Origin of the sequence: Bradyrhizobium sp. URHD0069, from assembly GCF_000701345.1 — a bacterium.
Taxonomy (GTDB): Bacteria; Pseudomonadota; Alphaproteobacteria; order Rhizobiales; family Xanthobacteraceae; genus Bradyrhizobium.
The window spans coordinates 1-57,002 of the sequence record NZ_JNIJ01000014.1 but is presented as its reverse complement, the minus strand read 5'-3'; the positions used below and the strand labels follow the sequence as shown (position 1 = coordinate 57,002).

Here is a 57,002-nt window from a genome sequence, read left to right as displayed (position 1 = left end):
CCATGCTGCGGAGGCAGTCGGGTGGGCCGAAATGCGCTAAATCCCTTATATCTGGCGCGGTTTTGGGGCGCTTTGCCTTGACTTGGGCCTCCCACAGGCTATAAGTCCGGCCACCCGGCGCGGGATTTTCTCGCGCCGCATGTTTTTGCGTGGCTCTCACGGGGATCGCTCCCCGATCGCGCAAAGATCGAATCCATAACGACTGAAGAAAAAGCCGGCCCGGACCTGTTCCGAGGCCGGGATCGAACACGAAGGAATTCAACGATGTTCGCAGTCATCAAAACCGGCGGCCGGCAATACCGCGTCGTTCCGGATGATGTGCTCGAGATAGGCAAGATCGCCGGCGATGTCGGCTCGATCGTGCAGCTTGGCGAAGTTTTGCTGGTTGGCGGCGATCAGCCGGTGCTGGGTGCGCCCACGGTGGCGGGCGCTTCGGTTGCGGCCGAAGTGCTGCAGCACAAGCGCGGTCCCAAGATCATCGCGTTCAAGAAACGCCGCCGCAAGAATTCGCGCCGCAAGCGCGGCTATCGCGACGAGATCACGGTGCTGCGCGTCACCGAGATTTTGACCGATAACAAGCAGCCGACGATCGGACCGCGGCCGAAGAAGGAAAAGCCGGTTGCAGCGGCACCGGCCGAGGGCAACGACGAGGCGCCGAAGACCGCGACGAAAAAGGCGCCCGCCAAAAAGGCGGTTGCCAAAAAGGCCGCCGCAAAACCGCGCGCCAAGCCGGACGCGAAAAAAGCTCCGGCCAAAAAGGCGGCCACGAAGGGCAAGAGCGACAAGAAGTGAAGCTTGTCGGGCAAAAATTGAAACGTGATAAAAAGTGAAATGATTCCGCCAAGGAATTGATCTAGAAATACGAATAAGTTTGGAGACGGGCCATGGCTCACAAAAAAGCAGGCGGTTCATCGCGTAACGGACGTGATTCAGCGGGCAAGCGCCTCGGAATCAAAACCTACGGCGGCGAGCATGTGATTCCCGGCAACATCATTGCGCGCCAACGCGGCACCACGTGGCATCCCGGCCTTAATGTCGGCATGGGCACTGATCATACTCTATTCGCCAAGGTCGAAGGACGTGTCGAGTTTCGCGCAAAAGCCAACGGCCGCACTTTCGTATCGGTTGTTCCAATGACGGAAGCCGCGGCCGAGTAAACGGTGGACAAAATGAGTCCGCCGGGTCCTGTTGAACCGGCGGAGCTCTTTAGGACTCCAAAGGAGAGGCGGGAAACCGGCCTCTCCTTTTTAGTTTTGCGTTTTGTTTTCGCATACAGGAGCCCGATATGTTGCAGGACGTCCCTACCCCGACATTGCGGCAGGCGAGTAGCTGCGTCCTCGAGACGGAACGGCTGATGCTACGCACGCCGACGCTCGCGGACGTAAAAGCGATTGCGCGCCTCGCCGACGACCGCCGCATTGCGGAAAATACCCGCCGCCTGCCGCACCCCTATCTGCTCGATCATGGCGTGGAGTTCGTGCGCACGGTGGCGAACGATCGTCGCGAGACCGTGTTTCTGATCGAATACAATTACACGCCGATCGGCGTCGTCGGCGTTGACTGGCGCGAACCGGACGCGCCCGAACTCGGCTATTGGCTCGGCGTCGAGCATTGGGGTCGGGGTTTCGCCACCGAAGCGGCGCGGGCGGTGATCGACTTCACCTTCGAGGAGTTCGATGTCGGGCACCTGATCTCCGGCGCGCGGGTTGCCAATCCGGCTTCGCGCAACGTTCTGGAGAAGTGCGGCTTCCAGTGGAGCGGCGTCGAGCTGCATCGCTTCGAGGCGCTGGGCTCGTCGACCCCGGTCGATTGCTTCCGCCTCTCGCGCAGCGTCTGGTCGTCGCTGAAGAACTGGGGCAGTTCGACGCGGCGCGTGCGGTGAGCGCCATACGCCAACAACAAACGGTCGTCCCCGCGAAAAACAACACGTCGTCGTCCCCGCGAAAGCGGGGACCCAGCGATGTTTGTTGTTACGCCGGATGGTTACTCCAACTCTCGCAAGATTGACGCTGCGGGTTATGGGCCCCGGCTCGCGCAGAGCCTGTCATCGGGCGCGCATGCGCGCGACCCGTTGGCTTGGCCGGGACGACGGCGGGGTTTGCTCGCGCTCACACCGGCGGGCTGACCGCCGTCTCACCGCGGCCCAGATCGCGCTCGCGCAGGAAAATGTAGAGTCCCGCGCCGATGATGATTGCCGCTCCCGCGATCGTCGCGATCGACGGCATATCGCCGAACACGATATATCCGAACATCACGGCCCAGACGATCATCGAATACTGATACGGCACCACGACGCTTGCCGGTGCGAGCTTGAGCGAACGATTGACGCATAGCAGCGCACCCACCGCGATAAAGCCCGCCGCGGCAAACAGACCCAAACTGCCCAGGCTCGGCGTGACCCAGCCGAACGGCGACAACAGCGCACCGAGTGCGAACGTACCCATGAATTGCGACGACGCCAGCACGATATCCGGCGTCGCGCGCAACGAGCGGGTGATCAGCATCAAGAGAGCGAACGACACGCTGCCGCCGAGCGCGATCATCGCAGGCCAGCTTACGGTTTGTGCCGACGGCTGCAGCGCTATCAGCACGCCGCAAAAGCCGATCAGGACAGCACTCCAGCGTCGCCAGCCGACGCGCTCATGCAGCACGATCGCCGACAGCGCGGTGACGAAAATCGGACAGGCCAGATAGTAAGTGATGACGTCGGCGAGCGGCAAATAGACCGTAGCCAGAAAGAACGCCGCGACTTCGAGCGTGGCGAGCGTCACCCGGAGCAATTGCAGCCAAGGCCGTTCAAGGTGCAGGAACTCTGTGCGATGCCGCCAGATCATCGGCAACAGCACGATCAGCGCCGCGCAGGCGCGCAGCCACAGCAATTGTCCGACGGAATAGGTTGCGACCATGAACTTTCCCAGCGCATCGCCGAACGAGAACATGAATATCGACAGCAGCATCAGTCCGATGCCGGCAAGGCGCGCGGAGCGCTCATCCGTGGCGGTCGAGATTCTAGCGAGCAGGGTCATTTGTCACCGTGGCAGGGCCTCATTGCCTTCCGTCATGGCCGGACGGGTTCCGGCCATCTGCGGCTTTCGTGCCGTGCTGTTTTAGAGACGTGGGTGCCCGGGACAAGCCCGGGCATGACGAATTGCGTGGTGTCGATTGCCGTGTCAACACCTCTGCGATACCGATACGCCCTCACCCCGTTCGCAAGATTTTCGCAGGAAATCAGCCATGCCCGGGTTCGATCCCGCGCAGCACCTTATGCTCGCAGGGTCACCCACGCCGGAGGTGCGGCCGGATGCCAGTTCCGTCACTTCGAGCGCCGCCCTGCCAGCCGTAAACAGGCCGACGGACGATTGGAAGCGCACCCTTCATCATCAGGGATAGTTAACAGCTGGGGCGACCCGCTCGTCGCTGCCGGGCCTCAAGAAAGCCCGAAAATATTGGCTTTTTGCGATATTTCCGTCGGCAAGAGGTTGCCGCATCGTTGCCCCTGCCCTACCTATAGAGCATGAAATTCCTTGACGAAGCCAAGGTCTATATCCGCTCCGGCGACGGCGGCAACGGCTGCGTGGCGTTCCGCCGTGAGAAGTATATCGAGTTCGGGGGACCGAGCGGCGGCAATGGCGGCCGCGGCGGCGACGTCATCATCGAGGCGGTCGATGGCTTGAACACGCTGATCGACTACCGCTATCAGCAGCACTTCAAGGCGCAGAAGGGCACCAATGGCATGGGCAAGGACCGCCACGGCGCCAACGGCAAGCCGATCGTGCTCAAGGTGCCGGTCGGAACGCAAGTATTCGACGAGGACCGCGAAACGCTGATCCACGACTTCACCACGCTCGGCGAAAAATTCGTGCTGGCGGAAGGCGGCAATGGCGGTTTCGGCAACGCGCATTTCAAGTCGTCCACCAACCGTGCTCCGCGGAACGCCAATCCCGGCCAAGAGGGCGAGGAACGCTGGATCTGGCTGCGGCTCAAATTGATCGCCGATGCCGGCCTGGTCGGCCTGCCCAACGCCGGCAAATCGACATTCCTCTCGGTGGTCAGCGCCGCAAAGCCGAAGATCGCCGAATATCCCTTCACCACCCTGCATCCGCAGCTCGGCGTGGTGAATGCCGATGGGCGCGAGTTTGTGCTGGCGGATATTCCGGGCTTGATCGAAGGCGCTCATGAAGGCGTCGGTCTCGGCGATCGATTTTTGGGCCATGTCGAGCGCTGCCGCGTGCTGCTGCATCTGGTGGACGCAACCTGCGAGCATGCGGGCAAGGCCTACAAGACGGTGCGGACCGAGCTTGAAGCCTACCAGGGCCACCTCGCCGAGAAGATCGAGATCCTCGCGCTGAACAAAATCGATGCCGTGACGCCGGACGAGATGAACAAGCAGAAGGATCGGCTGAAGCGCGCCGCGAAGAAGACACCGCTGCTGATTTCGGCTGCCACGGGCGCGGGCGTGAAAGATGCGCTGCGTGCGCTGGCCGAAGTGATCGGCGAAGCGCCGGTGTCAGGCAAGGCGAAGGGCGCCGCGCAGGCGGAGCCGTGGGCACCCTCGACGGCGCAGAGCTGACTTGCGCTTGCTTCGGTCCGGCTGCAAAACTCCGCCATCCGATAAAATCTGAGGGAGGAAAATCATGATCGGGTACGTCACGGTAGGCACCAGCGATCTCAAGAAAGCGGCCGAATTCTATGACAGGATTTGCGGCGAACTGGGCATGGGGCGCTTCATGGCAAGTGATCGGCTCATCGCCTGGGGCGGCCCGGGCGGCGGCGCCGGGTTCGGCGTCGCGCTTCCGTATGATGGCAAGCCGATGACGGTCGGCAACGGCGTGATGGCGGCATTCGGGGCAAAAGACAAAGCTCAGGTCGACCGCGTCTACAAGCTCGCTTTGTCGCTCGGCGGCAGTTGCGAAGGCCCTCCCGGGCAGCGCAGCGAAAAGTTCTACGCCGCCTATTTCCGCGATCCCGAGGGCAATAAGCTCAACGCGTTCGTGATGGGCTGACGCAATCTCGGCTCTCGCCTAGCCGCGCCACTTCCAAATCATGGAGGTGGCGCGTATCGTTTTTGACGAAACGCGCACCAGACTGCATCCATGGCCCGCCCCAGCTTGAAAAAATTCCGCCGCATCGTGGTCAAGGTCGGCTCATCGCTGCTGATCGATTCCGACGCCGGCGAAGTGCGGGCGTCGTGGCTCGCAGCGCTTGCCGCCGACCTTGCAAAGTTGCATGGCGAGGGCCGCCAAGTGCTGATCGTCTCATCCGGCTCGATCGCGCTGGGACGCAGCCGCCTGAAACTGCCGCGCGGAACGCTAAAACTCGAGGAAAGCCAGGCCGCGGCGGCGGTCGGGCAAATCGCGCTGGCGCGAATCTGGTCGGAGGTGCTGGGGCATCACGGCATCGGCGCCGGGCAAATTCTGGTGACGCTGCAGGACACCGAAGAACGCCGCCGCTATCTCAACGCGCGCTCGACCATCGCCAAGCTCCTGGAATGGCGCGCGGTGCCCGTGATCAACGAGAACGATACGGTCGCCACCAATGAAATCCGCTACGGCGACAATGATCGCCTTGCCGCGCGCGTCGCCACCATGGCGAGCGCCGACCTTCTGATCCTGCTGTCGGATATCGACGGGCTCTACGATGCGCCGCCCGGCAACCATCCGAATGCGAAACTGATCCCGATCGTGGAGTCCGTCACATCGGAAATCGAGGCGATGGCGGGCGCGGCCGGATCCGAATTGTCGCGCGGCGGCATGCGCACCAAGATCGAGGCGGCGAAGATCGCGACCACCGCCGGCACGCATATGCTGATCGCATCGGGCAAGATCGAGCATCCGCTGCAGGCCATCGCCGATGGCGGGCGTTGCACCTGGTTTCTGACGCCGGCCAATCCGGTGACCGCGCGCAAGCGATGGATCGCAGGATCACTGGAGCCGAAGGGCACGCTGACCATCGACGCCGGCGCGGTGAGCGCGCTGCGCGCCGGCAAAAGCTTGCTGCCGGCAGGCGTAATCCGGGTCGATGGGCAATTCGCCCGCGGCGATGCGGTCGTGGTGCGCGGTCCCGACACCCACGAAATCGGCCGCGGGCTTGTCGCCTATGATGCCGAGGACGCCGAGAAGATCAAAGGCCGCTCATCGCCGGACGTGATGGCGATCCTCGGCATCAGCGGGCGCGCGGAAATGATCCACCGCGACGATCTCGTGGTGGGGCCGCGCGGCGCATTTTCTTCCGAGAGCTAGGCCAATGGCCGACGGCTTGGCGTGGCCCGCAAGCGCCGAACCTGCCGCAAAAATATCCGACACTCGCCGCCGTCAATCCTCTTCCGCACTTCGCAAAACGTGGATTTCCGTGCTAGGACATGACGTTACCTGAGGCTGAACCGAGATGAGCGCGCCCCTGAAGGCGATCGACGGAAACGCCGATTTGCCGACCCTGATGACCGACCTTGCTGTCCGCGCCCGCGCCGCCGCGCGGGTGCTGGCGCTTGCCTCTCCGGAACAGAAAAATCACGCGCTGGAAGCAATGGAGCGCGCCATCCGCGCCAATGCGTCCACGATCCTCGCGGCCAACGCCGAGGATGTCGCGGAGGTGCGTGCCGGCGGCGCAAGTTCGGCTTTCATCGATCGGTTGATGCTGACCGACGCGCGCATCGATGCGATGGCCGACGGCATCGCAACCGTGCGCGCCATCGCCGATCCGATCGGGGTCGTGACCGAGAGCTGGCAGCGCCCGAACGGCATGACTATCGAACGCGTGCGGGTGCCGCTCGGCGTCGTCGCCGTGATTTTCGAAAGCCGTCCCAACGTCGCTGCCGACGCCGGCGTGCTGTGCCTGAAATCCGGCAACGCGGTGATCCTGCGCGGCGGCTCCGACAGTTTCCGCTCCTGCCGCGCGATCCACGATTGTCTGGTGCAGGGATTGCGCGAAGCCGATCTACCCGAGGCTGCGATCACGCTGGTGCCGACCCGCGACCGATCGGCGGTCGGCCTTTTGCTGAGCGGATTGAACGGCGGCGTCGACGTCATCGTGCCACGCGGCGGCAAGAGCCTGGTCGCGCGCGTCGAAGCCGAGGCGCGCGTGCCGGTGTTCGCGCATCTGGAAGGCGTCAACCATGTTTATGTCGACCGTGCCGCCAATCTCGAAATGGCGAAGTCGATCGTGCTGAACGCCAAGATGCGGCGTCCCGGCGTGTGCGGCGCGGCCGAAACCTTGCTGGTCGATCGCGCCGGCGCGCCGACTGCGCTCAAGCCGCTGATCGCGATGCTGATCGAGGCCGGTTGCGAAGTGCGCGGCGACGATGCCGTGCAACGAACTGATTCCAGGGTGAAGCCTGCGTCCGACGAAGACTGGGACACCGAATACGAGGATGCGATCATGTCAGCGAAAGTCGTCGACGGTGTCGCTGAAGCGATCGCGCATATTCACGACCACGGTTCACACCACACCGATGCGATCGTGACGGAAGACCAAGCCGCCGCGCGCAAATTTCTCAACGAGGTCGATTCGGCAATCGTGCTGCATAATGCATCGACGCAATTCGCCGACGGCGGCGAATTCGGCTTCGGCGCGGAAATCGGCATCGCCACCGGGAAATTTCACGCCCGCGGCCCGGTCGGCGCCGAGCAGCTGACGAGCTTCAAATATCGCGTCCACGGCACCGGGCAGACGCGGCCGTGAGCCCCAGAGGGTTTTCCAGCGAAAGCCTGCCCCGGACGCGATCCGGAGTGGAAATCAGTTCGCGTGAAGGAAACGCGTCATACGAAAGAGATCCGAATCCAACGGTTCTAAGCTGCGCCCGCGGTGGCTCAATTGAATAGAGCTTTGGTCGCGCCGCAATCCGTTTCTCAGGCCATCCCGCTCTATACCAACGGCATGCGCATTGGCCTGCTCGGCGGCTCGTTCAATCCGCCGCATGTCGCGCATCGCGCCATCAGCCTGTTCGCAATCAAGCGGCTGAGGCTCGATCGCGTGTGGTGGCTGGTGACGCCGGGCAATCCGCTCAAGCAACAAGGAGCCTTGCGCGATCTCGCTCAACGTACTGAGGCCGCGCGCGAAATGGCCGACGATCCGCGCATCGACATCAGCTGTCTCGAATCCGTCATCGGAACGCGATACACTGTCGACACGATCACTTATCTGCGCCGCCGCGCCGGCGGCCTGCGTTTTGTCTGGATCATGGGCGCTGACAATCTCGCGCAATTTCATCGCTGGGAAAATTGGCGGCGCATTGCATCCGAGGTGCCGATCGCTGTGATCGACCGCCCGCCGCAAAGTTTTCGCGCGCTGGCTGCGCCCGCGGCCCAGGCGCTGGCGCGCTATCGCATTCCCGAGAACCAGGCTGGCAGGCTGGCGGACCGGCGCGCGCCGGCCTGGGTTTTTCTGACGGGCATGAAGTTGAACCTGTCGTCGACCGGCCTTCGGAACCCGGACGGCAGCTGGAGGACAGAGAAGTAACAGGTGGGGTTCACTGGAATATTGAAACCATTAACCCCACATGCATAGTATAGCGAGCGGGCGCCGGGATTCGGCGTTTGCGATACAGTGAAAGGAATGGTCCCTGGCACCATCTGTATTGTCCAAGTCTGTTTTACCCAAAACGCGTAAAACATCGACACAAGCCGCGGCCTTGAAGGCGCAACCCGACGCCGACAAGACGCTGAATATGATCCTCTCCCGCCTCGACGATATGAAGGCGGAAGAAACGGTCACCATCGACCTTCGCGGTAAATCTGCATTTTCCGACTACATGATCGTCACCTCGGGCCGGGCCAACCGGCACGTCGGCGCGATCGCGGAAAACGTCGCGAAAGGCCTGAAGGAAACCGGGATCAAAAGCATCCACATCGAGGGCTTGCCCAATTGTGACTGGGTGCTGATCGATTCCGGCGATGTGATCGTGCACGTGTTCAGACCCGAGGTGCGCGAATTCTACAATCTGGAAAGGTTGTGGACGCAAAACCCGGCGGCGACGGCGATCTAACTGTCGAGCCGAGGTGAATCGGCTTGAGCGCATGGTGGCATGCATGCGCGCATCGGAATGCGCGCGAGTTATTGATTTGAAGCATTTTCTGCGGCAAACCGGTTTCCACTTTGCCGGAAAATGCTGTTATGCACCTCGTCGTCGTTTCAATCGGCCGGCTGAAGCAAGGCCCGGAGCGGGAATTGGCACAACGCTATCGCGAGCGATTCGACGACATCGGCCGCAAACTCGGTTTTCGCGGCCTTGAGGTGCACGAAATTCCGGAAAGCCGCGCGCGCGATGCCGCAACCCGGATGGCCGAAGAAGCCGCGGCGATTTCGGCCGCCATCCCTGAGAAATCGGTGCTGGTGGCGCTCGATGAGCGCGGTGACAATATCGACAGCGCCACCTTTGCCCGGCATCTTGGCCGCTGGCGGGATGCGTCGGTCGCCAACACTATTTTCATGATCGGCGGCGCGGACGGACTTTCGCCCGATTTGCGGCGCAAGGCTAAGCTCAGCATAGCGTTCGGCTCCGCGACTTGGCCGCACCAAATGGTTCGCGTCATGCTTCTGGAACAAGTCTATCGGGCCGCGACCATTTTGGCCGGTCACCCCTATCACCGCGCCTAAGCCGCGCAGGCGGAAGCTTTAGAGAGCACTGATCCGGTTTCGATGCAGTCACCGCGACACATTCGTTCGTATACAGACACCATCCGCCGCGGCCGGGCAGCTTCCGTCCGCAGGCCGATTTCGATTGCTTTGCTGTCCGTGGGCATTGCCGGCATGAGCCTGACGCCGGCGGCGGCGCAGGTCGCAGGCACCGCGCCGCAGACAACAGCCGCTTCCCCTGACACCATCAAGCAGCGCGCGCAGGAACTCGAGGCCACCCGGGCCCAGCAAAAAAGCGCGGCTGAATTGCAGGAGAAGTTCAAGGCCGAGATCGCCGCGATCGGTCAGGATCGCAGCAAGCTCAATCAGCAATTGATCGACATCGCAGCCCAGGTGCGCGGCGTCGAGACCCGGATCGGCGATGCCGAAGCGCGGCTGCTCCCGCTCGATTCACGCGAGCAGCGGATACGCGGCTCGCTCGATTCGCGCCGATCCGAAATTATGGAGGTGCTCGCTGCCCTGCAACGGGCGGGACGGCGCACGCCGCCGGCCTTGCTGGTGAGGCCGGAAGATGCCTTGCAATCGCTGCGCACCGCCATGCTGCTCGGCTCCGTGGTGCCCGAATTGCGGGCACGCGCGGAAAAGCTGGCCGAAGATCTCAGCGAACTGGTGGCACTTCGCAAAGCCATCGCCACGGAGCGCGACAAGCTTGCGGTCGACCGCGACAAATTAAGGGATGACCAAACCCGGCTCGCGGCCCTGGTCGAGGAGCGGCAGCGAAAGCAGAGTTCGATCGAGAAAGACATGGAGGCGGAAGGCGCCCGCGCCATCACGCTGTCCCGGCAGGTCGACAGCCTGCAGGGCCTGATCGCCAAAATGGAGCAGGATCTGGCGAGCGCCGCGAAAGCGGCCGCAGCCGCCAGCCTGCAAGGCGCCCCGGCTACCCTCAACGGCAAGCCTAATCTGGGGGCCTTGAAGGACCCCGCCCGGATGACCCCGGCCATCGCTTTCGCGTCCGCCAAGGGTTTATTCGCGATGCCGGTTAATGGCGTCAAGATTCGCGAATTTGGCGGTTCCGACGGCGCTGGCGGCGTAGAAAAAGGCATTTCTTTGGCGACTCGCGCCGGCGCCCAGGTCACAACACCGTGTGACGGGTGGGTTGTTTACGCCGGACCCTTCCGCAGCTACGGACAACTCTTGATCCTCAATGCCGGTGGCGGGTATCATGTCTTGATCGCCGGGATGGAGCGCATTTCGGTTAACATCGGCCAGTTTGTACTTACGGGGGAGCCGGTCGCGATCATGGGGACGAAGTCCCAGGTCGCATCTATTCTCGCGACTAACGCGAGCCAACCCGTGCTCTATGTCGAGTTCCGTAAGGACGGCACTCCAATCGATCCAGGCCCATGGTGGGCCGCAAATGAAGGCGAAAAGGTTCGCGGATGATGCGCAAGACTTCTGTAATTCTCCTCAGCGCCGCCACCGGCGCGGCATTGACGCTCTTCGTAACCCAGCCCCGCTCGGTGCTGATGGGATCGAGTGCGCGCGCCGCGACTTCAGACACCTATCGGCAGCTCAATCTGTTCGGCGATGTGTTCGAACGGGTCCGCAGCGACTACGTCGAGAAGCCCGACGACAGCAAGCTCGTCGAGTCCGCGATCAGCGGAATGCTGACCGGCCTCGATCCGCATTCGAGCTACATGGACGCCAAGAGCTTCCGCGACATGCAGGTGCAGACCCGCGGTGAATTCGGCGGTCTCGGCATCGAAGTCACGATGGAAGATGGGCTGATCAAGGTCGTCTCGCCGATCGATGATACGCCGGCGTCCAAGGCCGGTATCATGGCCAACGACATCATCACCAATCTCGACGACGAAGCCGTGCAGGGCCTCACCCTCAATCAGGCCGTCGAGAAAATGCGCGGGCCGGTCAATACCAAGATCAGGCTGAAGATCATTCGCAAGGGTCAGGACAATCCGCTCGACGTCACGCTGGTGCGCGACAACATCCGCGTCCGCTCGGTGCGCGCACGCATGGAAGGCGACGATATCGGTTATATCCGCGTCACCACCTTCAATGAGCAGACCACCGAAGGCCTGAAGCGGGAAATCGGCAACCTCACCAACCAGATCGGCGCCGACAAGCTGAAAGGCTTCATCATCGACCTGCGCAACAATCCCGGCGGATTGCTGGAGGAAGCGGTAACGGTTTCCGATACCTTCCTCGAGCGCGGCGAGATCGTCTCTACCCGCGGCCGCAACGCCGAGGAAACCCAGCGCCGCGCCGCGCATTCTGGCGACCTGACCAAGGGCAAGCAGATCATTGTGCTGATCAATGGCGGCTCGGCATCGGCGTCCGAAATCGTCGCCGGCGCGCTGCAGGACCACAAGCGCGCGACCTTGGTCGGCACCCGCTCGTTCGGTAAAGGCTCGGTGCAAACCATCATTCCGCTCGGCTCCGGCAATGGCGCGCTACGTCTCACCACCGCGCGCTACTTCACGCCATCGGGCAAGTCGATCCAGGCCAAGGGCATCGTTCCGGACATCGAAGTGCTCCAGGACGTGCCCGACGAGTTGAAGTCGCGGACCGACACCAAGGGCGAAGCCTCGCTGCGCGGGCATCTGAAGTCGGAGGGCGACGAGAAGACCGGCTCGCAATCCTATGTGCCGCCGGATGCCAAGGACGACAAGGCGTTGAAGATGGCCGCCGATCTGCTCCACGGCGTCAAGGTCAATGCCGCCGCGCCGGCGACCGGCGACAAGGCTGCGATCGACAAGCCCGGCAACAAGGCGGCGAACTGATCCGGCCGAGCTGACCGGCTCTTGCGCAATGGGCGGCCTTCGGGTCGCCTTTTTGTTGGCGGGGCCAAATGGCTCACAATTGAGGCCCAAGCGAGCTTTTCACGAGGCTGCCGCAACGCCGGAACTGCCGCGCCCTTGCCCCCGCCGTGGTATCGTCGCCCGATTGATTCGGGGGGTCCATGGCTGAGATGGCCGACGATCTGAGCACTCCGCTCGGACAGGAAACCGCGCGCCGCAAGCGCCGATACCGGCTGCCATTCACGGGTATCCAGGTGCTTGCCGTGCTGCTCGGGTTGTTTCTGGTGGTCTTCGTAGGCTTCGCCATCTTCAACGATAATCCACTGGGCGGCGAACCGATCGCACACGTCGCGATCCGTCAGGCAGCGCCTGCGGCCGAAAAACCCGCCACGTCCCCCTCGGGCGCTTCCGAGCACAACGCGAAACCTGCAACCAGGCAAGCAGCAGCAGGCGAGCAGAAGACCGTCACCATTATCGATGGCTCAAGCGGGGTGCGCCACGACGTCGTGATAGCCGGCGACGCTCCGAGCAACGCCGAGGTTGACGCCGCGCCTGCCATGATGGCCGGGATCGATCAGCGCCTGCTTGAGAAATCGCGCTACGGCATGATCCCGGTGGTGTCAGATGGGTTGAAACCGTTCACGGTCTACGCAGCCGAGGCCGACCGCGCCAAGGCTGCAAAAATGCCGGTGGTCGCTATCGTGGTCGGAGGCCTCGGCGTCGGCGCGGCCAAGACCACCGATGCCATCATGAAACTGCCGGCCGCGGTGACGCTGGCATTTACGCCCTACGGCTCGGATCCCGCCAAGCTCGCCGAGCGGGCGCGCGCGCAACGCCATGAGATTCTGCTGCAAATCCCGATGGAGCCGTTCGACTATCCCGACAACGATCCCGGCCCGCAAACCCTGCTCACGACGCTTGGCGCCGAGCACAATCTCGATCGGCTGTACTGGCACCTCAGCCGCTTCCAGGGCTATGCCGGGATCGCCAATTTCATGGGCGGGCGCTTTGTCGTCACCGATGCCGTGATGCAGCCGATCGTCCGCGAAGCGGCCAAGCGCGGGCTCGGCTATCTCGACGACGGATCGGCGCCGCGCAGCGTCGCCCCGACCTTGGCGGCAAGCCAGGCGATGCCTTTCGCCAAGGCCGACCTCAGCATCGATGCGGTGCCGACGGCGATGGAGATCGACCGGGCGCTCGCCAAGCTCGAAAGTTTGGCGAAGGAACGTGGAACCGCGGTCGGCATCGCCTCGGCGTTGCCGGTTTCGATCGAGCGGATTGGCGTCTGGACCAAGGCGCTGGAAAGCCGCGGCATCATGCTTGTGCCATTGACAACCGCAATGCTGAAATCAAAATCTGGCTGAAGATCAACCGACTGGTACGACTTCGGAAACCGCCAGGTTCCGCACACCAGATCAAGCGTATGACCGTAAGGGACCTTGACGGAATGGCGCGTTATGACGACTTGCCCTATCGAACATGCGTCGGCATGATGCTGATCAATCCGGCAGGGCTCGTCTTCATCGGTCGCCGCGCCGGCGGCATCGAACATGTCGATGAATCTCACGTGTGGCAGATGCCGCAAGGCGGCGTCGATCCCGGCGAGGACACTTGGGAGGCGGCGAAGCGCGAACTTTATGAGGAAACCAGCGTCCGCTCGGTAGAGAAACTCGGCGAGGTCGCGGACTGGCTGATCTACGACATTCCCCGCACCGTCGCCGGGCGTACCTGGAAGGGCCGCTATCGCGGCCAGCGGCAGAAATGGTACGCAGTTCGCTTTACCGGTAAGGACGACGAGATCAATGTCGCCAGCCCCGGCGGCGGCCACAAGGCCGAATTCATCAGTTGGCGCTGGGAGCCGATGAAGAATCTTCCCAATCTGATCGTGCCGTTCAAGCGGCCGGTCTATGAGCGCGTGGTGAAGGAATTTTCCAAGCTCGCGGGCAGTTAGGCCTTGGCAGATAGCAAGCCCTACCGGCCCAATGTGGGTATCGCGCTGTTCAACGCTTCCGGCCAAGTGCTGGTCGGACGCCGCTTCCGGGACGACGGACCGGAAATCATTCTTCCCGGCTTTGAATGGCAGATGCCGCAGGGAGGAATCGATGCCCATGAAAATCCGCGTGACGCGATGATGCGCGAATTGTGGGAAGAGACCGGCGTGGCGAACGCCAGCTATCTCGGCGAAACCGATTGGCTAACCTACGAGTTTCCGCCATTCGCGGAGCCGTCATCGCATCGCTTGGCGAAATTTCGCGGTCAGCGGCAAAAATGGTTCGCCCTGCGTTTCGCAGGTTCCGATGACGAAATCGATCCGCTGACGCCGCGCAACGGCCAGCCGGCGGAATTCGACCAATGGCGATGGGAACGACTCGATCGCGTCGCCGATCTGGTGGTGCCCTTCAGGCGCGATGTGTATCGGACGGTGGCAAAACGTTTCGCGGAGTTCGTCTGATGAGCAGCCGCCCTTAGATAAGGTCGTATTCGACGGCACCCGGCGATCAGCAAGCGGCACAAGCGCCGGTTGCAACGAGCTTCTCGCTGCATACGTCCCGATTTCAAAAAATCCAAAGCGAGAGTCAGAAAGCGAACGGACGCCTCCGACTTTAGTCAGCCATACCTTGGTTTGGCGGGTGCGAGGCGGTTATCCGCAGCAGCACCTGACCACAGTGGAGGTTGGGGATGGTTCTCGACCTCAGTTTCTGCGGTGCAGCGTGTGCCTCGGAAGAATTCGGAGACGCAAATCGCATTGCAGCTGATTGGAGTTTCATTTGAAAGGAACAAAGCCAGTGAAAGATGCCGATGTGAAAGTCGAAGCGAAGACTAATCCACCGAATGCGAACGTCCAGGCTACCGAAAAGCGAGGCTTTGATATGCCGCTTTTCGAACTACCCAAGATGGCGATGCCGGGAATCTTCGGTGGAATCGCCGAGCAGAGCGTGGTGCAGGCGAAGGAAAATTGCGAAAAAATGAAGGTTGCCTCGGGGGAAATAGCCGAGGTTCTCCGCGAAACCTATTCTACCAGCGCAATGAGCACCACCGACTACGGAATCAAAGTGATCGAAATCTCGGGCGTCAACGCTAACTCCGCTTTCGATTTTTTCACCGATCTCCTGGGCACGAAGTCGCTGTCGGAAATCATGAAACTGTCGGCCACGCAGAGCCGCAAGAACTTCGAGGTCGCGTCCGCGCAGAATAAGGAACTTTGGAGTCTCATTCAGAAAGTCGCGACCGAGACTGCCGAGCCGATCAAGAACGGCTTCACTAGAGTTCTGCAGAAAGCCACCTGAATCGAACTTACAAAAGAGCCGCCTGGATCGGTTGGAGCAAGCTCCACGAGAAGAGCTGCAATCCAACCGACCCCGCGCCCTGACACTTTGCGAAACAAAGCCGAACAGGTAACAGGGAGAATCAAGGTGGGCACCGTCATGATCAAATGCCCTCAAACGGGACAGGCAATCCCGACCGGCATCAAAGCGGATCGCGAAAGTTTTCGATGTAGTGCCGTGTTCTTCGCGAGCACCTACTGCTCAATCTGCCAAGCCAATCACGAATGGTTCGCCAAAGAAGCCTGGCTTTACGAGCCAGCCAGAGAGCGCGGATGATGTGTTGGCCACGACAACTGCCAATCGCTGGAGCATTTCATCCGAGTGAACGCACTGAATGCGGCCGCCGCAGTGATCGGCATCGCTCACTACCGACAAAGATACCGACAAGGGAGGACAACTCGATCAACTGAAGGGCTACAGTTGCGCCCTGCGATCCGCGCCAGACGGCTGAGGAATGGCGAAAACGCGTCGGCCTTCGCAATTCGGTTAGTGGCCTCTTGCCCGCGGGCCGGACTAGTCGCCCCCTTGGGTTCGCGTGTCCCGCCGCGCTTCATCTAGCGGGGCCAAAGGGGGATTTCGAGCGCGGGCAACTCACCCACCTGCGCGGAGTGAGTGCGATGCCTCATTCCTTCCGGCGAGACAATCTGATCGATTCTGCGGCGCATGACCTCGTAGCATTCGCATACCGCTTCTTCGAGCCGCGATCTGTCAACCTCGATCAGAGCCCGCCGATCAGATCGGATAGCACCCGACATCCGGAGCTTGCGTACAACATGCGTCACGGTCGTTCGTCGCACTCCAAGCAATTCCGAAAGCGTCTCTTGCGTTAGCGGTAGGACGTCACCATCAACTCGATCGCGGATGTGGAGCAACCACCGGGCTATGCGGCACTCGACGGAGTGCAGCGCATTGCAAGCGGCTACGTGCTGGAATTGCGCCAGCAGCGCCCTGGTGTGGGTCTGAACCACATGTCTGATGGCATTACTTTGGTTGAGGGCCGCACTAAATCGTGCTGCAGAGATTTGCCATGAGACGCCGGGCACACATACGACTGCCGTTATGGCAGAGCGGGAGGGGCTCAGCGCTGAGACGATGCCCACGGCTCCCTCATTCCCGATAACCGCGGTGGCAACCGTTTGTCCGTTCGGCATCTCCAACATGAACGAGATCGTCCCGCTGCGGGGGAAATAGAGTTGTTCAATTCGATCTCCCGATCGTATCAGCACGGCGTCGCGTTCTAGCGATGGTTCCCGCAGATAAGGAGCGAGCAAATCAAAATCTGCTGGCGGCAATGCAGCTAACAGTCGATTCCCGACTTTGGTACGGTGCTCCATCATGGGGAACTCCTTCCCTCGACGGACGCGCGGCTCTCTGCAAAATATTCTGGTGTCAGGCTACCGTGGAACGCTTGAATAGCAGACCGCGCCTGAGTACCAGACGCCCCGCACCGCATAAAGTTCCGGTAAGCGCCGTTGGGCTGTCGGTCTCGGCGCGGATCGATCCTTATAAGGATAGGCAAGCGAATAAAGGCGCCATACAGGGCGGACACAAGACGCAGCGTCACGTTATTTCGCAGCCAGCCCGTTCTCGTGGCAGTGCACGAGGCCGTGGGCTCAGAAAAAATGCCAATTCATGAGCAACAGCCGATGTCCGCCCAGTCGTCGGTCACCTCTCGATAGGGTGCGATGCGCCGCAGCCTTTCCTCTTTGTCCTCGGCAACCAGCCTGCCGTAGCCGGCAACATCGGTCGCAAAAATCCCAGCGATCTTGCGGATATGACGGGACAGTCGAGCGTGTCTCTTGATCCAGGATCAACCAGCGCTAGTGCATCGCCGTGGTATTGAGCTGGCTCTGGATGCTCTTGAAATGATCGAGCCGCTCAATCGCGCGGTCGAGTTCCGAGCCCTCTTTCTCGGCGAGCTTGGCTTCCATCTCGGCAATCTTGTCGGCGAACATGGCCCGATCCAAATCCTGGATCGAGGTGGCGACATCGGCGAGCACGGTGAGACCGTTCTCGGACATTTCGGCAAGACCACCGAGCACGATAATCTTCTCATGTGTGCCGCCCGACCTCACAGTCAGGATTCCCGGCCGGATCACGGCCACGACAGGCGCATGTCCGGCGAGCACGCCGAAATCGCCCTCAACGCCGGGAACGTCAACCTGATCGACCTCGCCGGAGAAAGCGAGCTTTTCGGGGGAGACGAGATCGAAGTGGAACGTGGCCATGTGGGGGTACCTGCGAGTAGCGATTAGCGAATAGCGAGCGGCAAAGACGGGGCGAATAGTTCTGATCTACTCGCTACTCCCTATTCGCCATTCGCCCGTTTACGCCGCTTCGGCTGCGAGCTTCCTGCCCTTCTCGACCGCCTCTTCAATGGTGCCGACCATGTAGAAAGCCGATTCCGGCAGATGATCGTACTTACCTTCACAGATGGCGCGGAAACCCTTGATGGTGTCGGCGAGGTCGACGAACTTGCCGGGCGACCCGGTGAAGACTTCAGCCACATGGAACGGCTGCGACAGGAAGCGCTCGATCTTGCGCGCGCGGGCGACCGCGATCTTGTCCTCTTCGGACAGTTCGTCCATGCCGAGAATGGCGATGATGTCCTGCAGCGATTTGTATTTCTGCAGCACCTGCTGAACCGTGCGCGCGGTCTGATAGTGCTCCTCGCCAACGACGAGCGGCGACAGCATGCGCGAGGTGGAGTCGAGCGGATCCACCGCCGGATAAATGCCCTTTTCCGAAATCGCGCGGCTCAGCACCGTGGTGGCGTCCAAATGCGCGAATGAGGTCGCGGGCGCCGGGTCGGTCAAGTCGTCGGCCGGCACGTAGATCGCCTGCACCGAGGTGATCGAGCCCTTATGCGTGGTGGTGATGCGCTCCTGCAGCGCGCCCATGTCGGTGGCAAGCGTCGGCTGATAGCCCACGGCCGAGGGGATACGGCCGAGCAAGGCCGACACTTCGGAACCGGCCTGCGTAAAGCGGAAGATGTTGTCGACGAAGAACAGCACGTCCTGTCCCTGATCGCGGAAATGCTCGGCGACCGTCAGACCAGTGAGACCAACGCGAGCGCGGGCGCCTGGGGGTTCGTTCATCTGGCCGAACACGAGAGCGCATTTCGATTTGACGTTCGGATCGAGATTGTGCGGGTCGGCGTTGACCTTCGATTCGATGAATTCGTGATAGAGGTCGTTGCCCTCGCGGGTCCGTTCGCCGACGCCGGCAAACACCGAATATCCGCCATGCGCCTTGGCGACGTTGTTGATCAGTTCCTGAATCAGCACGGTCTTGCCGACGCCGGCGCCGCCGAACAGGCCGATCTTGCCGCCCTTGGCGTAAGGCGCGAGGAGATCGACGACCTTGATGCCGGTGACGAGAATTTCCGCCTCAGTGGATTGGTCGGTGTAGGTCGGCGCCTCCTGATGGATCGGCCGCAAGCCTTCCGATTCCAGCGGGCCGGCTTCATCGATCGGCTCGCCGATCACGTTCATGATGCGGCCGAGCGTGCCGACGCCGACCGGCACCATGATCGGACTGCCGGTATCGGTAACCTCGCCGCCGCGGACCAGACCCTCGGTGGTATCCATGGCGATGGTGCGCACCGTTGATTCGCCGAGATGCTGGGCGACCTCGAGCACCAGGCGGCTGCCATTGTTGGTAGTTTCAATGGCATTCAGAATGGCCGGCAGATGTCCTTCGAACTGCACGTCGACGACGGCGCCGATGACTTGCGTGATGCGTCCGGTCTGGTTGGCGGGTGTAGCCATGGAAACGTTCTCCTTCGAATTCTATCTCAAACGACCGTCAGCTTGACGGGGATATTGCCCTTGGTTGCCTTCGAATACGGACAGACCGTGTGGGCTTCTTCAACCAGTTGCTGGAGCTTGTCTTTATCGGCGCCAGGAATTGAAACCTTGAGTTCGACGGCGAGGCCGAAGCCGCCGTCCTTTTGATCCAGCGTGACCTCGCAGGTCACCCGCGCGGCCTGACCGTCGAGGCCGTATTTCTTCGCAATCAGCAGGATCGCCTGCCCGTAGCAGGAAGAATAACCCAGCGCGAACAGCTGCTCGGGATTGTGCCCGTCGCCGGCGCCGCCGATTTCCTTGGGCGCGGCCATGGCCAGCGCCAGCGCGCCATTGTCCAGCATCGCACGGCCGTTACGGCCGCCCTTGGTCGTCGCGGATGTCACATAAGCCATGAAACGCCTCCTGTTGACATGCGGCTATCAGATCGCCTCGGCGCCGGAGATGATTTCAATTAGCTCCTTGGTGATCATGGCCTGACGGGTTCGGTTGTAGATCAGGGTCTGCTTGCGGATCATGTCGCCGGCGTTGCGGGTGGCGTTGTCCATCGCGCTCATCTGCGCGCCGTAGAACGAGGCATTGTTCTCCAGGAGCGCGCGGAAGATCTGCACCGCGAGATTGCGCGGCAACAGACCGGCGAGAATCTCGTCTTCCTCCGGCTCATATTCGTAAGCTGTCGCCGGACCGGCATTCGCAGGCTCGGCTTCCACCACCAGCGGAATGATCTGCTGCGCGGTCGGCACCTGCGCGATGACTGATTTGAAGCGCGAATAGAACAGGGTACAGACGTCGAATTCGCCGGCCTCGAACCGCGCGATGACCTTCTTCGCGATATCTTCGGCGTTGACGAAGCCGAGCTGACGCACCGAGCGCAACTCGACGTTCTCCACGATCTGCTTTTCGAAGGTGCGGCGCAGCTGCTCGTAGCCTTTACGGCCGACGCAGAAGAATTTGACTTCTTTGCCCTGATTCATCAGCGCCAGCGCGCGCTCGCGGGCCAGACGCACGATCGAGGAGTTGAAGGCTCCGGACAGGCCGCGTTCGCCAGTGCAGACCAGCAGCAGATGCACCCGATCCTCGCCGGTTCCGGCCAGCAGCGCCGGCGCGCCGGGAGAGCCCGCGGCCGCGGTCGCAATGTTGGAAATCACCGCGTCCATTTTTTCCGCATAGGGCCGCGCCGCTTCGGCGGCGCTCTGCGCGCGGCGCAGCTTTGAGGCCGCGACCATCTGCATGGCCTTGGTGATCTTCTGCGTCGCCTTGGTGGAGGCGATGCGGACCCGCATGTCTTTAAGTGAAGCCATTTCTTTAGTTCACCCCGGCGATCCGATCTTTTGACCCGACCGCAAGCCCCTCTTTTTCGTCATGCCCGGCCTTGTGCCGCGCATTCCCGCCTTGCCTTGCATCCACGCTCAAAGAGCGTGGATGCTTAGGAACTCGTTTTCCGAGCTCCCGTTGTTCTAATTATTTTGCGCAAGTCGGAAAAGTCGACTTGCGATGACAGCCCCGCCGTGACGGCGTTAAGCAAACGTCTTGGCGTAGCCCTCGACCACCGTCTTCAGCTTGGCGGCGGTGTCGTCGCTGAGATCGCGGGTGTCGCGAATGGTGTTGAGGATGTCGACGTTCTTGCCGCGCAGCAGCGACAACAGGCCATCCTCGAACGCGCGCACCTTGGCAACCGGAAACGCATCGAGATAGCCGTTGGTGCCGGCCCAGATCACCACGACCTGCTCTTCCATCTTCAGCGGCGAGAACTGCGGCTGCTTCAGAAGTTCGGTGAGACGCGAACCGCGCGCGAGCAGACGCTGCGTCGAGGCATCAAGATCGGAGCCGAACTGCGCGAACGCCGCCATTTCGCGGTACTGCGCGAGCTCGCCCTTGATCTTGCCGGCGACCTTTTTCATCGCCTTGGTCTGCGCCGAAGATCCGACCCGCGACACCGAAAGGCCGACGTTCACCGCGGGACGAATGCCCTGGAAGAACAGATCGGTCTCGAGGAATATCTGGCCGTCGGTAATCGAGATCACGTTGGTCGGGATGTAGGCCGACACGTCGTTGGCCTGGGTTTCGATGACCGGCAGCGCCGTCAGCGATCCCGAGCCGTGCTCGTCATTGAGCTTGGCGGCGCGCTCGAGCAGACGCGAATGCAGATAGAACACGTCGCCGGGATAGGCTTCGCGGCCCGGTGGCCGGCGCAGCAGCAACGACATCTGGCGATAAGCGACCGCCTGCTTCGAGAGATCGTCATAGATGATGACCGCATGCATGCCGTTGTCGCGGAAATATTCGCCCATGGTGCAGCCGGTGAACGGCGCGATGTACTGCATCGGCGCCGGATCGGACGCGGTGGCCGCGACGACGATCGAATATTCCAGCGCGCCCTGCTCCTCCAGCACCTTGACGAACTGCGCAACGGTCGAGCGTTTCTGGCCGATCGCGACATAGACGCAGTACAGCTTGATCTTCTCGTCGCCGGTGGCGTTGAGCGGCTTCTGGTTCAAAATGGCGTCGAGCGCGATCGCGGTCTTGCCGGTCTGGCGGTCGCCGATGATCAGTTCGCGCTGGCCGCGGCCGATCGGGATCAGCGCATCGATGGCCTTGAGGCCGGTCGCCATCGGCTCGTTGACCGATTTGCGCGGAATGATGCCGGGCGCCTTGACGTCGACGCGCTTGCGTTCGGTCGACTGGATCGGGCCCTTGCCGTCGATCGGATTGCCGAGCGCATCGACCACGCGGCCGAGCAGGCCCTTGCCGACGGGAGTATCGACGATGGCGCGGGTGCGCTTGACGGTCTGGCCTTCCTTGATCTCGCGGTCGGCGCCGAAGATCACGATGCCGACGTTGTCGGTTTCGAGGTTCAGCGCCATGCCGCGCGTGCCGTTCTCGAATTCGACCATCTCACCGGCCTGGGCGTTGTCGAGGCCGTAGACGCGGGCAATGCCGTCGCCGACGGACAGCACCTGTCCGACTTCGGACACTTCAGCCTCCTGGCCGAAATTCTTGATCTGGTCCTTGAGGATCGCGGAAATTTCCGCGGCGCGGATGTCCATCAGCCTGCCTCTTTCATCGCGTGCTTGATCGAATTGAGTTTGGTGCGAAGCGAACTATCCACCATGCGACTGCCGAGCTTGACGACAAGGCCGCCGATGATGGAGGGATCGATTTTCACGTTGAGCGCGACATCCTTGCCCGTCACCGATTTCAGCGCGGTCTTCAGGGCGTCGAGATTTCTGTCGCTGAGCGTTTCGGCAACCGTGACGTCGGCGGTCGCCTCGCCCTTGAATTTGGCGACCAGCGCGCGGAACGCGCGGATCACGTCGCTCACGGCGAACAGCCGGCGATTGGCGGTGAGAACCTTCAGGAATTTCGCGGAAATGCCCGAAATACCGGCGCTGTCGAGCACCGCGGCCAGGGCCTTCAATTGCGCTTCCGACGAAAACACCGGACTGCGGACCAGCCGTTTCAGATCGGCGCTCTCGTTGAGCAGGGCGTCGAATTTATCCAGATCGGCTTTGACAGCGTCGACGGATTTCTCATCGCGCGCCAATTCGAACAAGGCCGTTGCATAACGGCCGGACACTCCCGAAACGGACGGATTTTCAGCAGCCACGAGCGCGCTCTTTTTGCTGTCAAATTCGCAAGGGAAAAACCGTCGCCACGATGCGGCGCCTAGCGATCCAAGCCCTTGGAATTCAAGCGGGACTTCGATTTTCGACCGGTACGAGTTGCACCGGGATCGTTAAAATCGCGGCTTTGCTAACATAGCAAGAGCGCAGGTGCAACATGACGGCGGCACCCGGCGATGCCTTGTCGCATGTCCTTTGCGCCGCGATTCCCAGGCGCCATTTTTGGGCCCTCGATCTGCTCGCCGCAAATTTGCCTGTCTCTCCCAGAGCCGACGCATCGCAAGTTCACGGACGGCGGTGTTTGTTCCGGGTCTGGATGCATGGCTTCATGAGCCAGACGCAGGAACGGCGACTCCCGGCCGAACATTCGATCGTCGCTATTACTTGCTGAAAACCCTCCTCGCGGAGGAGGATGACTTCGTTCGCCAGTATTGCCAAGTAATCATAACGTAAGAATCCCATTAATTCGTATTGCCACGGAACGTTCATCGATTAGCCTCGTTCGGTAGAAGACATCTCGGCGAGAGACAAAATGATTTACTGCCCCGTTTACGCCTTATTAGCCGACCAAACGGCGAACACGCAAAGTGGGGCGGGGGCTCCACTTGCCACACATGTGGCAATACTATCTCGAGGGACCAATAATGCTAAAGCTTAAAAGGCTGGCGCTGGGAAACGTAACCCAGTCGCGCACCGCGATTGCTATGTTCGCCGCAACACTTCTGGTCGGCGGAAGCATCACCGAAGCCTCGGCCAAGTCCAAGCATCATCATCACCGCCACCACCATCATCATTCCCATCACGCAAGCAAATCTCCCGCAGGCTCTGCCAAGGGGTCCTGGCGCAACGCCAACGCTTCGATCGCCCCCTCCTCGGTCTCGGGACATAGCTTCGCGGGGATCGCGTCGTTTTACGGCAACGAATCCGGCAGCAAGACCGCATCCGGCCAGCGCTTCAATCAGAACGCCATGACCGCGGCCCACCGCAGCCTGCCGTTCGGTACCAAGCTGAAGGTGACCCGTGGCGACCGTAGCGTCGTCGTCACCATCAACGACCGCGGCCCGTTCATCCGCGGCCGCGTGCTGGACCTGTCCACGGGCGCCGCCCGCGCGATCGGTCTGACCAGCGCCGGCGTCGGCCGCGTCGTCGCAGAGGTGCAGTAACCCCTTCAAGGGTGCAAACGCCTCTTCTGTCCACCAAACGTTCGGTAGCGTTGCGGCGAGTAAAACGGGGCCTGTCGTCACAAGTGACGGCAGGCTTTTTCGTGCAATCTCGCTCATCCTTGCGAGCAGGATTGCTTCGCGGAGCCTGTCATCCGCGCATTCGCGCGGCCCGCTCGCAATCACGGTAGCGGGCTACTTGCGATCACAAAAAACTCTGCGGATCGACGTCGACCTCGAGCTTGAGGTTGCCTTTGGTCTTCGGACCCGCCGCGAGCCATTCGCGCAAATATTCCGACAAATCCACATTGCGCAGTGATTTCACCAGCAGACGGAAACGATAGTGTCCCCTGATGACCGCGAGCGGGGCTTCGGCCGGTCCCAATACCTGGATCCGCGGGTCGATCGGCGCGATCGCGGCCAGCTTGCGCGCAAAACCCTCCGCCGTGGGGCGATCGCCCGCGGAAATGATCAGGCTTGCGAGCCGGCCGAACGGAGGATAGCCGGCGCGCTCGCGCGCCTCGATTTCGCTGGCGTAAAACGCCTCGCGGTCGCACGCTACCAGCGCCTTCATGACGGGGTGCTCCGGCTGATGGGTCTGCAGATAGCCGACACCGCGGCCCTGATCGCGCCCGGCGCGCCCGATCACCTGGTTGAGCAACTGAAACGTCCGCTCGGCGGCGCGCGGATCGCCATTGCCGAGCCCCAAATCGGCATCGACCACGCCAACCAAATTCAATCGCGGGAAATTGTGGCCCTTCGCCACCAATTGGGTGCCGATAATGATATCGACACGGCCTTCCGCGATCTCGTTCAATTCGGTGCGCATGGTCTCGATCGAGGTGATCAGGTCGCTCGACAGCACCATGGTGCGCGCATCCGGAAACAGCGCCGCTGCTTCTTCCTGCAGGCGTTCGACGCCGGGGCCGACCGCCACCAGCGATTCCTCCGCCGCGCAGTGCGGACAGACATGCGGGCGCGGCATCGAGAAGCCGCAGTGGTGGCAGACGAGACGCTGGCGAAAGCGATGATCGACCAGCCAGGCGTCGCAGATCGTGCAGGCAAAGCGATGGCCGCAGGCCCGGCACAGCGTCAGCGGCGCATAGCCGCGGCGGTTGAGAAACAAAAGCGCCTGCTCGCGCCGCTCGACCGCAATCTGAATTTGCTCCGCGAGCCGCGGCGAGATGAAGCGGCCGCGCCCCGGCGCTTCGCGCCGCAAATCAATCGGCTCGATATGCGGCATGTGCTGGCCGCCGAACCGCGACGGCAGCACCACGCGCTGATAGCGGCCCTTGCGCGCGTTGACCTCAGACTCGAGGGACGGCGTCGCCGAGGCCAGCACGATCGGAATTTTCGCGATATGCGCCCGCACCACCGCCATGTCACGGGCATGGTAATGGGCGCCTTCGTCCTGCTTGTAGGCCTGGTCGTGCTCTTCATCGACCACGATCAGGCCGAGATCGGCATAGGGCAGAAACAGCGCGGAGCGCGCGCCGACCACGACCGGCGCTTCGCCCGCCGCGATCGCGGCCCAATTGCGTTGCCTCGTGCGCGGCGTCAGTTCGGAATGCCATTCCAGCGGCCGCACACCGAAACGACGCGCAAAGCGGTCGAGGAACTGCCCGGTCAGCGCGATCTCCGGCATCAGGATCAGCGACTGCCTGCCGCGGCGGATGACTTCCGCAACGGCTTCGAAATAGACCTCGGTCTTGCCCGAACCGGTAACGCCGTCGAGCAGCGCGACATGAAAACTGCCGTTCGCCGCGAGCGCGCGCATCGCATCCACGGCGGTGCGCTGCTGGCGGGAGAAATCAGGCACAGCGAATGACGGATCGGGCGCGGGCGGCGCCAGCGCGCGCGGCATCGGCTCGGTCGCCAGCGTGCCTTCGTCGACGAGACCATCGACGACGCCGGCGCTGACGCCGGCTTCCTTCGCGGCTTCGGATTTGCCATGCAGCAAACCGTCCGACAGCAGCTCGATCAGCCGGCGTCGCGCCGGCGTCATGCGTTTGGGTACGACGCCGATCAAACGCACGCCCATCCGCACCCGCTCGGGCCCGAGATGTTCGCCCATCCGCAGCGTCATCCGCAGCACCATACCGCGCGCCGACAGCGTGTAGTTGGCGACCCAATCGACAAGAGAGCGCAGTTCCTCTTTCAACGGCGGCACATCGAGCTTTTCGCCGACATCCTTGAGACGATTGTGCAGCCGCGGATCTGGATTGGCGTTTTCCGCCCACACCACCGCGACCACCTCGCGCGGACCGAGCGGCACGGACACCACGTCGCCCGGCGCCAAATCCATGCCGCGCGGCACCCGGTAGGAATAGGTCTGATTGAGCGCGACCGGCACCAGCACATCGACGACGCGCGCCGATGATACGGATGAGGTGCTGGCACGCGTGGAATAATCCATCGGAGAATCGGACTCAAAAGGCGAGGTTTGAGCTAACTTAAGGTCACCGGCGTCGCCGAACCAGCAACACGACAGCGGGCCGGGCGAATATCCGAAGGAATCGCTGCGGTTCACCAAAGGTAAACGACCCGGGGGTGATAGTATTGAATATTCGCACCCAAGACAGCCCATGGCCAAACCAGCTTCCGCAATACAACCGATCGAACTCGACTGCGCCGACGACAGCGTCACGCTGGAGATGACGCGCTGGCTGGCGCATCTGCGCAGCGAGCGACGGCTGTCGCCGAAGACGCTCGAGGCCTATGCCCGCGACGTCCGCCAGTGTCTTGAGTTTCTCAGCGGGCACTGGGGCTCGCGGGTGACGCTTGCGTGCTTTGCGGCGCTCGAGGCCAGCGACGTCAGGGCCTTCATGGCGATGCGGCGCGGGAGCGATATCGGCAGCCGTTCCCTGATGCGGGCGCTGGCGGGCTTGCGCTCGTTCGGACGCTTCCTCGAACAGGAAGGCAAAGGCAAGGTCGGCGCACTCTCGGCGATCCGCGCGCCGAAGGTCGGCAAGGGTCTGCCGAAACCGATCCAGATGGCGGCCGCAAAACGTTTCACGGACGCCGACGAGCGCGCGGGCGAAGCCCGCGATCCCTGGATCTGGGCGCGCGACGCCGCCGTGATGGCGCTGTTATACGGTTCGGGCTTACGCATTTCCGAAGCTCTCGGGTTGAAGCGCCGCGACGTGCCCTTGCGCGGCGCAGGCGACGTGCTTGTCGTGACCGGCAAGGGCAACAAGACCCGCATGGTGCCGGTGCTGCAAAATGTGCTGACGCTGGTTCAGGAATATGTGGCGATGTGTCCGCATCCGCTCCCGCCCCAAGCACCGATCTTTGTCGGCGCCCGCGGCGGCCCGCTCAGCCCGCGCATCATTCAACTCACCATGGAACGGTTGCGCAGCGCGCTCGGCCTGCCCGACAGCGCGACGCCGCATGCGCTACGGCATTCCTTCGCCACCCATCTTCTGAGCCGCGGTGGCGATCTGCGCGCGATTCAGGAACTGCTCGGCCACGCTTCGCTGTCGACCACGCAGATCTATACCGGCATCGACAGCGAGCGGCTGTTGGAAGTCTACAAGACGGCGCATCCGCGGGCGTGAAACCGCCCGACCTCTCCCCGACACACGCCCGTCACATCTGCTTGCCACTTGCGTAGCCGGTATCGTTCGGTCAATCGTGGATGCAGTCCACCCGGGGGAGAGAATCATGGGCGCACATGAAAGCATGGAGCATGCGGAGCACGCCGAGCATGCCTCCGGCTCCAACAAGAGGATCGCACTGCTGATCGCGGTCATCGCGTTGTTCCTGGCGCTGTCGGAGACGTTGGGCAAGGGCGCGCAGACCGAATCGATCAGCAAGAATGTCGAGGCCTCGAACCTGTGGGCGTTCTTTCAGGCCAAGAGCATCCGCCGCACGGTTGTCGAGGCGACATCGGATCAGGCCAGGTTGAGCCTCGGCGTGATGGGCGACGATGCCGCCAAGGCGGCGCTAGAGAAGCAAATCGACAACTGGAAGAAGACCGCGGCGCGCTACCGCTCGGAGCCGGAAACCGGCGAAGGTTCGGAGCAACTGGCCGCGCGCGCCAAGCACGCCGAACACGAGCGCGATCTGGCGTTGGCTAAATATCATCATTACGAGGTGGCATCGGCGGCGTTTCAGATCGGCATCGTGCTGGCGTCAGCCACCATCATCACCGGCATGCTCGCGCTGGCCTGGGCGTCAGGCCTGCTGGCGGTGGCGGGAATCGGCTTCACGCTGATCGGCCTGTTCGCGCCACACGCGGTGCATCTGATGTGAAGGCGTGTTGCTGGAGCGTTTTCAAGCGAAGTTAAAGACGATCAGCGTCATCGCCGGCGACAGCGTATCGACTCGTTCGGCGAGCCGCTGCTTGAGGGCGCGCAGTGGAATGCGCGCCACCAATCACGTCACGATCAGCTCGAGGTTATCCCACAGCCACGCCTCGATCAGGACGATGATCGCAAGCAGAACCCAGACCGGCTGCAGAAGGCGGTGCACGAAAGCGGTCCCCGCCTCAACGTTCGCCGAGGGCGTGGATCACATGTGTATCGCGCGCTTGCCGACCGCAAGCGCGGCTTCCTTGATGGCTTCGGAACGGGTCGGGTGGGCGTGGCAGGTGCGCGCCAGATCCTCGGCAGAACCGCCAAACTCCATCAATACCACCGCTTCGTGAATCATTTCGCCGGCCTCTCGGCCGACAATGTGGACGCCAAGCACCCGATCGGTTTTCGCATCCGCAAGAACCTTCACGAACCCTTCCGTGGTCTGGTTGACCTTGGAACGGCCATTGGCGGTAAAGGGAAATTTGCCGACGGTGTAGGCTACGCCGGCCTGCTTCAGCTCTTCCTCGGTCTTGCCGACCGTCGACACTTCCGGCGTGGTATACACCACGCTTGGGATCACGTCGTAGTTCACATGCCCGGCCTGGCCGGCAAGAATTTCAGCGCAGGCGACGCCTTCGTCCTCCGCTTTGTGAGCGAGCATCGGTCCGGCGACGGCGTCGCCGATGGCGTAGATGCCCTTCACGCTGGTCGCAAAATGCGCGTCGATCTGCACGCGGCCGCGGTTGTCGAGCACGACGCCAGCTTCCTTCAGGCCGAGCCCCTCGGTGTAGGGAACGCGGCCGATAGAGACCAGCACCACGTCGGCTTCCAGCGTTTCCGCGCTTCCGCCCGCGGCCGGCTCGACCTTCGCCAATAACGTCTTGCCTGACGTGTCGACGGCGGTGACCTTGGCGCCGAGCTTGAAGGCAAAACCCTGCTTTTCCAGCATGCGCTGGAATTGCTTCGCCACTTCGCCGTCCATGCCCGGCAGGATGCGATCGAGAAACTCCACCACGGCAACCTGCGCACCGAGCCGGCGCCACACCGAGCCGAGCTCAAGCCCGATCACGCCGGCGCCGACAATCAATAATTTCTCCGGCACCTTGTCGAGCGAGAGCGCACCGGTCGAGGAGACGATACGCTTCTCGTCGATCTCAATGCCCTTCAACCGCGCGATATCGGAGCCGCTGGCGATGACGATGTTTTTGGTCTCGACGATCTGTGTCTTGCCGGCGCTGCCTGCAACTTCGACCTTGCCGGCGCCAAGAATCTTTCCTTTGCCGCTGATGACATCGATCTTGTTTTTCTTCATCAGGAACTCGACGCCCTTGACGTTACCGTCGATGCCCTGCTGCTTGAAATTCATCATCGAGGGCAGATCGAGTTTCGGGGCGGAGACGCCGACGCCCATTTTCGCAAACGAGTGGCCCGCCTCCTCGAACATTTCAGATGCGTGCAGCAGGGCCTTTGACGGCATGCACCCGATATTCAGGCAGGTGCCGCCGAGCGTTGCGTTCTTCTCGACCACGGCCACTTTCATGCCGAGCTGCGCCGCCCGCACCGCGCAGACGTATCCACCAGGACCGGTGCCGATGACAACGAGATCGTAAGTGGCCATGATTGAAGTCCTGTAGCTGGAAAATGTGACAGGTATTAGCGCCCGCCCGATACATCAAGGATGGCGCTGGTCACGTAGGAGGCCTCATCCGAGATCAGCCAGACAACGGCGTTGGCGATTTCGTCGGCGGTGCCGACTCGCTTCATCGGCACCATGTGACTGAGCCGTTGGGCGCGGTCGGGTTCACCGCCTGAAGCGTGAATTTCGGTGTCGATCAGCCCGGGCCGGATCGCGGCGACGCGGATGCCTTCGCCGGCGACTTCGTGCCCTAGCCCAATCGTGAAGGAATCGATGGCGCCCTTGGATGCCGCGTAATCGACATAGGTACTGGGCGAACCGAGTTTTGAGGCAACCGATGACAGATTGACGATGACGCCACCCTTGCCGCCATGGCGGGTCGACATCCGCTTCACCGCTTCGCGCGCGCAGAGAATGCTGCCGGTGACGTTGACGGCCATCATGCGCTGAATCCGCTCGGCCGACATTTCGTCGACGCGCGACGTCGGTCCGACAATGCCGGCATTATTAACCAGCGCGCCAAGCGTGCCGAATTCATCCGCAGCCTTGAACAATGCCAGGATATCGTGCTCGTTGCCGACGTCGCATTTCACCGCGATCGCCTTGCCGTTTTTCGCCTCGATGATGGAGACGACCTCGTTGGCCGCAGCCAGATTGCTGGCGTAACCGACGACCACGCGAAAGCCGCGCGATGCGGCGGCGATTGCGGTAGCGCGGCCGATGCCGCGGCTGCCGCCGGTGATAACAACAACCTTGTCCGTCACATCAACCCCAGAGCCTAAGATTCATTCGGCAGCCTCGTTACAGTGCATCAGGATTTTGGCGGCTGCATGATTGTCCAACGACCAACAGGCCGACAAGGCCATCCGCTTCGTCTTGATCCCATTCAGGCAGGCTGCCGTCGGGAATTTCCGACGGCATCCAAGGCGGGCGCGCAGAAACGTCATCCGACACGGCGCCTTACCATCACAGATCCAGCACCAGCCGCGCGGGATCCTCCAGGCTTTCCTTGACGCGCACCAGGAAGGTCACCGCTTCCTTGCCGTCGATGACGCGATGATCATAGGACAGCGCCAGATACATCATCGGACGTATCTCGACTTTGCCGCCGACGGCGACCGGTCGATCCTGAATCTTGTGCATTCCGAGAATGGCGGACTGCGGCGCGTTCAGGATCGGCGTCGACATCAGCGACCCATAGATGCCGCCATTGGTAATGGTGAAGGTGCCGCCCTGCATCTCGTCGATCTTGAGCTGGCCGTCGCGCGCGCGACGGCCGAAATCAGCGATGGCCTTTTCGATCTCGGCGATCGACTTCTGATCGCAGTCGCGCACCACCGGCACCACCAGGCCCTTGTCGGTGCCCACCGCGACGCCGACGTGATAATAGTTCTTGTAGATCAGATCGGTGCCGTCGATCTCGGCGTTGGCCGCCGGAATGTCCTTTAGCGCCTGCACGCAGGCCTTGGTGAAGAAGCCCATAAATCCCAGCTTGCTGCCGTGCTTCTTCTCGAACACGTCCTTGTACTGGGTGCGCATCGCCATGATGTGGCTCATGTCGACCTCGTTGAAGGTCGTGAGCATCGCGGCGGTGTTTTGCACGTCCTTCAGGCGGCGCGCGATGGTCTGGCGCAACCGCGTCATCTTCACGCGTTCCTCGCGCGCGGCATCATCGGCGGGCGAGGGAGCGCGAACCTGCACCGCAGCTGCAGGCTGATTGACCGGTGTCGGCGCCGACGCCGCCTTTTCTATCGCAGCGAGCATATCGCCCTTGGTGACGCGGCCATCCTTGCCCGAGCCCGGAACGGTGGCGGCATCGATGCCGCTCTCGGCCGAGATCTTGCGCACCGACGGCGCCAGCGGCGCGTCAGCCGGCGGCGCCTTCGCAGCAGCGGCGGGCGCGGCGGGGGCCGGTGACCGCGCAGCCGCCGGCGCTGCAGCCTTGGCGGGCGCGGTTGCCGGCTTCGCGGCGGCCGCCGCGCCATCATTGATCTGCCCGAGCAACGCGCCGACCGCGACGGTCTCGCCGTCCTTGGCGGTGATCTCGCCGAGGGTGCCGGCGGAAGGTGCGGGGACTTCGATCGTGACCTTGTCGGTCTCGAGCTCGACCAGCGGCTCATCCACCGCAACGGCGTCGCCGGCCTTCTTGAACCAGCGGCCGATCGTGGCCTCGGTCACGGACTCACCGAGCGTCGGAACGCGAATTTCAGTCATTGATGTTTCCTCAAATACCCTGTGCGGTCATCGTCCTTCGAAGCGGGCGATCCAGTAATCCGTGACGGTCCTGATTATTCGGCGGCGCGGGTTAGTGGATGTCCTGCCTTCGAGGGCATGACGAATTACGAATGCTAGTTCAGTGCCTCGTCAAGCAGCGCCTTGAGCTGCGCCAGGTGCTTCGACATCAAACCGGTGGCCGTCGCCGCCGCGGCGGGGCGCCCGGCGTAACGCGGACGCCTATTCGGCGCGTGGATCTGGTTCAGCACCCATTCGAGATACGGCTCGATGAAATGCCAGGCGCCCATGTTGCGCGGCTCTTCCTGGCACCAGACCACTTCGGCGCTCTTGAAGCGGCCGAGTTCCTGCACCAGTGCCTTCACCGGCACAGGATAAAGCTGCTCCACGCGCATGATGTAGACGTCATCGATGCCGCGTTTTTCGCGCTCCTCGTAAAGGTCGTAATAGACCTTGCCCGAGCACAGCACGACGCGGCGAATCTTGTCGTCCGCCACCAGCTTGATCTTTTCATCTGATAGCATCACCGCGTCATCATAGAGGATCCGGTGGAACGTAGAGCCGGCGCCCAATTCATCGAGCCTCGAGACGGCGCGCTTGTGCCGCAGCAGCGACTTCGGCGTCATCAGGATCAGCGGCTTGCGAATCTCGCGATGCAGTTGACGCCGCAGCACGTGGAAGAAATTGGCGGGCGTGGTGGCATAGACCACCTGCATGTTGTCTTCGGCGCACATCTGCAGGAAGCGCTCGAGCCGGGCCGAGGAATGCTCCGGTCCCTGCCCTTCATAGCCATGCGGCAGCATGCAGACGAGGCCGGACATGCGCAGCCATTTGCGTTCGCCCGAAGAGATGAACTGGTCGAACAGCACCTGGGCGCCATTGGCGAAGTCACCGAACTGCGCTTCCCAGACCGCCAGCGCGTTCGGCTCCGCCAGTGAATAGCCATATTCGAAACCGAGCACGGCTTCTTCTGACAGCAGCGAGTTGATCACTTCGTAATGACCCTGGTCGCCGCCGAGGTGATTGAACGGCGTATAGCGGCTCTCGTCTTCCTGATCGATCAGCACCGAGTGCCGTTGCGAGAAGGTGCCGCGCTCGCTGTCCTGTCCCGACAGCCGGACGTGATGGCCTTCCTGCAGCAGCGTGCAGAACGCCAGCGCCTCGCTGGTCGCCCAATCGATCCCGATCCCGCTGTCGATCGCTTTCGAGCGATTTTCCAAAAACCGCTGGATGGTGCGGTGAATCCGGAAGCCATCGGGCGCCTTGGTGATCTTGCGACCGATATCCCTGAGTATTGCGACATCGACGCCGGTAACGCCGCGGCGCGCCTCTTCTTCCTGATCGGCCGACTTGAAGCCGGCCCACTTGCCGTCGAGCCAGTCGGCTTTGTTGGGTTTGTAGCCCGAGCCGGCATCGAGCTCGGCGTCGAGCCGCGCACGCCAGTCGGCCTTGGCCTTCTCGACTTCACCTTCGGTCATCACGCCTTCGGCGATCAGTCGTTTGGAATAGAGCTCCAGCGTGCTCGGATGCGAGGCGATCCTCTTGTACATCACTGGCTGGGTGAACGCCGGCTCATCGCCTTCGTTGTGGCCGTGGCGGCGGTAGCAGAACATGTCGATGACGACGGGCTTATGGAATTTCTGCCGGAATTCGATCGCGACCTTGGCCGCGAACACCACGGCCTCCGGATCGTCGCCGTTCACGTGGAAGATCGGCGCGTCGATCATCTTGGCCACGTCGGAGGGATAGGGCGAGGAGCGCGAATAGCGCGGATAGGTGGTGAAGCCGATCTGGTTGTTGACGATAAAATGCAGCGAACCGCCGGTGCGGTAGCCTTTCAGGTCGGACAGGCTGAAGCATTCCGCCACCACGCCCTGGCCGGCGAACGCGGCATCGCCGTGCATCAATAGCGGCAGCACCGAGATGCGCTGGTCCGGCGGATCGCCGTGCTGGTCCTGCTTGGCGCGCACCTTGCCGAGCACGACGGGATCGACGATCTCCAGATGCGACGGATTGGCGGTCAGCGACAGATGGATGCGGTTGTTGTCGAACTCCCGGTCCGAGGATGCGCCGAGATGATATTTGACGTCGCCAGAGCCCTCGACCGCGTCCGGGTTGGCCGAGCCGCCCTTGAATTCATGAAACAGCGCGCGATGCCGCTTGCCCATCACCTGCGTCAGCACGTTCAGGCGTCCGCGATGCGGCATGCCCAGCACGATTTCCTTCACGCCAAGATTGCCGCCGCGCTTGATGATCTGTTCCAGCGCCGGGATCAGCGATTCGGCGCCATCCAGCCCGAATCGCTTGGTGCCGGTGAATTTGAGGTCGCAGAATTTCTCAAAACCTTCGGCCTCGACCAACTTCCTCAGGATGGCGCGCCGGCCCTCACGGGTGAAACTGATTTCCTTATCGGGCCCCTCGACGCGCTCCTGAATCCAGGCTTTCTGCGCGGCGTTGCTGATGTGCATGAACTCGACGCCAAGGGTCTGGCAGTAAGTACGCTCGCAGATCGCGACGATTTCGCGCAACGTCGCGTATTCCATGCCCAGGACATGATCGAGGAAGATCTTGCGGTCGAAATCGGCCTCCACGAAACCGTAGGAGCGCGGATCGAGTTCCTCGCGATCGCGCGGCGGCTCGATCCCAAGCGGGTCGAGCTTGGCGTGGAAATGGCCGCGCATCCGGTAGGCCCTGATCAGCATCAGCGCGCGGATGGAATCACGCGTCGCCTGGTGGACGTCGGCCGCGGTCAGTTCGGCGCCCTTGGGCTGTGGCTTGGCCGCGAGCTTGGCGCCGATCGACTTTTCGACCTGCGCCCAGTTGCCGTCGAGCGCGGAGGTCAGTTCGTCCTGCGGGGTCATCGGCCAGTTGTCGCGCGCCCAGGAGGGTCCCTCGGCATTCTTCCGAACGTCGGCCGGCTGGTCTTTCAGGCTCTTGAAAAACTCCCGCCATTCGGTGTCGACCGAGGCGGGGTCCTTCTCGTAACGGGCGTAGATGTCATCGATGTAGGGGGCGTTCGCGCCCTGTAGAAACGAGGAGAGTGCAAAGGCGGCGTTCGCGTCTTGGCGAGACATGATTGCATCCTGGTGATTTCGGTTCGCGCATGGAAAACGGCGCGACAGCCGATCCGGGCACCGGATCAGCCTGATGGCAGAACAGTTGTCTTACTACCCTATATGGGGAGAATGTTCGCGCCGAAAAAGAACAAAAAATGAATCAAGCCCTCAATTTTTCGACAAGGGTCTTTCCAAGCCGCGCCGGCGACGGTGAAACCGTGATTCCGGCCGCTTCCATCGCTGCCGTCTTCGAGCCGGCGTCGCCCTTGCCGCCTGAAATGATCGCGCCGGCGTGGCCCATGCGGCGGCCGGGAGGCGCCGTGACGCCGGCGATAAAGCCGACCATCGGCTTCTTGCGGCCGCGCTTGGCCTCATCCTTGAGGAATTGTGCGGCGTCTTCTTCAGCCGAACCGCCGATTTCGCCGATCATCACGATCGAAGTCGTCTTGGGGTCGGCCAGGAACATCTCCAGCACGTCGATGAATTCGGTGCCCTTGACCGGATCGCCGCCGATGCCGACCGCGGTGGTCTGGCCGAGGCCTTCCTGCGAGGTCTGGAACACGGCTTCATAGGTCAGCGTGCCCGAACGCGACACGATGCCGACATTGCCCGGCTTGAAGATGTTCGCGGGCATGATGCCGATCTTGCATTCCCCCGCGGTCATGACACCCGGGCAATTCGGCCCGATCAGCCGCGATTTCGACCCCGACAGCGAACGTTTGACCTTCACCATGTCGAGCACCGGAATGCCCTCGGTGATGCAGACGATCAGCGGAATCTCGGCGTCGATGGCTTCGCAGATCGCATCTGCGGCGCCAGGCGGCGGCACATAGATCACGGATGCATCGGCGCCGGTCTTTTCCCTGGCCTCCTGCACGGTGTCGAACACCGGCAAACCCAGGTGCGTGGCGCCGCCCTTGCCCGGCGAAGTGCCGCCGACCATCCTGGTGCCGTACGCGATCGCGGCTTCAGAATGAAACGTGCCGTTCTTGCCGGTAAAACCCTGGCAGATGACCTTGGTGTTCTTGTCGATCAGGATGGACATGGTTGGATTTGCTTTCGCGAAACGATCGGTGACGGGTCAGTGGATCCGCCGATAGACGCCGGTGAGCACATCAGCCCATCCTTCCGCGTCAGGCGAAAACTGGATTTTCATCGTGTAGCTGGTGTCGTCGAGAATTTCGTAGACATGGCGCGCATTGCCGCGCAGCGAGCCGCGCACCAGCGTCAATATCTTACCGTTCCAGCCCCCGGAGGCCGGCGACGGCGGGTAGTAGCCGAGCGAATCATGCCAGAACAGTTTGTAGAGCCGGTCCTCGTGATCATAGGTGAATACGCCATGGGCGGCGAAGGTTTCCATACCGTCGCGCATCTGATGGGTATCCTGAATCAGATAAAAGCCGTTGAGATCGATACGCGCGACGACGTGCGAGGTGGCGGGCCCGCCTGCGGTCCAGCGCGACGGCTGCACCATCTCTTCACCGTTCCACTCGCCCGCGAACACCGCGAGCTTGCGATGCTCCTCGAGCGGCGAAGGTGCGGCGAGACGGTCCCGGGCCATAGACTTAGCTCCCGTTCACGGCCTTGACGATCTTCTGCGCTGCATCGTCGAGATCGTCGGCCGGCACCACGTTGAGGCCGGACTCCCGGATGATCTTCTTGCCGGCGTCGACATTGGTGCCTTCCAGCCGCACCACCAGCGGCACTTTCAACCCGGCTTCCTTCACCGCGGCAACCACGCCCTCGGCGATGATATCGCATTTCATGATGCCGCCAAAGATGTTGACCAGGATTCCCTTCACATTGGGATCGGCGGTGATGATCTTGAACGCCGCGGTGACCTTGGCCTTGTCGGCGCCGCCGCCGACGTCGAGGAAGTTCGCCGGCGACATGCCGTAGAGCTTGATGATGTCCATCGTCGCCATCGCAAGGCCGGCGCCGTTGACCATGCAGCCGATGGTGCCGTCGAGCGTGATGTAGTTGAGATCGTATTTCGACGCCTCGATTTCCTTGGCGTCTTCCTCGGTCTCGTCGCGCAGCGCCACCACATCGGGATGGCGATAGAGCGCGTTGCCGTCAAATGAGACTTTGGCGTCGAGCACGCGCAGGTCGCCCTGCTTGGTGACGACCAGCGGATTGATCTCCAGCATCGCCATGTCCTTGGCGACGAAGGCCGTATAAAGCTGCGTCACCAGCCTTTCCGCCTGCTTGGCGAGATCGCCCGAAAGCCTCAAAGCCTTCGCAACGGTGCGGCCGTGGTGCGGCATGATGCCGGTGGCGGGATCGACCGAAAAGGTCACGATCTTTTCCGGCGTGTTGTGCGCGACGTCCTCGATATTGACGCCGCCTTCGGTGGAGACCACGAACGATACTTCGGAGGTTTCGCGGTTGACCAGGATCGAGAGATAAAACTCCTTGTCGATGTCGGAGCCTTCTTCGATGTAGAGGCGGTTGACCTGCTTGCCGTGCGGCCCGGTCTGCACCGTGACCAGCGTGGCGCCGAGCATTTGCTTGGCGAATTCATTGACCTCGACGACCGACTTGGCGATGCGCACGCCGCCCTTGTCGCCGGCGGAGGCTTCCTTGAACTTGCCCTTGCCGCGGCCGCCGGCATGGATCTGGCTCTTGACCACCCAGATCGGACCGCCGATCGTTTTCGCGGCCACCTCGGAATCCGCCGCCTGCAGCACCGGCACGCCGCGCGAGATCGGCACGCCGAATTCATGCAGCAGGGCCTTGGCCTGATATTCATGGATGTTCATTTGGACGCTTCCCGAACCCTCGTGCGGTGATTTTTAACGGTTCTGCGCTGGCATACCATATACCACAGGTACTGCAAATTCAAAACCGCTTCGGAACTTCCCTGCTTTTGCCGCAACGCTTGCGAACTTCGGAAAGTGGAGTGCCGACAATCAATTGGTTCGATTTATCGGATGACAGCTAGCGATCATCGGCCGAGCAGATCGGGCGCGATCTTCTTACAGGCGTCGACCAGACCTTGTACCGCGCCGACCGACTTGCCGAATGCCTCGCGGTCCTTGCCGGCCAGTTCGATCTCGACAATGCGCTCGACACCCTTCGATCCGATCACAACGGGCACGCCGACATACATGTCCTTGACGCCGTATTCGCCGTTGAGATAGGCCGCGCAGGGCAGCACGCGCTTCTTGTCCTTGAGGTAGCTCTCGGCCATCGCGATCGCGGAGGCGGCCGGCGCGTAAAACGCCGAACCGGTCTTCAACAGGTTGACGATCTCGGCGCCCCCGTTGCGGGTGCGATCGACGATCTCGTCGATGCGCGCCTGCGAGGTCCAGCCCATCTTGACGAGATCGGGCAGCGGGATGCCGGCCACCGTCGAGTATCGCACCAGCGGCACCATGGTGTCGCCATGGCCACCGAGCACGAAGGCGGTGACGTCTTCAACGGAGACGTTGAACTCGTCGGCGAGGAAATAGCGGAAGCGCGACGAATCCAGCACGCCGGCCATGCCCACCACCTTCTTGTGCGGCATGCCCGAGGCCTTCTGCAGCGCCCACACCATGGCATCGAGCGGATTGGTGATGCAGATGACGAAGGCATCGGGCGCATATTTCTTGATGCCGGCGCCGACCTGCTCCATCACCTTGAGATTGATGCTCAGCAGATCGTCGCGGCTCATGCCGGGCTTGCGCGGCACGCCCGCGGTGACGATGCAGACCCTGGCGTTGTCGAGCGCCTCATAGGAATTGGCGCCGATGAAATGCGCATCGAAACCATCAACCGGGGAGGATTGCGCGATATCGAGCGCTTTGCCCTGCGGCACGCCCTCGGCGATGTCGAACATCACGACATCGCCCAACTCCTTCAGGCCGATGAGGTGAGCCAACGTTCCGCCGATCTGGCCGGAGCCAATCAAAGCAATCTTGTCGCGCGCCATGGGAACTTATCCTTTGAGCGTAAGGAGGATGGAAAAGAAGGCCGGACGGCTGGTTATCCCTTTCGGTCGGCCCGTTCAAGTCGCGGTATAGCCAATAGTCTGCCTTGTAGTCTGCCTTGCCTCGATTTCGAGCAGGGCCATCAAAGTTTTGTCATTCGGGGATACGCCACCGGAATGAGGCATCACGTCTCCACGAATCCGGTGCTTGACCCACTCGCCGCAGAATCCTTGTAGCCGTGCGGCAGCGCCAGATAGGATTCCGAACTCATCTCGATCAGCCGCGATGAGGTCCGCTTGAACTCGTTCGCCTCATCGCCCTTGGTCGCAACATACAGCGACAGTGGATCGGCCTCCGCCGAGGCCATCAGTTTCACCGCGTTGTCATAAAGCGTGTCGATCAGGGCGATGAACCGGTTGGCGGCGTTGCGCGCGGCGTAGTCCATCACCGGAATGCGGTCGATCATGATGGTGTGATAGTCGTGCGCCAGCCGGAGATAGTCAGACGCGCCAAGCGGCTTTTCGCAGATATCCGCAAACGAAAATCGCGCCGCGCCGTTCGCCGAGCAAGGCACATGCAGGATGCGGCCCTTGATCGAAATATCGCGCGGCTTGCAGGGCACATGGCTGGTCATCCTCGCCCACGCTTTGTCGAGCGCGGCATCGGCGTTGTGATCCGCCGGCACCAGCCACATCTTCACGCCCGCGAGTTTTTCCAGCCGGAAATCGGTGCGCGCATCGAGCCGCAGCACATCCATACGCGCGGATATCTGCGCAATGAAGGGCAGGAACAGCGCCCGGTTCAGCCCGCCCTTGTAGAGGTCGTCGGGCGCGACGTTGGAGGTCGCCACCACGACAGTGCCGAGTTCGAACAATTTTGCAAACAGCCGTCCCAGGATCATCGCGTCCGCGATGTCGGTGACATGGAATTCGTCGAAGCACAAAAGCCAGGCCTCGTCGAAAATCGACGTGGCGGTGAGCACGATCACGTCGCTGTCGGCGATTTCGCCGCGCGCGATATTCTGGCGAAAGCCGTAGATCCGCTCGTGCACCTCGGCCATGAATTCGTGGAAATGCACGCGGCGCTTGTGCACGACGAGGCTCTGCTGAAAAAACAGGTCCATCAGCATGGTCTTGCCGCGCCCCACTTCGCCATGAACGTAGAGGCCGCGCGGCGGTGGCTCGTCGTTGTCCGCAAACAGCCGGCCAAGCAGGCCTTGCTTGCGCACCGGCTTGTAGCTCGCAAGCCGGTGCTCGAGGTCAGCGAATGCCTCGGCGGCCCTCGCCTGCGCGGCGTCGGGCTCGATCGCGCCGGAGGAGACGAGGGCTTGATAGTGGGCGCGGAACGAGGCGGGCGGCGGAGACAGCATGGCCCTCTTACGGCCCCAACCCAGCGGAAATTGCAAGCTGCGAATCGGTGCAGGGGCTATGCGCTGCTGCTCCCTCTCCCGCAAGCGGGAGAGGGACGGGGTGGCGGCGCCCGGTTACACCAAAGCGTCATACCCGCGAAAGCGGGTATCCAGTACTCCGCGGCTTCTGGATTCCATCACAGGCGGCTCTGCAATACTGGGGCACCCGGTCAAGCGTACGGTCAAGCCGGGTGACGACGGCTGTGAATGTGGCAGGCGCACGCCCTCACGCGCTGAGCGCGTAGGAATCCTCGACCACGTAAGGCCCGCCGCCGGTGGATGCCCGGGACGAGAACAGCACGAACCGCGAGGCGGTAAATACCGTGGCCGGAAAATATCCGCGCACCGACAGATAGTCCGCGACATGCTGATTGGAGGCGTCGCGCAGCCGCGCCAGCGTGACATGCGGGGTGAATTTCCGCCCCTCGGGATCGAGCCCGATGCGCTGCATCAGACGTTCCAGCTCGGCCTGCAGCTCGATCAAGGGGCGGCTCGGCACCACCGAGGCGACCACCGCGCGCGGCTTGCGCCCGCCAAAACTCGACAAGCCCTGCAACTTAACCTCAAACGGTTTGCGGTTGACTCGAAACAGCATCGAGGCGATTTCGTTCGCCGCAACGCCGTCGATATCTCCGATGAAGCGCAAGGTGACGTGATAATTTTCGGGGTCGATCCAGCGGGCGCCCGGAAGGCCGCCCCGTAAGCCGGAAAGCGTCTGGCCGATTTCGGCCGGAATTTCCAGTGCAGTGAACAAACGCGGCATCGCATCACTCCCGATGCTGAAACCCGGCGACGAATCACCGATCGCCATTTTCTAGCTCAGTTATGTGACTCTGCGAAGCATCCGGCGTGAAGCCCCGGGAAAACACAGCGTTAAAACACAGCGTTCAAGGTTGTCGCTGCCGGTTTTTCAACTGCGTTGCCCGGATATCGCGCCAAGAAATGCCTGCACGGTGGGCAGGATATTTTTGACGATCACATCGATACCCTCCGCTGTCGGGTGCAAGCCGTCCGCCTGGTTGAGGCTGGCCTCGGTGGCGACGCCCTCCAGAAAGAACGGATACAGCGGCACGCCAAATGATTTCGCAAGGTCCGGATAGATCGCGTTGAAACGGGACGAATACTCGCTGCCATAATTTGGTGGCGCGTACATCCCGCACAAGAGAACGGCGATACCGCGCGCTTTCAGCCGCGTCAGAATGTCCGTCAGTGCGGCGCGGGTCACCGCGGGATCGACACCGCGCAAAGCATCGTTGGCGCCGAGTTCGACGATCACGGCGTCGGTTCCGTTTGGCACCGACCAATCGAGCCGGTCGCGGCCGCCGGAACTGGTGTCGCCGGACACCCCGGCATTGGTCATCTCAACCTCTATCCCGTTGGCCTCCAAGGCTTTTTTCAGCCGCGCCGGGAACGCGGCGGACGCCGAAAGACCAAGGCCCGCGCTCAGCGAATCACCCAATACAACGATCTTGATCGGTTTTGTCCGGGCGGCGGCCGGCGTTTGAGCGAACGCCGTCCCCGCCATCGCCAGAATCAGGGCCAACACGACCATGTGCACGAACATCCCTCGAGGCCTCTCGACCGCGGCAGCCGAAGTGCCATATGACCGAGACATGGACAGTCGCATCGAATCCTCCTCGCTTGTCGGCGTTGAGCCGGACACCATTTTAATCTCGAACGTCAATCTCTCGCTCGGCGCGGGCGCGGCCCGCGTTCACATTCTCAAAGATATCAGCCTGCGCGTGGCGCCGGGTGAAGCGATCGGCCTGATCGGACCGTCAGGCTCGGGGAAGTCTACCTTGCTGATGGTGATGGCGGGACTGGAGCGTCCCGACAGCGGAGAGGTGGTGGTCAACGGCACGCCTTTCAATGCGCTGGACGAGGATGCGCTGGCGCGCTTTCGCGGCCGCCAGGTCGGCATCGTTTTCCAGTCGTTTCATCTTATTCCAACCATGACCGCGCTGGAAAATGTCGCGGTGCCGTTGGAGCTTGCCGGCAATCCCGACGCGGCCAAGCGCGCGGCGCAAGAACTGACGTCGGTCGGTCTCGGCGACCGGCTGCATCACTATCCGACGCAACTGTCCGGCGGCGAGCAGCAGCGCGTAGCGCTTGCCCGCGCGCTGGCGCCCGATCCCGCCATCCTGGTGGCGGATGAACCTACCGGAAATCTTGACGAGGCCACCGGCAAGCAGATCGTCGATCTCCTGTTCACCAAGCACGCCGAGCGCGGCATGACGCTGGTGCTGGTGACCCACGACACCGCGCTGGCACGGCGCTGCGACCGCGTGGTGCGGCTGCGCTCGGGCCGGGTCGATGCAGATCGCAAAGCCGCTTCATGAATGTTGCTTCCGAACCCATTGATGGCGGCCGCGCGACATCGCTTGCCCTGCGCTATGCCTTGCGCGAGTTGCGCGGCGGCTTGCGCGGTTTTTACGTTTTCATCGCCTGCATCGCGCTCGGCGTGATGGCGATCGCCGGCGTCGGATCGGTCGCGGCGAGCCTCAGCGAGGGACTGGCGCGCGAAGGCCGCACGCTGCTTGGCGGCGACGTGGCGTTCTCGCTGATCCAGCGCGAAGCCAAGCCTGATGAAGTCGCGTTTCTCCGTTCGCGCGGCGAAGTGTCGGTCGCGGCGACGTTGCGCGGCATGGCGCGCACCAGCGATGACCGGCTCGCTTTAGTCGAACTCAAGGCGGTGGACAGCAACTACCCGATGCTGGGCGAGTTGACACTCGATCCCCGGATGCCGCTGACCGATCTCTTGGCCGAACGTGACGGCGCGTTCGGCGCGGCTGCCGATTCGACCTTGCTGGCGCGGCTCGATCTGAAGCTTGGCGACCGTGTCACCATCGGCAGCGCGAGATTTCAAATCCGCAGCGTTGTCGGTGCCGAACCCGATAGACTCGCCGGCGGCGTCGGTTTCGGCCCGCGCCTCCTGGTCAGCGAAGCCGGCTTGCGCGCGAGCGAATTGTTGCAACCCGGCAGCCTGGTGCGCTGGATCTATCGGGTAAAGTTGCCGAATAACGCCGCCAACGATCGCGCCGCGACTGCTTTGGCTGACGACGCCCGAAACGCATTGCCCGAGGCCGGCTGGGAAATCCGCAGCCGCGGCAATGCCTCGCCGCAACTCGAGCGCACCATCAACCGCTTCACCCAGTTTCTCACCCTCGTCGGCCTCGCCGCGCTCCTGGTCGGCGGCGTCGGCGTCGCCAACGCCGTCAAAAGCCATATCGATCGCCGCCGCAACGTCATCGCGGCGTTCAAGGCGCTGGGCGCCACCGGCCGTGACGTCTTCACGATCTATCTGACGCAAGTGATCGTGCTCGCCGGCATAGGCTCGGTGATCGGACTAGCCGTCGGCGCGGCGCTGCCGTTCATCATCGTCGGCGTATTCGGCAAGCTGCTGCCGCTGCCGGTGGTGCCGGCGCTGCATCCCAACGAACTCGCACTGTCGCTCGTCTACGGCCTTTTGACCGCGCTCGCCTTCGGGCTGTGGCCGCTCGGGCGCGTGCACGACGTGCCGGTGGCGGCCTTGTTTCGCGAAGCGGTGACCAGCGAGTGGCATCGCCCGCGCTGGCGCTATCTCGCTCTTATGGCAGCGGTGATCGCGTTGCTCGTTACGGTCGTGATCGGGCTCGCCTTCGACAAGCGTGTCGCGGCCATCTTCGTCGCCTCCTCGGTCGTGGTGTTTGCGCTGTTGCGCGGCATCGCCGCCGCGTTGATGGCGCTGGCGCGGCGGCTGCCCCGGACCCGCATCACCATGCTGCGGCTGGCAATCGCCAATATCTACCGTCCCGGTGCGCTGACGCCGTCCGTGGTGATGTCGCTTGGTTTGGGCCTGGCGGTGCTGGTCACGATCACGCAGATCGATGGCAATCTGCGCCGGCAATTCCTGGCGGCGCTGCCGGACCGTGCGCCCTCGTTCTATTTCATCGATATTCCCGCCAACGAAGCCGAGCGCTTTGACGCCTTCCTCAAACAGACCGCGCCGCAATCGACCGTCGAGGACGTGCCGATGCTGCGCGGGCGTATCGTAGCCGCCCGCGGCGTCAAGGCGGAGGACCTCAAAGCTTCAACCGATGTGGCCTGGGTGCTGCAGAGCGACCGCGGCCTGACCTATACCAGTGAAATTCCCAGGGGCTCCAACATCGTCGAAGGCGCATGGTGGGACGCCGGCTATGACGGGCCGCCGCTGGTGTCGATGGAAAAGAAGATCGCCGACGGGCTCAACCTCAAAGTAGGCGACGAGATCGTCGTTAACGTGCTCGGTCGCGATATCCCGGCGAGGATCAGCAACACGCGCACCGTGGACTGGCAAAGCCTCGGCATCAACTTCGTGCTGGTTTTCTCGCCCAACGCATTCAAGGGCGCACCGCATACCCGTATCGCAACCCTGACCGAGACCCACCCGGATTCGGCCGGCGACGCCCGGATCATCAAATCGGTGGCTGACGCATTCCCGATGGTGACCAGCGTGCGGGTCCGGGAGGCGCTGGAAACCATCGGTGCGGTGGTCGCCAATCTGGTGCTGGCGATCCGTGGCGCCAGCACCGTGACGCTAATCTCGGCCATTCTGGTACTGGGGGGCGCGCTGGCCGCCGGCCATCGCCATCGGGTCTACGACGCTGTCATTCTCAAAACCCTCGGCGCCACCCGTGCGCGGCTGCTCGGCGCCTATGCGCTGGAATATCTGATGATCGGCTTTGCCACCGCAGTTTTCGGGGTGATCGCGGGCTCGGTCGCGGCCTGGCTGATCGTCACCCGGCTGATGACGCTGAGCTTCATCTGGCAGGCCGGCAGCGCCGCGGGGGTGGTCGCGGCGGCCCTGATCGTGACGGTCGGACTGGGCCTCGCCGGCACGCTATTGGCGCTGAACCAGAAGCCGGCCACGGTGTTACGGAATTTGTGACAAATTGATGCAGCCGGCGCCGGCGGGGTTAGCGCGGACAGGTATCGATGCCTGGCTGAGGCATTTGCCGCCGGCACGACGTCCGCCTCCAAAATCCCGCTTGCGGAGCGACATTCAGCCGCGCATCGAAGCTTGCAGGGAATGTGCTAGTTTCCCACATACAGCCTGAGCCAGACGCGGTTTTTTGATGACGCAAAGTTAATGTCAGCAAGGGGCGCTATCTGGGTTAGATCCTTAACCGGCATCGCAAAGCCCTTGCGCTCCGCCGGGCAACCAACGGGAATTCGACCATGTCGGACCTAGACCGCAACTACGCTTCTCCTTTCGGCCGGGCCGCCGGGCGCGTTGACGCCGCGACCGTCGACGCCGGTCTGCGCGCCTACATGCTGCGCATCTACAACTACATGACGACCGGCCTCGCCATCACCGGCCTCGCCGCGCTCGGCATCTATATGGCGGCGGTAACCACCGATCCCTCGGCCGCCGCTGCCAAGTTTGGCAACGCCTTCCTGACGCCGTTCGGCTACGCGATGTATGTGAGCCCGCTGAAATGGCTGTTCATCCTGGCGCCGCTGGCGATGGTGTTCGCGATCTCGTTTGGCATCAACCGACTGAAGCCCGCGACGGCCCAGCTGCTGTTCTGGGCGTTCGCTGCGCTGATGGGCATTTCGCTGTCGTCGATCTTCCTGGTGTACACGCACACCTCGATCGTGCGGGTGTTCTTCATCACCGCGGCCTCCTTCGGCGCGCTGAGCCTTTACGGCTACACCACCAAGCGTGATCTCACCGGCATGGGCTCGTTCCTGATCATGGGACTGTTCGGCCTCATCATCGCGAGCCTGGTCAATATCTTCCTGGCCAGCTCGATGCTGCAGTTCATCGTGTCGGTGGTCGGCGTGCTGGTGTTTGCGGGCCTCACCGCCTGGGATACCCAGCGGCTGAAGAACGACTACATCTACGGCTATGCCTCGCAGGGCGGTGATGTTGCGGACCGTGCGGCCATCACCGGCGCGCTGTCGCTCTACTTGAACTTCATCAACCTGTTCACGCTGCTCTTGCAGCTGCTCGGGCAGCGCGACTAACCACTCGTCTGAGTAGACGCATCGAAGCCCCGGCCTCACGGCCGGGGCTTTTCTTTTGGCAAAAGCAAAAATAGTCTCCTCGCCATGTCCTCGCTCGAAATCCGGCCCGTCGCCGCGGCCGATCTGCCCTTCATTACCGAGATTTACCAGCACGCGGTCCTCTACGGCACCGCGACGTTCGAATTGATCCCGCCGGATCTGGCTGAGATGACGCGCCGCTTTGGCGTGCTGATGGACGGCGGCTTTCCCTATTTCGTCGCCGCTCTCGAAGGCCGCGTGGTCGGATACGCCTATGCGGGGCCGTACCGACCGCGGCCCGCCTATCGCTTCACCATCGAAAATTCCGTCTATCTTCAGCCAGCGATCCATCGGCGCGGCATCGGCCTGCAATTGCTGCAAAGGCTGATCGGCGAGTCCGAAGCGCGCGGCTATCGCCAGATGATCGCGGTGATCGGCGATTCCGCCAATGCCGGGTCAATCAGCGTGCACACGAAGTGCGGATTTCAGATGATCGGGACCCATCCGAATGTCGGCTTCAAGTTCGGCCGCTGGCTCGACACCGTGATGATGCAGCGTGCGCTCGGCGATGGCGCGAGCACACTGCCGGCTGACGACCCAACACGAACGCAGCGCTAGTTGGCCTGGCGTCAATCCGGGCGCGGATAGCGCAAACCAAGAGCCTCGTGCCGAAAATTATGGTCGCCAATCTCTGAATTCCGGGTAGCGCCCTAGACCAGCACCAGCTTGCGCTCGATCGCCAGCAGCACGCGATCGAGCTCGTGGCCACGTCGCAGGATCAGCCCGCTCGCCGAGATCACGCTGTACATGCCCTGCTTCCGCGCGAGCCGCGGATCTTTTTCGATGCGATAGATCGGAACTTCGGAGGCGCGGCGGAACACCGAGAACACCGCGCGATCCCTGAGAAAGTCGATGGCGTAGTCACGCCACTCGCCATCGGCGACCATGCGCCCATACAGATTGAGGATTCGATTGAGTTCCAAGCGATTGAACGTCACCCGGTTTGGCAAAGGACTCGCAACGGCATGGCGCGCCGTTGCGCGAGCTTCGCTTGGATCGGCTTCCTCCGATACCAAAGTCATGGAGCGCCTCCTGTCGTTCCGGGCATGATCCTTGTCCGAAAGCTGGTTTCCACTTTTCGCGATCATGCCGCCTCCACATGATCGCGCCAACCGCGGGCGGCTGCAAGAGGGCCAAGCGACCTGAATTTGCACACGAACGGACCGTCCGCGATCCGCTTCGAGCAAGAATCTGCCGTCACAGGATCGTTAGAGGAAATCATAATACTGCCCAACTTCCGCCAAGCGACCGCCCTCGTGGGTTGCGAAAAGACAATCCTGCGTTGGCCCGGTCCTTTCGATTCCGGATTCCTCAGCCCCCAGCCCCCCGGGGTCGTCGGGATCGGGCCTGTTCGCAGGAAGTTTATCCCCACACTGGGCCAACGTGAGTTGGTCCTTTTTCTTTTTGAGGGACCGTCATTCCGGGACGCGAGTGAAACGGGCGAGACCGCAATTCAGAACCAGCACGATCGGGGGATTGCATTCCGGGCCGGCGCATCCCGGAAGGAAAAAAGAAAAAAGACGACAACAGACGAGAGCCGAATTCAGCGAAGCGACGAGTAGGCCGCGCCTAGCATTGCACCCGGCCGGTCGCGATTGCCATCCTGGACATAGACCACCGCGGCGTCGACACCCTCACGCGAGACATTTTCCAGGGGCACGGTCCAACTCCCGGGACTGCCGTTCCAGTCACCGACCTTGAGCAGGTTGCGCACCACGTTGTAATAGGTGATTTGGCGACCGCTATTCTCGCCGCGGCCGATTGAAATCGGCACCGCCTTCGAGATCGAGCAGATCCACACCTCGCCATGCGCTACCGCGGGACCTTTGCTGGAGGCCGCAACCGAAATATTGATCTGCTTCTCGGCAAGGGTCATCGAAACCGGCACCGACATCACGCCCTTGAGCTTTTCGGTGTCGCCCATGGCGCGTTCGATACTGGCGCGATCGCTGCCGATCACCTGAGCCGACCCATTGACGACAACTTGCGGCGTGTAAACTTCGCGATCGCCGCGCATCTGGGAATAGGCCTTTTGGCGTGCGCTGAAGCGAGAATCAGCCAGCGTATCTTTCCAGCCAAGGTAATCCCAATAGTCGATAGGCATACTCAGCGCGATGATCGACGGATCCTTGGCCAGCTCGCCGATAATCCTGTCGGCGGGCGGGCACGACGAACATCCTTGCGAGGTGAACAGCTCCACCACTGCGCGCGGGTCGGCGTGGGCAGGACGGATGATCGCAACAATCGCGCAGACGCCAAGTGCCCCTGACCATCGCGAGATACGATTATAGGCCATCATCGCTGTCATGCTGAACCGGGGACACCCGCATCGCCGCTGTTAACACATTGCGGCACTTGACCACGCGCTCTCCAAACGCCGAGAAAGCCGCCCTTAATAGGCCGCCTCCCCCTCCCTCGCTACTCACTTCGCGGTGAGGAACCGATCACAATCACGCGGCCAGCTTGCGCAGCACGTAGTGCAGGATGCCGCCGTTTCGATAATATTCGAGCTCGTCGAGCGTATCGATGCGGCAGAGCAGCGAAACGCGCTGCAGCGATCCATCGCCGGACACGATCTCCGCCGTCAGCTTCTGGCGCGGTTTCAAATCGCCCTGCAGGCCGCGGATCGTCACCGTCTCATCGCCCTTCAGCCCGATCGATTGCCAGGACGCGCCGTCCTCAAAGGTTAACGGCAGCACGCCCATGCCGACGAGGTTGGAGCGATGGATACGCTCGAAGCTCTGGCAAATCACGGCGCGGACGCCGAGCAGCCGCGTTCCCTTCGCGGCCCAGTCCCGCGACGAGCCGTTGCCGTATTCGGCGCCGGCAAACACCGCCAGCGGCACTTTCTCCGCCCGGTACTTCATCGCCGCATCGTAGATCGACATCTGCTCGCCGTCGGGCCAGTGCTTGGTGAGGCCGCCTTCGGGAATATTGCCATCGGCGTCCTTCAGCATGAGGTTCTTGATGCGGATGTTGGCGAAGGTGCCGCGCATCATGATTTCATGGTTGCCGCGCCGCGTGCCGTATTGGTTGAAGTCGGCCGGGCGCACCTGATGCTCCGAAAGATATTTCCCGGCAGGCGACGTCAGCTTGATGGCGCCGGCCGGCGAGATGTGGTCGGTGGTGATCTTGTCGCCGAACATTGCGAGGATACGGGCGTCGACGACATCGACGATCGGTTCAGGCTCTTTCTTCATGCCTTCGAAATAGGGCGGGTTCTGCACGTAGGTCGAGCTCATGTTCCAGCGATAGGTTTCGCTCTCGACGGTCTTGATCTTGCGCCAATTGGTGTCGCCTTTGAACACGTCGGCGTATCGCTTCTTGAAGATCGAAGACGTCACGAATTTCTTCATGAAGGCGTTGATCTCCTTAGTCGTCGGCCAGATGTCCTTCAAATAGACCGGCTTGCCGTCCTTGCCGTTGCCGATCGGCTCGACGGCCAGATTTTTCGTCACCGTTCCGGTCAGCGCATAGGCCACCACCAGCGGCGGCGAAGCCAGATAGTTGGCCTGCACGTCAGGGCTGACGCGGCCCTCGAAGTTGCGGTTACCCGAAAGTACCGCGGCGGCGATGATCCCGTTGTCGTTGATCGACTTCGAAATCTCCTCCGGCAGCGGTCCGGAATTGCCGATGCAGGTCGTGCAGCCGAAGCCGATCAGATTGAAGCCGACCTTGTCGAGGTCGAGCTGCAACCCGGAATTGGAAAGATATTCCGCGACCACCTGGCTGCCTGGCGCCAGCGACGTCTTCACCCAGGGCTTCGCAGTAAGTCCCTTGGCGGCCGCGTTGCGGGCCAACAGTCCGGCGCCGATCAGCACGCTCGGATTGGAAGTGTTGGTGCACGAGGTGATCGCGGCGATCACGACATCGCCATGGCCGAGATCGAAATTGCGATTCTCTACCGGATAGCGCTTCGAAGCGTCCGCAGTCTTTTTGTATTCGCTGGCCATCGCCGTGGTGAAACCGTCCGCGACCGCGGGCAGCGCGACACGGCCTTCCGGGCGTTTCGGTCCGGCCATCGACGGCACGACGTCGCCGAGATCCAGCGTCAGCGTTTCGGTGAATACCGGATCGGGCGATTTGGCGGTGCGGAACAGGCCCTGCGCCTTGGCGTAGGCGCTCACCAGCGCGACCCGCGCGGAGGCGCGGCCCGAGGTCTTGAGATAATCGATGGTCTCGGCGTCGACCGGGAAGAAGCCGCAGGTCGCGCCGTATTCCGGCGCCATGTTGCCGATGGTCGCCTTGTCGGCCACCGAGAGATAGTCCAGCCCGGGGCCGAAGAATTCCACGAATTTTCCGACCACGCCCTGCTTGCGCAGCATCTGCGTCACCGTCAGCACGAGATCGGTCGCGGTGACGCCTTCCTTCAGCTGTCCCTTGAGCTTGAAGCCCACCACTTCCGGCAACAGCATCGATAGCGGCTGGCCGAGCATCGCGGCTTCCGCCTCGATGCCGCCGACGCCCCAGCCGAGCACGGCGAGGCCGTTGACCATGGTGGTATGCGAATCGGTACCGACCAGCGAATCCGGATAGGCGACCTCGAAGGTGCCCTTCTTCTTGCCGACGGTCATCTTCTCCTTACGCGTCCACACTGTCTGCGCGAGATATTCGAGATTGACCTGATGGCAAATGCCGGTGCCGGGCGGCACCACGGAGAAATTCGAGAACGCCTTCTGGCCCCATTTCAGGAATTCGTAGCGTTCCTGATTCTGCTTGTATTCCTCGACCACGTTCTTGGCGAACGCCTTGTTGTCACCGAAGAAATTCACGATCACGCTGTGATCAATGACGAGATCGACCGGCACCAGCGGATTGATCTTCTCGGCATCGCCGCCGAGCGCCTGCATCGCATTGCGCATCGCCGCGAGATCGACCACCGCCGGCACGCCGGTGAAATCCTGCATCAGCACCCGCGCCGGGCGGAATGCGATTTCGTGCTCGAGCGCGCGCTTCTTCAGCCACTTCGCCACCGCCAGAATGTCGTTTTTCTTGACGGTGCGGTCGTCTTCATTGCGCAGCAAGTTTTCCAGCAGCACCTTCATCGAATACGGAAGCTTGGAAATTCCCTTCAGACCGTTCTTCTCGGCGGCGGGCAGGCTGTAATAGACGTAGGTCTTGGCGCCGACCTTGAGGATCTTCCGGCATTTGAAGCTGTCGAGCGAGGTCATGTGAGGAAATCCCAATTCATCGTTATACCCGGTAAAGGTATCAAAACACCGGCGGCAGGGCCGAGCCTGACGGCTTGCCGCGATGGATTGTGTGCTGCATCAAGTTCCGGGCTTATAGAATCATTCCAGGGGCACCGCCACACCGACAATCGTGCCGGAGCAATGCGCTACCCAAAAATTCTGATGCGGTACCGTTAGTTTCCAGAGGGCTGTGAAGGGGCAAAATGCGGCTCTCGGGACGAGGTGTGAGGTGTGTGCGGGGCGGCCGGGAAGTCTTCTCGGGGCTCGATTTCGAGGCCAGCTCGGGTGAGGCCCTGGCCGTCACCGGCCGCAATGGGTCAGGCAAAACCTCGCTGCTGCGGCAGATCGCCGGGTTATTGACGGTCGCGGGCGGATCGATCGGGCTTGAGGGCGGCGAGACGGAGTTGACGTTGGCCGAACAGGCGCACTATCTCGGCCACCGTGACGCGCTGAAACCCGCTTTGAGCGTGACGGAGAATCTTTCGTTCTGGCGGGATTTTCTCGACGACCAAGCAGGCCAGGCATTCAACCCAACTGACAGCCTCGCTGCCGTGGGGCTCGATCATGCGCTGCATCTGCCGGCGGCGTATCTGTCGGCGGGACAGCGGCGACGGCTCTCGATCGCAAGGCTGCTTGCAGTGCGGCGGCCGGTCTGGCTGCTCGACGAGCCGATCAACGCGCTCGACGCCGCCGGGCAGAGCATGTTCGCCGCCCTGATGGGCGATCATCTCGCGCGCGGCGGCCTGATCGTCGCCGCAACGCATGCACCGCTCGGGGTGCCCGCGAAAGAATTGCGGATCGGGGGAGTGTCGTGACCTTGCAGGACTGCGTGCCATTCGCGAAGCGCGCAGGGCGGTGTCCAACATGACCGCCCTCGCTGCGCTGATAACACGAGACCTCAAAATCGCGCTGCGGGTCGGCGGCGGGGCGCTGATCGGCGTGCTGTTCTTTCTCACCGTGGTGGTCCTGATGCCGTTCGCGGTCGGCCCGGATCTCGCGCTGCTGACGCGGCTCGGCCCGGCGATACTCTGGTTGGGGGCGCTGCTTGCGAGCCTGCTCACCCTCGACCGGCTGTTCATGGCCGACCACGAGGACGGTTCGCTCGATCTTATCGTGATGGGCCGGGCGCCGCTGGAACTGGCCTGCGCTGCGAAGGCGCTGGCGCATTGGCTGGCCGCAGGACTTCCGCTGATCGTCGCCACGCCCGTGTTGGGGCTGCTGTTGAATCTCGACGCAACAGCGACTTCGGCTGTCGCGTTGACGCTGCTGGCGGGGACGCCGGCGCTGACCTTTACCGGAATGATAGGCGCCGCACTGGCCGTGACGTTACATCGCGGCGGATTGTTGCTCGCTGTATTGGTGCTGCCGCTGTCGATCCCGGTGCTGATTTTCGGGGTCGCAGCCTCGCAGGCTGCAATTGCCGGACCGCTGTCGTTCGGAACCCCGTTTTCGATCCTGTGCGCGCTGTCGCTTGTCAGCTTCGTGATCGGACCATTTGCGGCCGCCGCAAGTCTGCGGCAGGGGCTGGATTGATCACTGAATTGATACCCGACCGGCGCAGGAAGCATCTATGCAGATTGCCTGCAACGTCTACGATGACTATCAGGATGCCATGACGCTGATCGATCTCGCCAACCCCACTCGATTCCTGACGCTGACCGCGCGCTTGTTGCCGTGGCTGGCGGCGTTGACCGCCATCCTGCTGCTGGTTGGCCTCTACCAATCGGCCATGGCGCCCGACGACTATCAGCAGGGCGCCACCGTCAAGATCATGTTCATCCACGTGCCGAATGCGTGGCTGTCGATGTTCGTCTGGGGGGTGATGAGCCTCGCGGCGCTCGGCACGCTGGTATGGCGGCATCCGCTGGCGGACGTTGCCGCCAAGGCCGCTGCCCCGATCGGTGCTGCCTTTACGTTCCTCGCACTGTTGACGGGCTCGCTGTGGGGACGGCCGATGTGGGGCACCTATTGGGAATGGGATGCGCGGCTGACCTCGGTGCTGATTTTGTTTCTGATGTATCTCGGCCTGATCGCGCTGTGGCGGGCGGTCGAAGATCCCTCGCGCGCCGCGCGCGCGGCCGCGATCCTGACGCTGGTCGGCGCCATCAACCTGCCGATCATCAAATTCTCGGTGGACTGGTGGAATACGCTGCATCAGCCGGCCTCGGTGATGCGGATGGGCGGGCCTTCACTCGACCAGGCCTTTTTGATTCCGCTGTTGGTCATGGCGGTGGCGTTTTCACTGTTGTTTGTTACGCTGCATTTGGCGGCGATGCGCAACGAAATCCTGCGCCGCCGGGTGCGCGCCTTGCAAATGATGCAAGTCAGTCGGCGTTCGGCGTGAACGCGATGTCGCTTGGTCCCTACACGTCCTTTATCGTGACATCGTACCTGCTGGCGGCGATCGTGGTGCTGATGCTGATTGCCTGGATTGCAGTCGATTATCGCCGCCAGAAACAACGCCTGCGCGAGCTCGACGCGTCAGGCATGACCAGGCGTTCCGGGCGCAGCGCGGCGGATATCCGATGAGCGAGCCGGCAACAACAGATACTCCATCGCCGCGGCGCTCCCTGCTGATGGCGCTGCCGCTAATCGGGTTTGCTGCGCTCGCGGCGGTGTTCTGGTTTCGACTGGGAAGTGGTGACCCCTCGCGGATCCCTTCCGCTTTGATCGGACGCCCGGCGCCGCAAACCGCGCTGCCGCCGCTACCGGGCCTCGTCAACAACGGCGCACCGGTGCCCGGGCTCGATCCTGCGGTGTTCAAAGGCAAGGTCAGCGTCGTCAACGTCTGGGCATCGTGGTGCGTGCCGTGTCACGAGGAAGCGCCGCTCTTGACCGAGCTTGGCAAGGACAAGCGGCTGCAGATGGTCGGCATCAACTACAAGGACGCGCCGGATAACGCCCGGCGCTTTCTCGGCCGCTACGGCAATCCGTTCGGCCTTGTCGGCGTCGACGATAACGGCCGCGCCTCGATCGAATGGGGTGTCTACGGCGTGCCCGAAACCTTCGTGGTCGGGCGCGAAGGCACCATCGTCTACAAGTTGGTCGGACCGATCACGCCCGCGAATTTCGATACTGTGCTTAAGGTCGAGATCGACAAGGCGCTGAAGGCGGGGTCCTGACCCGCGGGCCTCCTGATGAGCGGCGTCTTCGCCGCGTCTCGAAGGAGGAGCGACAGCGTGGCCTCATGGTTCGAGGCGGCGCACACGCCTCCTCACCATGAGGAGAAAATAATTCTTCGCTTTTATCTGCCGTTCATTTGGTGGCCATGGCGGCGCCACGAATTCGAAGCTAGCTTGATGGCGTTACTTAAAACCGCCCTTGGAGGGACACTCACATGCGTCATTCCACGCTTGCTTCATTTCTCGCAACTGCGCTCACGCTTGGCTTGCTGACCGCTTCGCCGTCGATGGCCCAGACCAGCCAGCCCGCCGCCAAATCCGACAAGATGGCTCCCGCGCCGAAAGCGGATTCGAAGATGGCGCCGGCTACTTCGAAAATGGCACCGGCCAAGTCAGAACTGCTCGACATCAATTCGGCCAGCGCCGAAGAACTCGACGCGCTGCCCGGGGTTGGGAAGGCCTATTCGGCGGCCATCATCAAGGGCCGTCCCTACAAGGGGAAAGACGATCTGGTGCAGAAGCATATCGTGCCGCAAAAGACCTATGACGGCATCAAGGACAAGATCGTCGCCAAGCAAAAGAGCTGATGCGTCTTAGCTTCACCTCCCCCGCTTGCGGGGGAGGTGAAGCGCTCGACAGGAGTGGCGGCGGGTGGCGGAATGGGTCCGCCAACTCGACGTCAGCGCTCTGGTCGCACCCCCACCCGACCCTCCCCTCAAGCGGGAGAGGGAGAGGTGCAGCGCATGCCGGGGAAGAGCGACACGAACTCACCCCTTTGTCACGTCGCCGGCTTCCGCTTCGCTCGCTTCGAGCGAGGCCGGCTTCAGACGGTAGCGCTTGACCAGCGGCATCTGTGTCACGGCAAACAGCATCGTCAGCGGCACCATGCCGAAGACCTTGAAGGCGACCCAAAAATCGGTGCTTTGGGTACGCCAGATGATTTCGTTCAGGACGGCCATCGCGAAGAACCATAACGCCCAGCGCATGGTGAGGATGCGCCAGCCGTGCGGGGTGAGGTTGAACATCTGGTCGAACATGATGGCGATGAAGGAGCGGCCGAACAGCAAGCCACCGCCGAGGATCGCCGCGAACAACGTATAGACAATCGTCGGCTTCATCTTGATGAAGGTCTCATCGTGCAGGATCAGCGTCAGCGCGCCGAACACGAAGACGACGACGGCGGTGACGATCGCCATCATGGGCACATGCCGCGTCACCACGTAGGACGCGACCATCGCAGCCAGCACCGCCACCATGAACGCCCCGGTGGCCACGAACAGGTTGGACTTGGCGTTGGCTATGAAAAAGATAATCAGCGGACCGAGTTCGGTCGCCAGCTTGAACAAAGGATGCGGCGCGGTCTTGTCCATCATCAATCCTTACACTCTTCGCGTCCTATCCTTCGAGACGGCGCTTCGCGCCTCCTCAGAGTCTGACTCAAAATAGGTCATTGGCATATCAGGTTCTTGCCAGGCGGCGGGAAAGCAGGCGGATGCTTGCAATCAGGACCCAGGCTTCCGCGCTGGCTATGGATGCCTCGAAGTCTTTGGCAAGCCTTCGATTGCGACCGAACCATGCAAACGTGCGCTCGACGACCCAACGCCGAGGCTCGGCTTTGAACGTTCCCACGCTCTGCGAGCGGGTGACGATCTCGATGGTCCATTTGCCCTGATCGGCGAGTGCCTCGAGCAATTTCGGACCTCGGTAGACGCGGTCGGCGAAGATGTGGCGCAGCCTGGGGAACATGCGGCCGATGATCCGCAGCAGCGGGACT

The 57,002-nt window shown here is 62.3% G+C and carries 55 protein-coding genes and 1 pseudogene; 30 read left to right on the top strand and 26 right to left on the bottom strand.

The annotated features are described in order from the left end of the window. Positions 1-264: 264 nt before the first annotated feature. The 3 genes from rplU (at position 265) to N554_RS0109020 (ending at position 1,882) form a co-directional block, all read left to right on the top strand. Positions 265-792 (top strand): 50S ribosomal protein L21, encoded by a 528-nt coding sequence (rplU, locus tag N554_RS0109030; RefSeq protein WP_029583165.1) that lies wholly within the window; start codon positions 265-267, stop codon positions 790-792. A 92-nt stretch (positions 793-884) separates the two neighbouring features. Next, the gene (rpmA, locus tag N554_RS0109025; RefSeq protein WP_029583164.1) at positions 885-1,157 is read left to right on the top strand and encodes a 50S ribosomal protein L27; all 273 of its coding nucleotides are present in this window, start codon (positions 885-887) and stop codon (positions 1,155-1,157) included. 128 nt (positions 1,158-1,285) lie between these two features. Next, on the top strand, positions 1,286-1,882 hold the full coding sequence (locus N554_RS0109020; RefSeq protein ID WP_029583163.1) for a GNAT family N-acetyltransferase: 597 nt from the start codon (positions 1,286-1,288) through the stop codon (positions 1,880-1,882). Between the two features lie 226 nt (positions 1,883-2,108). Here the strand turns inward: N554_RS0109020 and N554_RS0109015 are convergent, their stop codons facing one another. Further along, positions 2,109-3,026: a DMT family transporter gene (locus N554_RS0109015; RefSeq protein ID WP_029583162.1), complete on the bottom strand. Its 918-nt coding sequence runs from the start codon at positions 3,024-3,026 to the stop codon at positions 2,109-2,111. A 488-nt stretch (positions 3,027-3,514) separates the two neighbouring features. Between N554_RS0109015 and obgE the strand changes: the two genes are divergently transcribed. The 14 genes from obgE (at position 3,515) to N554_RS38120 (ending at position 15,991) form a co-directional block, all read left to right on the top strand. Continuing rightward, positions 3,515-4,570: a GTPase ObgE gene (gene obgE, locus N554_RS0109010; RefSeq protein WP_029583161.1), complete on the top strand. Its 1,056-nt coding sequence runs from the start codon at positions 3,515-3,517 to the stop codon at positions 4,568-4,570. A gap of 64 nt (positions 4,571-4,634) precedes the next feature. Then, positions 4,635-5,003: a VOC family protein gene (locus tag N554_RS0109005; RefSeq protein WP_029583160.1), complete on the top strand. Its 369-nt coding sequence runs from the start codon at positions 4,635-4,637 to the stop codon at positions 5,001-5,003. A gap of 90 nt (positions 5,004-5,093) precedes the next feature. Next, positions 5,094-6,239, top strand: coding sequence for a glutamate 5-kinase (gene proB, locus N554_RS0109000; protein ID WP_029583159.1), 1,146 nt, complete (start codon positions 5,094-5,096; stop codon positions 6,237-6,239). A gap of 145 nt (positions 6,240-6,384) precedes the next feature. Then, entirely contained in the window at positions 6,385-7,677 is a 1,293-nt protein-coding gene (locus N554_RS0108995; RefSeq protein ID WP_029583158.1) for a glutamate-5-semialdehyde dehydrogenase, read from the top strand. Positions 7,678-7,809: 132 nt separating this feature from the next. Continuing rightward, positions 7,810-8,454 carry a nicotinate-nucleotide adenylyltransferase gene (locus N554_RS0108990; protein WP_029583157.1) on the top strand — a complete coding sequence of 215 codons (645 nt, stop codon included), beginning with the start codon at positions 7,810-7,812 and terminating at the stop codon, positions 8,452-8,454. A 172-nt stretch (positions 8,455-8,626) separates the two neighbouring features. Next, the gene (rsfS, locus tag N554_RS0108985; protein WP_029583156.1) at positions 8,627-8,980 is read left to right on the top strand and encodes a ribosome silencing factor; all 354 of its coding nucleotides are present in this window, start codon (positions 8,627-8,629) and stop codon (positions 8,978-8,980) included. 128 nt (positions 8,981-9,108) lie between these two features. After that, entirely contained in the window at positions 9,109-9,591 is a 483-nt protein-coding gene (gene rlmH, locus N554_RS0108980; protein WP_029583155.1) for a 23S rRNA (pseudouridine(1915)-N(3))-methyltransferase RlmH, read from the top strand. A 153-nt stretch (positions 9,592-9,744) separates the two neighbouring features. After that, complete coding sequence (locus tag N554_RS0108975) at positions 9,745-11,016, top strand: murein hydrolase activator EnvC family protein (protein WP_245283557.1); 1,272 nt, start codon at positions 9,745-9,747, stop codon at positions 11,014-11,016. After that, positions 11,013-12,371 carry a S41 family peptidase gene (locus N554_RS0108970; protein ID WP_029583153.1) on the top strand — a complete coding sequence of 453 codons (1,359 nt, stop codon included), beginning with the start codon at positions 11,013-11,015 and terminating at the stop codon, positions 12,369-12,371. The genes N554_RS0108975 and N554_RS0108970 overlap by 4 nt, the downstream gene beginning before the upstream one ends. Before the next feature lie 179 nt (positions 12,372-12,550). Beyond that, positions 12,551-13,753, top strand: coding sequence for a divergent polysaccharide deacetylase family protein (locus tag N554_RS0108965; protein ID WP_029583152.1), 1,203 nt, complete (start codon positions 12,551-12,553; stop codon positions 13,751-13,753). 83 nt (positions 13,754-13,836) lie between these two features. After that, entirely contained in the window at positions 13,837-14,340 is a 504-nt protein-coding gene (locus tag N554_RS0108960) for an RNA pyrophosphohydrolase (protein WP_029583151.1), read from the top strand. Positions 14,341-14,343: 3 nt separating this feature from the next. Next, positions 14,344-14,841 (top strand): RNA pyrophosphohydrolase, encoded by a 498-nt coding sequence (locus N554_RS0108955; RefSeq protein WP_029583150.1) that lies wholly within the window; start codon positions 14,344-14,346, stop codon positions 14,839-14,841. A gap of 334 nt (positions 14,842-15,175) precedes the next feature. Beyond that, a complete protein-coding gene (locus N554_RS0108950) occupies positions 15,176-15,676 on the top strand; it encodes a phasin (protein WP_029583149.1) in 501 nt (166 codons plus the stop codon). A 126-nt stretch (positions 15,677-15,802) separates the two neighbouring features. Next, positions 15,803-15,991, top strand: a complete 189-nt coding sequence (locus N554_RS38120) for a hypothetical protein (RefSeq protein WP_029583148.1) — start codon at positions 15,803-15,805, stop codon at positions 15,989-15,991. A 278-nt stretch (positions 15,992-16,269) separates the two neighbouring features. Here the strand turns inward: N554_RS38120 and N554_RS0108940 are convergent, their stop codons facing one another. The 7 genes from N554_RS0108940 to N554_RS0108910 form a co-directional block, all read right to left on the bottom strand. Further along, positions 16,270-17,052 carry a Crp/Fnr family transcriptional regulator gene (locus tag N554_RS0108940; RefSeq protein WP_081851188.1) on the bottom strand — a complete coding sequence of 261 codons (783 nt, stop codon included), beginning with the start codon at positions 17,050-17,052 and terminating at the stop codon, positions 16,270-16,272. Positions 17,053-17,535: 483 nt separating this feature from the next. Beyond that, positions 17,536-17,943 (bottom strand): F0F1 ATP synthase subunit epsilon, encoded by a 408-nt coding sequence (locus tag N554_RS0108935; RefSeq protein ID WP_029583146.1) that lies wholly within the window; start codon positions 17,941-17,943, stop codon positions 17,536-17,538. Positions 17,944-18,042: 99 nt separating this feature from the next. After that, the gene (gene atpD, locus N554_RS0108930) at positions 18,043-19,485 is read right to left on the bottom strand and encodes a F0F1 ATP synthase subunit beta (protein WP_029583145.1); all 1,443 of its coding nucleotides are present in this window, start codon (positions 19,483-19,485) and stop codon (positions 18,043-18,045) included. A gap of 26 nt (positions 19,486-19,511) precedes the next feature. Next, entirely contained in the window at positions 19,512-19,916 is a 405-nt protein-coding gene (locus N554_RS0108925) for an organic hydroperoxide resistance protein (RefSeq protein ID WP_029583144.1), read from the bottom strand. Between the two features lie 27 nt (positions 19,917-19,943). After that, complete coding sequence (locus tag N554_RS0108920; RefSeq protein WP_029583143.1) at positions 19,944-20,822, bottom strand: F0F1 ATP synthase subunit gamma; 879 nt, start codon at positions 20,820-20,822, stop codon at positions 19,944-19,946. Positions 20,823-21,038: 216 nt separating this feature from the next. After that, on the bottom strand, positions 21,039-22,568 hold the full coding sequence (gene atpA / locus N554_RS0108915; RefSeq protein WP_029583142.1) for a F0F1 ATP synthase subunit alpha: 1,530 nt from the start codon (positions 22,566-22,568) through the stop codon (positions 21,039-21,041). After that, complete coding sequence (locus N554_RS0108910) at positions 22,568-23,128, bottom strand: F0F1 ATP synthase subunit delta (protein WP_029583141.1); 561 nt, start codon at positions 23,126-23,128, stop codon at positions 22,568-22,570. The genes atpA and N554_RS0108910 overlap by 1 nt, the downstream gene beginning before the upstream one ends. A gap of 660 nt (positions 23,129-23,788) precedes the next feature. Here N554_RS0108910 and N554_RS0108905 point away from each other — a divergent pair. Beyond that, on the top strand, positions 23,789-24,307 hold the full coding sequence (locus N554_RS0108905) for a septal ring lytic transglycosylase RlpA family protein (RefSeq protein WP_029583140.1): 519 nt from the start codon (positions 23,789-23,791) through the stop codon (positions 24,305-24,307). A gap of 202 nt (positions 24,308-24,509) precedes the next feature. On the opposite strand, the gene N554_RS0108900 is transcribed toward N554_RS0108905, so the two are convergent. After that, positions 24,510-26,720 (bottom strand): primosomal protein N', encoded by a 2,211-nt coding sequence (locus tag N554_RS0108900; protein ID WP_029583139.1) that lies wholly within the window; start codon positions 26,718-26,720, stop codon positions 24,510-24,512. 169 nt (positions 26,721-26,889) lie between these two features. Here N554_RS0108900 and N554_RS0108895 point away from each other — a divergent pair, with 169 nt between their 5' ends. Beyond that, entirely contained in the window at positions 26,890-27,861 is a 972-nt protein-coding gene (locus tag N554_RS0108895; protein ID WP_029583138.1) for a tyrosine recombinase XerC, read from the top strand. A gap of 106 nt (positions 27,862-27,967) precedes the next feature. Next, positions 27,968-28,558 carry a DUF4337 domain-containing protein gene (locus N554_RS0108890; RefSeq protein ID WP_029583137.1) on the top strand — a complete coding sequence of 197 codons (591 nt, stop codon included), beginning with the start codon at positions 27,968-27,970 and terminating at the stop codon, positions 28,556-28,558. Between the two features lie 33 nt (positions 28,559-28,591). On the opposite strand, the pseudogene N554_RS35605 reads toward N554_RS0108890, so the two are convergent. From N554_RS35605 to N554_RS0108820, 12 genes and pseudogenes are all read right to left on the bottom strand, one after another. Further along, positions 28,592-28,777: pseudogene (locus N554_RS35605) on the bottom strand (hypothetical protein); the annotation flags it as partial. Positions 28,778-28,816: 39 nt separating this feature from the next. Beyond that, positions 28,817-30,220: a dihydrolipoyl dehydrogenase gene (gene lpdA, locus N554_RS0108875; RefSeq protein WP_029583136.1), complete on the bottom strand. Its 1,404-nt coding sequence runs from the start codon at positions 30,218-30,220 to the stop codon at positions 28,817-28,819. Between the two features lie 35 nt (positions 30,221-30,255). After that, positions 30,256-31,002, bottom strand: a complete 747-nt coding sequence (locus tag N554_RS0108870) for an SDR family oxidoreductase (RefSeq protein WP_029583135.1) — start codon at positions 31,000-31,002, stop codon at positions 30,256-30,258. A gap of 202 nt (positions 31,003-31,204) precedes the next feature. Then, a complete protein-coding gene (odhB, locus tag N554_RS0108860) occupies positions 31,205-32,452 on the bottom strand; it encodes a 2-oxoglutarate dehydrogenase complex dihydrolipoyllysine-residue succinyltransferase (RefSeq protein WP_029583134.1) in 1,248 nt (415 codons plus the stop codon). Positions 32,453-32,586: 134 nt separating this feature from the next. Then, positions 32,587-35,544, bottom strand: coding sequence for a 2-oxoglutarate dehydrogenase E1 component (locus N554_RS0108855; RefSeq protein WP_029583133.1), 2,958 nt, complete (start codon positions 35,542-35,544; stop codon positions 32,587-32,589). 142 nt (positions 35,545-35,686) lie between these two features. Beyond that, positions 35,687-36,571, bottom strand: coding sequence for a succinate--CoA ligase subunit alpha (gene sucD, locus N554_RS0108850; protein WP_029583132.1), 885 nt, complete (start codon positions 36,569-36,571; stop codon positions 35,687-35,689). A 36-nt stretch (positions 36,572-36,607) separates the two neighbouring features. Further along, positions 36,608-37,087, bottom strand: coding sequence for a DUF1579 family protein (locus N554_RS0108845; RefSeq protein ID WP_029583131.1), 480 nt, complete (start codon positions 37,085-37,087; stop codon positions 36,608-36,610). Between the two features lie 4 nt (positions 37,088-37,091). Beyond that, positions 37,092-38,288: an ADP-forming succinate--CoA ligase subunit beta gene (gene sucC, locus N554_RS0108840; RefSeq protein ID WP_029583130.1), complete on the bottom strand. Its 1,197-nt coding sequence runs from the start codon at positions 38,286-38,288 to the stop codon at positions 37,092-37,094. A 185-nt stretch (positions 38,289-38,473) separates the two neighbouring features. Continuing rightward, a complete protein-coding gene (gene mdh, locus N554_RS0108835) occupies positions 38,474-39,442 on the bottom strand; it encodes a malate dehydrogenase (protein ID WP_029583129.1) in 969 nt (322 codons plus the stop codon). A gap of 182 nt (positions 39,443-39,624) precedes the next feature. Next, positions 39,625-40,809, bottom strand: a complete 1,185-nt coding sequence (zapE, locus tag N554_RS0108830; protein ID WP_029583128.1) for a cell division protein ZapE — start codon at positions 40,807-40,809, stop codon at positions 39,625-39,627. A gap of 265 nt (positions 40,810-41,074) precedes the next feature. After that, positions 41,075-41,611, bottom strand: coding sequence for an RNA 2',3'-cyclic phosphodiesterase (thpR, locus tag N554_RS0108825; protein ID WP_029583127.1), 537 nt, complete (start codon positions 41,609-41,611; stop codon positions 41,075-41,077). A gap of 147 nt (positions 41,612-41,758) precedes the next feature. Next, the gene (locus N554_RS0108820) at positions 41,759-42,463 is read right to left on the bottom strand and encodes an arylesterase (RefSeq protein WP_156041858.1); all 705 of its coding nucleotides are present in this window, start codon (positions 42,461-42,463) and stop codon (positions 41,759-41,761) included. Here N554_RS0108820 and N554_RS0108815 point away from each other — a divergent pair. From N554_RS0108815 to N554_RS0108800, 4 genes are all read left to right on the top strand, one after another. Further along, positions 42,462-43,187: an ABC transporter ATP-binding protein gene (locus tag N554_RS0108815; RefSeq protein ID WP_029583125.1), complete on the top strand. Its 726-nt coding sequence runs from the start codon at positions 42,462-42,464 to the stop codon at positions 43,185-43,187. The two genes, N554_RS0108820 and N554_RS0108815, sit on opposite strands and share 2 nt — an antisense overlap. Then, a complete protein-coding gene (locus N554_RS0108810; RefSeq protein WP_029583124.1) occupies positions 43,184-45,754 on the top strand; it encodes an ABC transporter permease in 2,571 nt (856 codons plus the stop codon). The genes N554_RS0108815 and N554_RS0108810 overlap by 4 nt, the downstream gene beginning before the upstream one ends. Before the next feature lie 290 nt (positions 45,755-46,044). Continuing rightward, on the top strand, positions 46,045-46,836 hold the full coding sequence (locus N554_RS0108805) for a Bax inhibitor-1/YccA family protein (RefSeq protein ID WP_029583123.1): 792 nt from the start codon (positions 46,045-46,047) through the stop codon (positions 46,834-46,836). 84 nt (positions 46,837-46,920) lie between these two features. Continuing rightward, entirely contained in the window at positions 46,921-47,472 is a 552-nt protein-coding gene (locus N554_RS0108800; protein ID WP_029583122.1) for a GNAT family N-acetyltransferase, read from the top strand. Positions 47,473-47,564: 92 nt separating this feature from the next. Here N554_RS0108800 and N554_RS0108795 read toward each other — a convergent pair whose 3' ends face one another. The 3 genes from N554_RS0108795 to acnA all read right to left on the bottom strand — a co-directional run bounded on the left by N554_RS0108795 (position 47,565) and on the right by acnA (position 52,085). Beyond that, entirely contained in the window at positions 47,565-47,936 is a 372-nt protein-coding gene (locus N554_RS0108795; RefSeq protein ID WP_029583121.1) for a DUF2794 domain-containing protein, read from the bottom strand. A 521-nt stretch (positions 47,937-48,457) separates the two neighbouring features. Next, complete coding sequence (locus N554_RS0108785; RefSeq protein WP_029583119.1) at positions 48,458-49,222, bottom strand: DUF1223 domain-containing protein; 765 nt, start codon at positions 49,220-49,222, stop codon at positions 48,458-48,460. A gap of 142 nt (positions 49,223-49,364) precedes the next feature. Continuing rightward, positions 49,365-52,085 (bottom strand): aconitate hydratase AcnA, encoded by a 2,721-nt coding sequence (acnA, locus tag N554_RS0108780; RefSeq protein WP_029583118.1) that lies wholly within the window; start codon positions 52,083-52,085, stop codon positions 49,365-49,367. A gap of 224 nt (positions 52,086-52,309) precedes the next feature. Between acnA and ccmA the strand changes: the two genes are divergently transcribed. The 6 genes from ccmA to N554_RS0108750 all read left to right on the top strand — a co-directional run bounded on the left by ccmA (position 52,310) and on the right by N554_RS0108750 (position 55,815). Next, positions 52,310-52,921 carry a heme ABC exporter ATP-binding protein CcmA gene (gene ccmA / locus N554_RS0108775; protein ID WP_029583117.1) on the top strand — a complete coding sequence of 204 codons (612 nt, stop codon included), beginning with the start codon at positions 52,310-52,312 and terminating at the stop codon, positions 52,919-52,921. 49 nt (positions 52,922-52,970) lie between these two features. Beyond that, entirely contained in the window at positions 52,971-53,639 is a 669-nt protein-coding gene (gene ccmB, locus N554_RS0108770) for a heme exporter protein CcmB (protein WP_029583116.1), read from the top strand. Between the two features lie 79 nt (positions 53,640-53,718). Continuing rightward, positions 53,719-54,450 (top strand): heme ABC transporter permease, encoded by a 732-nt coding sequence (locus tag N554_RS0108765; protein ID WP_029583115.1) that lies wholly within the window; start codon positions 53,719-53,721, stop codon positions 54,448-54,450. Positions 54,451-54,455: 5 nt separating this feature from the next. Beyond that, on the top strand, positions 54,456-54,635 hold the full coding sequence (ccmD, locus tag N554_RS0108760; protein WP_029583114.1) for a heme exporter protein CcmD: 180 nt from the start codon (positions 54,456-54,458) through the stop codon (positions 54,633-54,635). Further along, the gene (locus N554_RS0108755) at positions 54,632-55,228 is read left to right on the top strand and encodes a DsbE family thiol:disulfide interchange protein (protein WP_029583113.1); all 597 of its coding nucleotides are present in this window, start codon (positions 54,632-54,634) and stop codon (positions 55,226-55,228) included. The genes ccmD and N554_RS0108755 overlap by 4 nt, the downstream gene beginning before the upstream one ends. 215 nt (positions 55,229-55,443) lie before the next feature. Continuing rightward, positions 55,444-55,815, top strand: a complete 372-nt coding sequence (locus N554_RS0108750; RefSeq protein WP_029583112.1) for a ComEA family DNA-binding protein — start codon at positions 55,444-55,446, stop codon at positions 55,813-55,815. A 180-nt stretch (positions 55,816-55,995) separates the two neighbouring features. Here N554_RS0108750 and N554_RS0108745 read toward each other — a convergent pair whose 3' ends face one another. Together N554_RS0108745 and N554_RS0108740 are read right to left on the bottom strand one after the other, a co-directional pair. Next, the gene (locus N554_RS0108745) at positions 55,996-56,598 is read right to left on the bottom strand and encodes a septation protein A (RefSeq protein ID WP_029583111.1); all 603 of its coding nucleotides are present in this window, start codon (positions 56,596-56,598) and stop codon (positions 55,996-55,998) included. Between the two features lie 88 nt (positions 56,599-56,686). Continuing rightward, positions 56,687-57,002 (bottom strand): transposase (locus N554_RS0108740; protein WP_029583110.1); only part of this gene is annotated, 316 nt, incomplete at its 5' end.

Bases quoted from the DNA above. Each gene is read 5' to 3' on its own strand.
- N554_RS0108845 (WP_029583131.1), bottom strand. From the start codon at position 37,087: ATGGCCCGGGACCGTCTCGCCGCACCTTCGCCGCTCGAGGAGCATCGC.
- N554_RS0108935 (WP_029583146.1), bottom strand. From the start codon at position 17,943: ATGGCCACGTTCCACTTCGATCTCGTCTCCCCCGAAAAGCTCGCTTTC.
- zapE (WP_029583128.1), bottom strand. From the start codon at position 40,809: ATGCTGTCTCCGCCGCCCGCCTCGTTCCGCGCCCACTATCAAGCCCTC.
- N554_RS0108895 (WP_029583138.1), top strand. From the start codon at position 26,890: ATGGCCAAACCAGCTTCCGCAATACAACCGATCGAACTCGACTGCGCC.
- atpD (WP_029583145.1), bottom strand. From the start codon at position 19,485: ATGGCTACACCCGCCAACCAGACCGGACGCATCACGCAAGTCATCGGC.
- thpR (WP_029583127.1), bottom strand. From the start codon at position 41,611: ATGCCGCGTTTGTTCACTGCACTGGAAATTCCGGCCGAAATCGGCCAG.
- rlmH (WP_029583155.1), top strand. From the start codon at position 9,109: ATGCACCTCGTCGTCGTTTCAATCGGCCGGCTGAAGCAAGGCCCGGAG.
- N554_RS0108940 (WP_081851188.1), bottom strand. From the start codon at position 17,052: ATGATGGAGCACCGTACCAAAGTCGGGAATCGACTGTTAGCTGCATTG.
- N554_RS0108970 (WP_029583153.1), top strand. From the start codon at position 11,013: ATGATGCGCAAGACTTCTGTAATTCTCCTCAGCGCCGCCACCGGCGCG.
- N554_RS0108815 (WP_029583125.1), top strand. From the start codon at position 42,462: ATGGACAGTCGCATCGAATCCTCCTCGCTTGTCGGCGTTGAGCCGGAC.
- N554_RS0108810 (WP_029583124.1), top strand. From the start codon at position 43,184: ATGAATGTTGCTTCCGAACCCATTGATGGCGGCCGCGCGACATCGCTT.
- mdh (WP_029583129.1), bottom strand. From the start codon at position 39,442: ATGGCGCGCGACAAGATTGCTTTGATTGGCTCCGGCCAGATCGGCGGA.
- ccmB (WP_029583116.1), top strand. From the start codon at position 52,971: ATGACCGCCCTCGCTGCGCTGATAACACGAGACCTCAAAATCGCGCTG.
- N554_RS0108795 (WP_029583121.1), bottom strand. From the start codon at position 47,936: ATGACTTTGGTATCGGAGGAAGCCGATCCAAGCGAAGCTCGCGCAACG.
- N554_RS0108750 (WP_029583112.1), top strand. From the start codon at position 55,444: ATGCGTCATTCCACGCTTGCTTCATTTCTCGCAACTGCGCTCACGCTT.
- N554_RS0108905 (WP_029583140.1), top strand. From the start codon at position 23,789: ATGCTAAAGCTTAAAAGGCTGGCGCTGGGAAACGTAACCCAGTCGCGC.
- N554_RS0108805 (WP_029583123.1), top strand. From the start codon at position 46,045: ATGTCGGACCTAGACCGCAACTACGCTTCTCCTTTCGGCCGGGCCGCC.
- N554_RS0108855 (WP_029583133.1), bottom strand. From the start codon at position 35,544: ATGTCTCGCCAAGACGCGAACGCCGCCTTTGCACTCTCCTCGTTTCTA.
- sucC (WP_029583130.1), bottom strand. From the start codon at position 38,288: ATGAACATCCATGAATATCAGGCCAAGGCCCTGCTGCATGAATTCGGC.
- N554_RS0108900 (WP_029583139.1), bottom strand. From the start codon at position 26,720: ATGGATTATTCCACGCGTGCCAGCACCTCATCCGTATCATCGGCGCGC.
- rpmA (WP_029583164.1), top strand. From the start codon at position 885: ATGGCTCACAAAAAAGCAGGCGGTTCATCGCGTAACGGACGTGATTCA.
- N554_RS0108820 (WP_156041858.1), bottom strand. From the start codon at position 42,463: ATGTCTCGGTCATATGGCACTTCGGCTGCCGCGGTCGAGAGGCCTCGA.
- N554_RS0108925 (WP_029583144.1), bottom strand. From the start codon at position 19,916: ATGGCTTATGTGACATCCGCGACGACCAAGGGCGGCCGTAACGGCCGT.
- lpdA (WP_029583136.1), bottom strand. From the start codon at position 30,220: ATGGCCACTTACGATCTCGTTGTCATCGGCACCGGTCCTGGTGGATAC.
- N554_RS0108995 (WP_029583158.1), top strand. From the start codon at position 6,385: ATGAGCGCGCCCCTGAAGGCGATCGACGGAAACGCCGATTTGCCGACC.
- rplU (WP_029583165.1), top strand. From the start codon at position 265: ATGTTCGCAGTCATCAAAACCGGCGGCCGGCAATACCGCGTCGTTCCG.
- N554_RS0108920 (WP_029583143.1), bottom strand. From the start codon at position 20,822: ATGGCTTCACTTAAAGACATGCGGGTCCGCATCGCCTCCACCAAGGCG.
- N554_RS0108785 (WP_029583119.1), bottom strand. From the start codon at position 49,222: ATGACAGCGATGATGGCCTATAATCGTATCTCGCGATGGTCAGGGGCA.
- N554_RS0108890 (WP_029583137.1), top strand. From the start codon at position 27,968: ATGGGCGCACATGAAAGCATGGAGCATGCGGAGCACGCCGAGCATGCC.
- sucD (WP_029583132.1), bottom strand. From the start codon at position 36,571: ATGTCCATCCTGATCGACAAGAACACCAAGGTCATCTGCCAGGGTTTT.
- N554_RS0108965 (WP_029583152.1), top strand. From the start codon at position 12,551: ATGGCTGAGATGGCCGACGATCTGAGCACTCCGCTCGGACAGGAAACC.
- N554_RS0108745 (WP_029583111.1), bottom strand. From the start codon at position 56,598: ATGGACAAGACCGCGCCGCATCCTTTGTTCAAGCTGGCGACCGAACTC.
- ccmA (WP_029583117.1), top strand. From the start codon at position 52,310: ATGCGGCTCTCGGGACGAGGTGTGAGGTGTGTGCGGGGCGGCCGGGAA.
- odhB (WP_029583134.1), bottom strand. From the start codon at position 32,452: ATGACTGAAATTCGCGTTCCGACGCTCGGTGAGTCCGTGACCGAGGCC.
- N554_RS0108960 (WP_029583151.1), top strand. From the start codon at position 13,837: ATGGCGCGTTATGACGACTTGCCCTATCGAACATGCGTCGGCATGATG.
- atpA (WP_029583142.1), bottom strand. From the start codon at position 22,568: ATGGACATCCGCGCCGCGGAAATTTCCGCGATCCTCAAGGACCAGATC.
- N554_RS0109005 (WP_029583160.1), top strand. From the start codon at position 4,635: ATGATCGGGTACGTCACGGTAGGCACCAGCGATCTCAAGAAAGCGGCC.
- acnA (WP_029583118.1), bottom strand. From the start codon at position 52,085: ATGACCTCGCTCGACAGCTTCAAATGCCGGAAGATCCTCAAGGTCGGC.
- proB (WP_029583159.1), top strand. From the start codon at position 5,094: ATGGCCCGCCCCAGCTTGAAAAAATTCCGCCGCATCGTGGTCAAGGTC.
- N554_RS0109020 (WP_029583163.1), top strand. From the start codon at position 1,286: ATGTTGCAGGACGTCCCTACCCCGACATTGCGGCAGGCGAGTAGCTGC.
- N554_RS0108765 (WP_029583115.1), top strand. From the start codon at position 53,719: ATGACGCTGATCGATCTCGCCAACCCCACTCGATTCCTGACGCTGACC.
- N554_RS0108800 (WP_029583122.1), top strand. From the start codon at position 46,921: ATGTCCTCGCTCGAAATCCGGCCCGTCGCCGCGGCCGATCTGCCCTTC.
- N554_RS0108755 (WP_029583113.1), top strand. From the start codon at position 54,632: ATGAGCGAGCCGGCAACAACAGATACTCCATCGCCGCGGCGCTCCCTG.
- N554_RS0109015 (WP_029583162.1), bottom strand. From the start codon at position 3,026: ATGACCCTGCTCGCTAGAATCTCGACCGCCACGGATGAGCGCTCCGCG.
- ccmD (WP_029583114.1), top strand. From the start codon at position 54,456: ATGTCGCTTGGTCCCTACACGTCCTTTATCGTGACATCGTACCTGCTG.
- N554_RS0108975 (WP_245283557.1), top strand. From the start codon at position 9,745: ATGAGCCTGACGCCGGCGGCGGCGCAGGTCGCAGGCACCGCGCCGCAG.
- obgE (WP_029583161.1), top strand. From the start codon at position 3,515: ATGAAATTCCTTGACGAAGCCAAGGTCTATATCCGCTCCGGCGACGGC.